59 protein-coding genes and 2 pseudogenes (1 of these 61 running past the window's edge) are annotated in these 54513 nt (G+C 70.8%); 26 read left to right on the top strand and 35 right to left on the bottom strand.

Annotated elements, in window-relative coordinates; all coding sequences use genetic code 11:
* The first annotated feature begins 183 nt into the window (after window positions 1-183).
* Together ACWCXX_RS21505 and ACWCXX_RS21500 are read left to right on the top strand one after the other, a co-directional pair.
* Window positions 184-942, top strand: coding sequence for a GntR family transcriptional regulator (locus ACWCXX_RS21505; protein ID WP_451129515.1), 759 nt, complete (start codon window positions 184-186; stop codon window positions 940-942).
* A 98-nt stretch (window positions 943-1040) separates the two neighbouring features.
* Window positions 1041-2330, top strand: coding sequence for an MFS transporter (locus tag ACWCXX_RS21500; protein ID WP_451129513.1), 1290 nt, complete (start codon window positions 1041-1043; stop codon window positions 2328-2330).
* Here the strand turns inward: ACWCXX_RS21500 and ACWCXX_RS21495 are convergent.
* On the bottom strand, window positions 2315-2515 hold the full coding sequence (locus ACWCXX_RS21495; protein ID WP_451129511.1) for a hypothetical protein: 201 nt from the start codon (window positions 2513-2515) through the stop codon (window positions 2315-2317). The two genes, ACWCXX_RS21500 and ACWCXX_RS21495, sit on opposite strands and share 16 nt — an antisense overlap.
* Before the next feature lie 102 nt (window positions 2516-2617).
* On the opposite strand from ACWCXX_RS21495, the gene ACWCXX_RS21490 reads away from it, so the two are divergent.
* The 3 genes and pseudogenes from ACWCXX_RS21490 to ACWCXX_RS21480 form a co-directional block, all read left to right on the top strand.
* Window positions 2618-2959, top strand: coding sequence for a DUF5713 family protein (locus tag ACWCXX_RS21490; RefSeq protein ID WP_451129509.1), 342 nt, complete (start codon window positions 2618-2620; stop codon window positions 2957-2959).
* 120 nt (window positions 2960-3079) lie between these two features.
* A complete protein-coding gene (locus ACWCXX_RS21485) occupies window positions 3080-3841 on the top strand; it encodes a MerR family transcriptional regulator (protein ID WP_451129507.1) in 762 nt (253 codons plus the stop codon).
* A 34-nt stretch (window positions 3842-3875) separates the two neighbouring features.
* Window positions 3876-3974, top strand: a pseudogene (locus tag ACWCXX_RS21480) (quinone oxidoreductase family protein); the annotation flags it as partial.
* A gap of 130 nt (window positions 3975-4104) precedes the next feature.
* Here the strand turns inward: ACWCXX_RS21480 and ACWCXX_RS21475 are convergent.
* Together ACWCXX_RS21475 and ACWCXX_RS21470 are read right to left on the bottom strand one after the other, a co-directional pair.
* Window positions 4105-4845, bottom strand: a complete 741-nt coding sequence (locus tag ACWCXX_RS21475) for a DUF4232 domain-containing protein (protein WP_451129505.1) — start codon at window positions 4843-4845, stop codon at window positions 4105-4107.
* A gap of 230 nt (window positions 4846-5075) precedes the next feature.
* On the bottom strand, window positions 5076-5921 hold the full coding sequence (locus tag ACWCXX_RS21470) for a class I SAM-dependent methyltransferase (protein WP_451129503.1): 846 nt from the start codon (window positions 5919-5921) through the stop codon (window positions 5076-5078).
* Window positions 5922-6052: 131 nt separating this feature from the next.
* On the opposite strand from ACWCXX_RS21470, the gene ACWCXX_RS21465 reads away from it, so the two are divergent.
* Window positions 6053-6673: a TetR/AcrR family transcriptional regulator gene (locus tag ACWCXX_RS21465; RefSeq protein ID WP_451129501.1), complete on the top strand. Its 621-nt coding sequence runs from the start codon at window positions 6053-6055 to the stop codon at window positions 6671-6673.
* Between the two features lie 429 nt (window positions 6674-7102).
* On the opposite strand, the gene ACWCXX_RS21460 is transcribed toward ACWCXX_RS21465, so the two are convergent.
* The 3 genes from ACWCXX_RS21460 to ACWCXX_RS21450 all read right to left on the bottom strand — a co-directional run bounded on the left by ACWCXX_RS21460 (window position 7103) and on the right by ACWCXX_RS21450 (window position 11784).
* On the bottom strand, window positions 7103-9436 hold the full coding sequence (locus tag ACWCXX_RS21460; protein ID WP_451129499.1) for a leucine-rich repeat domain-containing protein: 2334 nt from the start codon (window positions 9434-9436) through the stop codon (window positions 7103-7105).
* Between the two features lie 391 nt (window positions 9437-9827).
* Window positions 9828-10751, bottom strand: a complete 924-nt coding sequence (locus ACWCXX_RS21455) for a phosphotransferase family protein (protein WP_451129497.1) — start codon at window positions 10749-10751, stop codon at window positions 9828-9830.
* 187 nt (window positions 10752-10938) lie between these two features.
* On the bottom strand, window positions 10939-11784 hold the full coding sequence (locus ACWCXX_RS21450) for a prephenate dehydratase (protein ID WP_451129495.1): 846 nt from the start codon (window positions 11782-11784) through the stop codon (window positions 10939-10941).
* 670 nt (window positions 11785-12454) lie between these two features.
* On the opposite strand from ACWCXX_RS21450, the gene ACWCXX_RS21445 reads away from it, so the two are divergent.
* Window positions 12455-12730 (top strand): hypothetical protein, encoded by a 276-nt coding sequence (locus tag ACWCXX_RS21445; RefSeq protein WP_451129493.1) that lies wholly within the window; start codon window positions 12455-12457, stop codon window positions 12728-12730.
* An 87-nt stretch (window positions 12731-12817) separates the two neighbouring features.
* Here ACWCXX_RS21445 and ACWCXX_RS21440 read toward each other — a convergent pair whose 3' ends face one another.
* Window positions 12818-13558 (bottom strand): GntR family transcriptional regulator, encoded by a 741-nt coding sequence (locus ACWCXX_RS21440; protein ID WP_451129491.1) that lies wholly within the window; start codon window positions 13556-13558, stop codon window positions 12818-12820.
* 135 nt (window positions 13559-13693) lie between these two features.
* Window positions 13694-14920: an amidohydrolase gene (locus ACWCXX_RS21435; RefSeq protein ID WP_451129539.1), complete on the bottom strand. Its 1227-nt coding sequence runs from the start codon at window positions 14918-14920 to the stop codon at window positions 13694-13696.
* Window positions 14921-15261: 341 nt separating this feature from the next.
* Here ACWCXX_RS21435 and ACWCXX_RS21430 point away from each other — a divergent pair.
* Window positions 15262-15747, top strand: a pseudogene (locus tag ACWCXX_RS21430) (ankyrin repeat domain-containing protein); the annotation flags it as partial.
* Between the two features lie 112 nt (window positions 15748-15859).
* Here the strand turns inward: ACWCXX_RS21430 and ACWCXX_RS21425 are convergent.
* The 4 genes from ACWCXX_RS21425 to ACWCXX_RS21410 form a co-directional block, all read right to left on the bottom strand.
* Window positions 15860-16603, bottom strand: a complete 744-nt coding sequence (locus ACWCXX_RS21425; RefSeq protein WP_451129489.1) for a GntR family transcriptional regulator — start codon at window positions 16601-16603, stop codon at window positions 15860-15862.
* A 152-nt stretch (window positions 16604-16755) separates the two neighbouring features.
* Window positions 16756-17415 carry a class I SAM-dependent methyltransferase gene (locus tag ACWCXX_RS21420; RefSeq protein ID WP_451129487.1) on the bottom strand — a complete coding sequence of 220 codons (660 nt, stop codon included), beginning with the start codon at window positions 17413-17415 and terminating at the stop codon, window positions 16756-16758.
* A 211-nt stretch (window positions 17416-17626) separates the two neighbouring features.
* Window positions 17627-18619, bottom strand: a complete 993-nt coding sequence (locus ACWCXX_RS21415) for an alpha/beta fold hydrolase (protein ID WP_451129485.1) — start codon at window positions 18617-18619, stop codon at window positions 17627-17629.
* A gap of 245 nt (window positions 18620-18864) precedes the next feature.
* Complete coding sequence (locus ACWCXX_RS21410) at window positions 18865-19323, bottom strand: Lrp/AsnC family transcriptional regulator (RefSeq protein WP_451129483.1); 459 nt, start codon at window positions 19321-19323, stop codon at window positions 18865-18867.
* A 216-nt stretch (window positions 19324-19539) separates the two neighbouring features.
* Here ACWCXX_RS21410 and ACWCXX_RS21405 point away from each other — a divergent pair, with 216 nt between their 5' ends.
* The 4 genes from ACWCXX_RS21405 (at window position 19540) to ACWCXX_RS21390 (ending at window position 22092) form a co-directional block, all read left to right on the top strand.
* Window positions 19540-20196, top strand: coding sequence for a maleylpyruvate isomerase N-terminal domain-containing protein (locus ACWCXX_RS21405; protein ID WP_451129481.1), 657 nt, complete (start codon window positions 19540-19542; stop codon window positions 20194-20196).
* A 137-nt stretch (window positions 20197-20333) separates the two neighbouring features.
* A complete protein-coding gene (locus tag ACWCXX_RS21400; protein ID WP_451129479.1) occupies window positions 20334-20729 on the top strand; it encodes a hypothetical protein in 396 nt (131 codons plus the stop codon).
* A gap of 118 nt (window positions 20730-20847) precedes the next feature.
* Window positions 20848-21414: an SMI1/KNR4 family protein gene (locus ACWCXX_RS21395; RefSeq protein WP_451129477.1), complete on the top strand. Its 567-nt coding sequence runs from the start codon at window positions 20848-20850 to the stop codon at window positions 21412-21414.
* A gap of 87 nt (window positions 21415-21501) precedes the next feature.
* Complete coding sequence (locus ACWCXX_RS21390) at window positions 21502-22092, top strand: SMI1/KNR4 family protein (RefSeq protein WP_451129475.1); 591 nt, start codon at window positions 21502-21504, stop codon at window positions 22090-22092.
* Between the two features lie 58 nt (window positions 22093-22150).
* Here the strand turns inward: ACWCXX_RS21390 and ACWCXX_RS21385 are convergent, their stop codons facing one another.
* From ACWCXX_RS21385 to ACWCXX_RS21370, 4 genes are read right to left on the bottom strand one after another with little or no spacing between them, the layout of a single operon-like run.
* On the bottom strand, window positions 22151-23344 hold the full coding sequence (locus ACWCXX_RS21385; protein WP_451129473.1) for an ABC transporter permease: 1194 nt from the start codon (window positions 23342-23344) through the stop codon (window positions 22151-22153).
* Window positions 23341-24192 carry an ABC transporter ATP-binding protein gene (locus tag ACWCXX_RS21380; RefSeq protein ID WP_451129471.1) on the bottom strand — a complete coding sequence of 284 codons (852 nt, stop codon included), beginning with the start codon at window positions 24190-24192 and terminating at the stop codon, window positions 23341-23343. The genes ACWCXX_RS21385 and ACWCXX_RS21380 overlap by 4 nt, the downstream gene beginning before the upstream one ends.
* Window positions 24189-25265, bottom strand: a complete 1077-nt coding sequence (locus ACWCXX_RS21375) for a peptidoglycan-binding protein (RefSeq protein WP_451129469.1) — start codon at window positions 25263-25265, stop codon at window positions 24189-24191. The genes ACWCXX_RS21380 and ACWCXX_RS21375 overlap by 4 nt, the downstream gene beginning before the upstream one ends.
* Entirely contained in the window at window positions 25262-25912 is a 651-nt protein-coding gene (locus ACWCXX_RS21370) for a hypothetical protein (protein WP_451129467.1), read from the bottom strand. Before ACWCXX_RS21370 ends, ACWCXX_RS21375 begins: the two co-directional genes overlap by 4 nt.
* Window positions 25913-26044: 132 nt before the next feature.
* On the opposite strand from ACWCXX_RS21370, the gene ACWCXX_RS21365 reads away from it, so the two are divergent.
* The 7 genes from ACWCXX_RS21365 (at window position 26045) to ACWCXX_RS21335 (ending at window position 33790) form a co-directional block, all read left to right on the top strand.
* Window positions 26045-26737, top strand: coding sequence for a response regulator (locus ACWCXX_RS21365; RefSeq protein ID WP_451129465.1), 693 nt, complete (start codon window positions 26045-26047; stop codon window positions 26735-26737).
* Window positions 26734-28389, top strand: a complete 1656-nt coding sequence (locus tag ACWCXX_RS21360; RefSeq protein WP_451129463.1) for an ATP-binding protein — start codon at window positions 26734-26736, stop codon at window positions 28387-28389. The genes ACWCXX_RS21365 and ACWCXX_RS21360 overlap by 4 nt, the downstream gene beginning before the upstream one ends.
* A gap of 2 nt (window positions 28390-28391) precedes the next feature.
* Window positions 28392-28865 carry a GerMN domain-containing protein gene (locus ACWCXX_RS21355; RefSeq protein ID WP_451129537.1) on the top strand — a complete coding sequence of 158 codons (474 nt, stop codon included), beginning with the start codon at window positions 28392-28394 and terminating at the stop codon, window positions 28863-28865.
* 155 nt (window positions 28866-29020) lie between these two features.
* Window positions 29021-30337, top strand: a complete 1317-nt coding sequence (gene thrS, locus ACWCXX_RS21350; protein WP_451129535.1) for a threonine--tRNA ligase — start codon at window positions 29021-29023, stop codon at window positions 30335-30337.
* Window positions 30338-30535: 198 nt separating this feature from the next.
* Window positions 30536-31735, top strand: a complete 1200-nt coding sequence (locus tag ACWCXX_RS21345) for a hypothetical protein (RefSeq protein ID WP_451129461.1) — start codon at window positions 30536-30538, stop codon at window positions 31733-31735.
* Window positions 31736-31936: 201 nt separating this feature from the next.
* The gene (locus ACWCXX_RS21340) at window positions 31937-33487 is read left to right on the top strand and encodes a PH domain-containing protein (RefSeq protein WP_451129459.1); all 1551 of its coding nucleotides are present in this window, start codon (window positions 31937-31939) and stop codon (window positions 33485-33487) included.
* Between the two features lie 165 nt (window positions 33488-33652).
* Complete coding sequence (locus tag ACWCXX_RS21335) at window positions 33653-33790, top strand: hypothetical protein (protein WP_451129457.1); 138 nt, start codon at window positions 33653-33655, stop codon at window positions 33788-33790.
* A gap of 219 nt (window positions 33791-34009) precedes the next feature.
* Here ACWCXX_RS21335 and ACWCXX_RS21330 read toward each other — a convergent pair whose 3' ends face one another.
* The gene (locus ACWCXX_RS21330; protein ID WP_451129455.1) at window positions 34010-34708 is read right to left on the bottom strand and encodes a hypothetical protein; all 699 of its coding nucleotides are present in this window, start codon (window positions 34706-34708) and stop codon (window positions 34010-34012) included.
* Window positions 34709-34997: 289 nt separating this feature from the next.
* Between ACWCXX_RS21330 and ACWCXX_RS21325 the strand changes: the two genes are divergently transcribed.
* The 3 genes from ACWCXX_RS21325 (at window position 34998) to ACWCXX_RS21315 (ending at window position 37079) form a co-directional block, all read left to right on the top strand.
* A complete protein-coding gene (locus ACWCXX_RS21325; RefSeq protein ID WP_451129453.1) occupies window positions 34998-35573 on the top strand; it encodes a YdeI/OmpD-associated family protein in 576 nt (191 codons plus the stop codon).
* Between the two features lie 75 nt (window positions 35574-35648).
* Window positions 35649-36431, top strand: a complete 783-nt coding sequence (locus tag ACWCXX_RS21320; RefSeq protein ID WP_451129451.1) for an SAM-dependent methyltransferase — start codon at window positions 35649-35651, stop codon at window positions 36429-36431.
* A 111-nt stretch (window positions 36432-36542) separates the two neighbouring features.
* Entirely contained in the window at window positions 36543-37079 is a 537-nt protein-coding gene (locus ACWCXX_RS21315) for a DUF7822 domain-containing protein (RefSeq protein ID WP_451129449.1), read from the top strand.
* A 139-nt stretch (window positions 37080-37218) separates the two neighbouring features.
* Here the strand turns inward: ACWCXX_RS21315 and ACWCXX_RS21310 are convergent, their stop codons facing one another.
* The 4 genes from ACWCXX_RS21310 to ACWCXX_RS21295 form a co-directional block, all read right to left on the bottom strand.
* Window positions 37219-37728 (bottom strand): GNAT family N-acetyltransferase, encoded by a 510-nt coding sequence (locus ACWCXX_RS21310; protein ID WP_451129447.1) that lies wholly within the window; start codon window positions 37726-37728, stop codon window positions 37219-37221.
* A 369-nt stretch (window positions 37729-38097) separates the two neighbouring features.
* Window positions 38098-38517: a hypothetical protein gene (locus tag ACWCXX_RS21305; protein WP_451129445.1), complete on the bottom strand. Its 420-nt coding sequence runs from the start codon at window positions 38515-38517 to the stop codon at window positions 38098-38100.
* On the bottom strand, window positions 38514-39038 hold the full coding sequence (locus ACWCXX_RS21300; protein WP_451129443.1) for a hypothetical protein: 525 nt from the start codon (window positions 39036-39038) through the stop codon (window positions 38514-38516). The genes ACWCXX_RS21305 and ACWCXX_RS21300 overlap by 4 nt, the downstream gene beginning before the upstream one ends.
* Window positions 39039-39300: 262 nt before the next feature.
* Window positions 39301-39948, bottom strand: coding sequence for a class I SAM-dependent DNA methyltransferase (locus ACWCXX_RS21295; RefSeq protein WP_451129441.1), 648 nt, complete (start codon window positions 39946-39948; stop codon window positions 39301-39303).
* Between the two features lie 276 nt (window positions 39949-40224).
* Between ACWCXX_RS21295 and ACWCXX_RS21290 the strand changes: the two genes are divergently transcribed.
* Window positions 40225-40581: a hypothetical protein gene (locus tag ACWCXX_RS21290; RefSeq protein ID WP_451129439.1), complete on the top strand. Its 357-nt coding sequence runs from the start codon at window positions 40225-40227 to the stop codon at window positions 40579-40581.
* Window positions 40582-40709: 128 nt separating this feature from the next.
* On the opposite strand, the gene ACWCXX_RS21285 is transcribed toward ACWCXX_RS21290, so the two are convergent.
* From ACWCXX_RS21285 to ACWCXX_RS21260, 6 genes are all read right to left on the bottom strand, one after another.
* Window positions 40710-41054 carry a hypothetical protein gene (locus ACWCXX_RS21285; RefSeq protein ID WP_451129437.1) on the bottom strand — a complete coding sequence of 115 codons (345 nt, stop codon included), beginning with the start codon at window positions 41052-41054 and terminating at the stop codon, window positions 40710-40712.
* On the bottom strand, window positions 41047-41607 hold the full coding sequence (locus ACWCXX_RS21280) for an RNA polymerase sigma factor (RefSeq protein ID WP_451129435.1): 561 nt from the start codon (window positions 41605-41607) through the stop codon (window positions 41047-41049). Before ACWCXX_RS21280 ends, ACWCXX_RS21285 begins: the two co-directional genes overlap by 8 nt.
* A gap of 426 nt (window positions 41608-42033) precedes the next feature.
* Window positions 42034-42894, bottom strand: coding sequence for a phosphotransferase (locus ACWCXX_RS21275; RefSeq protein ID WP_451129533.1), 861 nt, complete (start codon window positions 42892-42894; stop codon window positions 42034-42036).
* 109 nt (window positions 42895-43003) lie between these two features.
* Complete coding sequence (locus tag ACWCXX_RS21270; RefSeq protein ID WP_451129433.1) at window positions 43004-43573, bottom strand: transcriptional regulator; 570 nt, start codon at window positions 43571-43573, stop codon at window positions 43004-43006.
* Window positions 43574-45352 (bottom strand): helix-turn-helix domain-containing protein, encoded by a 1779-nt coding sequence (locus ACWCXX_RS21265; RefSeq protein ID WP_451129431.1) that lies wholly within the window; start codon window positions 45350-45352, stop codon window positions 43574-43576.
* 158 nt (window positions 45353-45510) lie between these two features.
* On the bottom strand, window positions 45511-45843 hold the full coding sequence (locus tag ACWCXX_RS21260; RefSeq protein WP_451129429.1) for a hypothetical protein: 333 nt from the start codon (window positions 45841-45843) through the stop codon (window positions 45511-45513).
* 242 nt (window positions 45844-46085) lie between these two features.
* Here ACWCXX_RS21260 and ACWCXX_RS21255 point away from each other — a divergent pair, with 242 nt between their 5' ends.
* Window positions 46086-46292 carry a DUF5988 family protein gene (locus ACWCXX_RS21255; RefSeq protein WP_451129427.1) on the top strand — a complete coding sequence of 69 codons (207 nt, stop codon included), beginning with the start codon at window positions 46086-46088 and terminating at the stop codon, window positions 46290-46292.
* A gap of 144 nt (window positions 46293-46436) precedes the next feature.
* On the opposite strand, the gene ACWCXX_RS21250 is transcribed toward ACWCXX_RS21255, so the two are convergent.
* Window positions 46437-47024: a TetR/AcrR family transcriptional regulator gene (locus ACWCXX_RS21250; RefSeq protein ID WP_451129425.1), complete on the bottom strand. Its 588-nt coding sequence runs from the start codon at window positions 47022-47024 to the stop codon at window positions 46437-46439.
* Window positions 47025-47120: 96 nt separating this feature from the next.
* Here ACWCXX_RS21250 and ACWCXX_RS21245 point away from each other — a divergent pair, with 96 nt between their 5' ends.
* Window positions 47121-47258, top strand: a complete 138-nt coding sequence (locus ACWCXX_RS21245; RefSeq protein ID WP_451129423.1) for a hypothetical protein — start codon at window positions 47121-47123, stop codon at window positions 47256-47258.
* A gap of 132 nt (window positions 47259-47390) precedes the next feature.
* Here ACWCXX_RS21245 and ACWCXX_RS21240 read toward each other — a convergent pair whose 3' ends face one another.
* Both ACWCXX_RS21240 and ACWCXX_RS21235 read right to left on the bottom strand, forming a co-directional pair.
* Window positions 47391-47975: an anthrone oxygenase family protein gene (locus tag ACWCXX_RS21240; protein WP_451129421.1), complete on the bottom strand. Its 585-nt coding sequence runs from the start codon at window positions 47973-47975 to the stop codon at window positions 47391-47393.
* Window positions 47976-48179: 204 nt separating this feature from the next.
* On the bottom strand, window positions 48180-50561 hold the full coding sequence (locus ACWCXX_RS21235; RefSeq protein WP_451129419.1) for a hypothetical protein: 2382 nt from the start codon (window positions 50559-50561) through the stop codon (window positions 48180-48182).
* Between the two features lie 196 nt (window positions 50562-50757).
* On the opposite strand from ACWCXX_RS21235, the gene ACWCXX_RS21230 reads away from it, so the two are divergent.
* Complete coding sequence (locus ACWCXX_RS21230; protein ID WP_451129417.1) at window positions 50758-51291, top strand: hypothetical protein; 534 nt, start codon at window positions 50758-50760, stop codon at window positions 51289-51291.
* Window positions 51292-51353: 62 nt separating this feature from the next.
* On the opposite strand, the gene ACWCXX_RS21225 is transcribed toward ACWCXX_RS21230, so the two are convergent.
* The 5 genes in view from ACWCXX_RS21225 to trpA are tightly spaced (at most 28 nt apart) and all read right to left on the bottom strand, a layout consistent with a single transcriptional unit that may run on beyond the window.
* On the bottom strand, window positions 51354-52046 hold the full coding sequence (locus ACWCXX_RS21225) for an indole-3-glycerol-phosphate synthase (RefSeq protein WP_451129415.1): 693 nt from the start codon (window positions 52044-52046) through the stop codon (window positions 51354-51356).
* 7 nt (window positions 52047-52053) lie between these two features.
* Window positions 52054-52773 (bottom strand): phosphoribosylanthranilate isomerase, encoded by a 720-nt coding sequence (gene trpF / locus ACWCXX_RS21220; RefSeq protein WP_451129413.1) that lies wholly within the window; start codon window positions 52771-52773, stop codon window positions 52054-52056.
* Window positions 52770-53915, bottom strand: a complete 1146-nt coding sequence (locus ACWCXX_RS21215; RefSeq protein WP_451129411.1) for an acyl-CoA dehydrogenase family protein — start codon at window positions 53913-53915, stop codon at window positions 52770-52772. The genes trpF and ACWCXX_RS21215 overlap by 4 nt, the downstream gene beginning before the upstream one ends.
* A 28-nt stretch (window positions 53916-53943) precedes the next feature.
* Complete coding sequence (locus ACWCXX_RS21210; protein ID WP_451129409.1) at window positions 53944-54318, bottom strand: ectoine synthase; 375 nt, start codon at window positions 54316-54318, stop codon at window positions 53944-53946.
* 3 nt (window positions 54319-54321) lie between these two features.
* Window positions 54322-54513 carry the final stretch of a tryptophan synthase subunit alpha gene (gene trpA / locus ACWCXX_RS21205; RefSeq protein WP_451129407.1) on the bottom strand. Its footprint extends 645 nt past the window's final position, so the window shows 192 of its 837 coding nt (coding positions 646-837); its start codon lies off the right edge, out of view; it ends in the stop codon at window positions 54322-54324.

Here is a 54513-nt window from a genome sequence, read left to right as displayed (position 1 = left end):
TTTCCCCCGTGCCCTCTCCCGCTCGTGGCCGGACGGAATCCGCGACCCGGCCGACCGCGCACCGAGCGTATTTCTGCTCCAGTAGCTTTCGCCCGGTGCAGTAGCTTGCCAACGCCACCCCGAACTACTGGCTGCGCCCCGAACCGCCGGCTGCCGCACCGTCGAGAAACCGGAGAGTCACCCATGCCCCGAGAGGCCCCGTACCTCGCAGTGGCCGACGCGCTGCGCGCACGGGTGCTCGCGGGAGAGTGGGAGGTCGGAGAGCGGCTGCCGTCCCGTGTGCGGCTCGCCGAGGAGTACGGGGTCGGGCGCAACGTCGTGCAGCGGGCCGTGGACGGCCTGATCGTCGCGGGGCTCCTCGAAGGGCGCGCGGGCTCGGGCACCTACGTCCGTACGCCGCGCGAGCGTCTGCGGATGGTGCGTTCGCGGCACCTCGGGCGCCGGGGCGGGCCGCCTTCTCTCGCCGGCATGAAGGAGCAGGGCAGGGCCGGGGCCTGGGATTCGCACAGTCAGGTGCGGGTCCCTGCCCCCGGGGCGATCGCCGAGCGGCTTGCCATCGCCCCCGGAGACCTCTGCGTCAACACGCACTACGAGTTCCTCGCCGACGGACAGCCCGTCCAGCTCTCCGAATCGTGGGAGCCGATGGCCCTCACGGACGGAACGCCGGTCATGCTGCCCGAGATGGGGCCCCTGGCGGGAAAAGGGGTGGTCGAGCGGATGCGTTCCATCGGCGTGGTCGTCGAGACCGTGGTCGAGTTGCCGCGTCCGGCCCGTGCCACCCGGACGCAGGCGAACCTGCTGGGGATCGGCATCGGGGACCTGGTGCTCCGGATCGAGCGGATCATCTACGACACCGACGGACGTCCGGTGGAGACCGCCGACATCGTCATTCCCGACGTGCGCCGGGAAGTGGCCTACGAGTTCGGGGTCGACCGCCCGTAGCCGTCACGTCCGGCCGAGGTGGCCGACGGAGCATCCGGCCGAGGTGGCCGACGGAGCAGAAATCCTAATTCGAAAGCATTCGACAGCAGGTGATGTGTATGTCCATGTCTTCCCGGCTCGGGCTCCTGCGCGATCCGGACTTCGGGCGGCTTTTTGCCGCCACGGCACTCGGCCAGCTGGGAGATCGCATCATTTTTCTCGCGCTGCCCCTGGTCGCGATCGTGGCATTGGACGCCGACGAGTTCCAGGTGGGTCTGCTGACCGCGGCGACCACGGTGGGCTCACTCCTGGTCGGGCTGCCGGCCGGGGCGTGGGTGGACCGCGTACGAAAGCGATCGGTGATGATCGGCACCGATCTCGTGCGGTCGCTGGTCCTCCTGACGATACCGGTGGCGTGGTGGACCGGTCTTCTGACGATCCCGTGGCTCTACGCGGTCGCGTCGGTCCATGGGGTGCTGACGGTGTTCTTCGACGTCGCCCACGTCAGTTTTCTGCCGCATTTGGTGGGGCGCGGAAATCTCGTCGAAGGGAATTCAAAACTTTCGGCGATACGCTCGGTGACCAGTATCGGCGGACCGGCTGCAGCAGGTCCGTTGGTGGGCTGGGTGGGAGCCCCCGCGACGCTCCTGGTGAGTTCGGTGGGAATGGCCGCATCGGGTCTTCTCGTGTTCCGCATCCGGAAACACGAAAGGAAGCCGGAGCCGGGTGAACGCCTTCGGCTGCGCAGGGACGTCGGGGAAGGGCTGAAGTTCGTCCTCGGGCATCCCATCCTGCGCGCGACCATGGCGGGGGATGCGGTGTTCAACCTCTCCCTGGTCATGTACCAGACCATGCTGCTGGTCTTCCTGAAGCGGGAGATGGGCCTCGGTTCCTTCGGCATCGGGCTCGTGCTGTCGGGGATGGGCTGTGGCGCGCTGTTGGGCGCGCTGGTGGCGACCAGGCTCTCCAAGCTGGTCGGGCAAGGTCCGGTCGTATGGCTCGCGCCCCTGGTCACCTGCCCGTTGACGGCCCTGATGCCGTGGGCGCGGCCCGGCTGGAGCGTGTGCGCGGCGGCGGTCGGACTCGCGGCGCTTTCGCTGGGCGGGGTAGTCCGCTTCGTGGCCCAGTCCAGTTTCCAACAGGCCCTCACACCGGATCGGCTCCTGGGCCGGATGAGCGCGACCGTCCGGTTCGTGTCCTGGGGCGGCCTTCCCCTGGGCGGGCTTCTGGGTGGACTCTCGGGCTCCGCGCTCGGGGCGACGGCCACACTGTGGCTCGGCGCGGGCGGCATGACACTGAGCTTCCTCCCGAACTTCCTTTCACCGCTCCGGAGCATGCGCGTGCTGCCCGAGACCATGCGCGCACTGTCCGAGGAGAGCGGTCCCCGGGCCGCTCAATCGAGTTCCTGATACTCGGCCGGCTCGGGGTGCTCCTCCATGTAACGCTCCCCGTGAATCACCCCCATCGCCCAGTGCCACGGCTCGTCGTGGAAGAAGACGAGTCCGCGGAACGACGCGTCGGCCGGCTCGTAGGGGTACCGCTCCGGAGCCGCAGCCCAGGCCCTCTCCGGTGACAGACCGCCGTACCGCCGCATCGCCCACGCGCAGCAACGGCCCTCGGGGTCCGGGACCGCCGGGCCTGTCAGTGGGGTGATGCATGATCGGTACGTCGGGCTCCACGGAAGGAACGAGGGACCATGCCGATCACGAACCAGCAGGTGGCCGGGCACGCCTTTCTGCACGATATGTATGCGGACCCGCACTTTCCGGACCATGTCGTCGACAAGGGCAGGGCGATCCTGCTGGGGCTGTGCGAGCGGATCGAGGCGGAGCAGCCGTCGGACTTGTCGGCCCTGTACGTGCTCACGCAGGCGGCGACGGAGGAGTTCAACCTCCTGGAGAGCGAGTTCGAGGCGGCGGGAAGCGAGATCGAGACCGCTGCGCGGGAGAACATAGCCGAGGACTTCTGGTTCGTGGCCTCGGCCTACGGATTCACGGACGCGGACGTGGAGGAGATGATCGCCACCCGGGAATGGTGAGCACAGGGCAGCGGGCCGGGATTCCGGACTTGAAACTGCCGCAGCGGCAGCTTCTACCGTTCTGACCAGGGCCGGAAAGACCGGCCCGGTGAAGCATTCGCGAGGGAGACGGAGGCGGCGATGGCCTGGCCCACTGCGGAGGTCGCCCGGATGTCGGGCGTGACGGCCCGGACCCTGCGGCACTACGACGAGATCGGGCTGCTGCCGCCCGCTTGGATCGGTACCAACGGCCACCGCTATTACGAGGAAGACGAGCTGCTGCGGTTGCAGCAGATCCTCGTGCTGCGGGCGCTGGGCCTGGGGTTGCCCGAGATCGGTGAGGTCCTGGCCGAGCAGGTCGACGAGGTGGAGGCCCTGCGAGGTCACCACCGGCGCCTGCTCGCCGAGCGCGACCGGCTCGACGCCCTGGCCGACACCGTCTCCCGCACGATCGCCGAACTGGAGCAGTCCAGGAAGGACGGCAGAACCATGACCGCCATCAACCGACCGGAGAACCTCTTCGCAGGCATCCGGCCCGCCCAGTACGAGGAGAGCCTGCGGAACTTCCCCGAGCTGGCCGGGGACATCGAGCGGCACACCTCGACGATGAGCGAGGCCCAGATCGAGGCCGGGCACCGCGAGCGTACGGCGCAGATGATCCGGCTGGCCGAGCTGCTGGTCGCGGGCGTGCCCGCCGACGCCGCCCCGGTGCAGGCCGAGATCGACGCCCAGTACCGGGCGCTGACCGGGCTCCGGGCGGTCTCCGCCGAGGAGTACCGCGCGATCGGGCGTTCCTGCGTGGACAACGAACAGTGGCGTGCGGCGTACGAGTCGATCGCGCCGGGCCTGGCCGTGTACCAGCGGGACGCCATGGAGGCGTACGCCGCGGCTCGGCTGGACTGAACGGGCCGTACGTCCCGGCCCGGCCGGACTGAACGGGCCGGCACTACTGCCGACGGCGCCGCCCGCCCTGGCCCCCGGCGGCCGGCTGGCCGCCTTCAGCTCGGGCGGCGGCACGATCGACGCGTACGAACTGCCGTTGCGGGGCGCGCAAGGCGCCCCGCAACGACGCGGGAAAGCGACTCCGGCCGAGGCCCGTCACTTTCCAGGGCCCGTCGCTTCCCGAGGCCCGTCGCTGCTCAAGGACTGGCACTCCTCAAGGACCGTCACTTCGACATGATGAAGTCCAGGGCGCTGCCGGAGGCCGTCGTCCAGTAGGTGACGAGCTGCCCGTCGTCCGCGTACAGCGTGTCGACGGGCATGGGGACGTCGATCGGTCCGCCCGCCTTGCTGCCGGACTTGCTGCCCTGGAGGGTGAGGGTGATGCTTTTCGCCTCGTACTCGTCCATGGCGCCGCCGGCGACGAGCAGGGCGGCGTGTGCCTCCTCACCCGGAGCGATGGTCGTGGGCTTCCCCGGGTCCGGGTCGCTGTCCTTGATCACGGGGGCCGGGCCCTGGGCGTCACCGATCTTCACGTAGGGGTAGTGGTAGACGTTGCACTTCCTGTCGCCCGTGTTCTGGACGGTGACGAGGAGGTGCCTGGCGTCCTTGCTGTCCGCGGGCTCCTTCGTGGCGGAGACCTCGAGGTCGTCCGCGGTACAGGCGGCGACGACGCCACCGGCATTGTTCCCGCCGCCGTTCCCGCCGCCGTTGCTGTCGCTTCCGTCGGTGTCGCCCGAGCCGCCGCCCGGATTCGGCGAAGCCGTCTGCTCCGGCTTCGCCGAATCCGTCGCGCTCGGCCGTTCCGGGGACTTGGAGCCGTCCGAGCCCTCGGACCCGCCCGGCTCGCACGCCGTGGAGGCGAGCAGCGCGGCGACCGCCACGGCTCCGAGGGCGTAGGACCTCCAGCCCCTCGGGCTGCTGTGGTTCCCGTGGTTCCTGTAGTTCTTGCGGGCAGCAGTGTTCATGGTGTTGTGATTCCCCCGTTGTCGACCTTACGCGTCCGCTCCCACTCGCGAACGGATTCTGTATCAGGATCGCCCTCAACACACATGCCACGTATGGCTGTTACCGACCGCGCACAAGGAAGTTGTGGTTCCGCAGGAAACACATCGACATGCGCCTCACTCGCAGAGGGATCGACCCCGGCGAACGGTCGGGCGGGTGGTGGGCGAGCGACTGCGGCGGCCGGGGACGGTCACTCGGGGCGGGTCGCGGTGACCAGCCAGGAGGTGCTGAGCAAGCGGACCGCCCCGTTCTCCTCGTGGTCGCGCAGGTGGTTCTCCAGTGTCTCGCGGGCACGGTCCCGGGTTTCCTGGGGCACCTGGGCCATCAGATGGCGCCCGGGGCCGGTGCCCAGGAGGAAGACCGCCGCTTCCTCGGCGTTCCGTCCCCAGTCCCCGTACGCCTCGACCTGCCGCAGAACCGTGTGTACGAAACCGGCTCCGGACAGCACCTCACGGATGCGGTCCGGGTCCGCCAGGGAGAACATCCCCGGGAGCCCCGGTGCCCCGAAGTCCCCGAGGGGCAGGAGGTCCCGCAGGGCCGTCATGGCCCGCACCCATCCGTTGAGGCCGGCGTCCGCGGCGCAGATGAACGCCAGTCGACCGCCGGGGCGCAGGGCGCCGCCGATATTGGCGAACGCGGCCACGGGGTCGGCGAAGAACATCACCCCGTAGCGGCTGACGGCCGCGTCGAAGGTGCCGGGCGCGAAGGGGTGAACCTGGGCGTCCGCGTGCTCGAACGCCGCATTGCCGACGCCTTCCCGCTCCGCGGTCGCACGGGCGCGTTCGAGCATGGGGCCCGACAGGTCGATGCCGAGGGCCCGTCCGTGGACCGCCCGGCGCGCGGCGAGCCGCGTCGTCCGCCCCGATCCGCACCCGACATCGAGCACGTGGTCGCGCTCGCCGATGGCGGCGGCGGTGAGCAACGGCTGGTTGAAGCCCTCGTTCACGGCGTCCCAGCGATCCTGGTTACGGGCCCAGTACGTGCCTTCGTAGCCGTTCCACGCCTGGGCCTGCTCGGTGTTGACGACGTTGCGCATCGGGTGCCTTCCTGTGGGGCGCCGGGTGGGCGAGCCTATGATGGGCGTGCGCCCATACAGTATGGGCGCACGCCCATACTGGCAATCCCAGGAATGGCCGGGGCGGACGGCGACAGCATCGGGAGGGGCTCATGTCACCGCGTGGAGTGGCGATGCCCGACGTCAGGGAGCGGCTGTTCGCCGCCGCGGAACGCGTGTTGGAACGGGACGGCCCGGGTGCCCTGACCAGCAGGGCGATCACCGGCGAGGCGGGATGTGCCAAGGGCATGCTGCACGCCCGTTTCGCCGGGCTGGACGAGTTCGTCGCCGAGTTGTGCCTGGACAGGTTCGCGCGCACCGCGCGGCAGGCCGAGGAGCTTCCCGGGCGGGCGGGCTCGGACACGGTGGCGGCGAACCTCGCGGGGGTCGCGTCCGCACTGTTCGACTCCGGCGGCCCCGTGATAGCCGGCCTGGCCATGACACGCCCGGCCGCCGCCCTCCGGATACGCCAGGAACTGGAGGCCGGAGCACCGGGGTTCTCGGCCATCCAGGAAGCGACCGCGCGATACCTGGACGCCGAACAGCGCCTCGACCGCATCGCGGAAGGCGTCGACACGGCCGCGATCGCACTCGCCCTGGTCGGATCCGTTCACCATCTCCTGATGACCGGTTGGCCCGGCGCCCCGAATCCGCGTGAGCAGGTGAACGGGCTGGTGGCCATGCTGGTGAGTGCCGCCGGGGCCGGGCGTGACGATGCTTCGACCGGGGGGTGAGAGCCCGGCGCCCTTTTACCGGCGGCCGGCAGCTGAGGGCCGACCGCCGGTAAAAAAGGGCGCCGGTAGCTGGTAGCTGGTAGCCGATGACTGACAGAAGGGGCGCCCTCGCAAAAGGGTTCGTCCCCGCCGGGCGCCGCCCTCTACTCTGTCCGGAGCGGGACTGCGCAGTTCCCGCAGGTTGCGGGGCTGTGGCAGAGCGGCCCATTGCGATCGGTGTGGGTGAGGCCCTCCCACATCGACTTGACGGGGACCAGGGCGGGCCTGCCCCCCCGCCGTCCACGGGTTCGAATCCCGTCGGCACCGCAACCGACCGAACACCTCCTCCGTGCGCACCGCCCCGGTCGGGGGCGGTGCAGCAGTCCTTCCAGTACATCAGTGGTGTCGGGCAGGCCGTACTCGGAGGAGTGGGGTGCGGGGCCCGGGAGGTCAGCGGCTGCCTCCGAATGCCTTGTCGATGCGCTGGGCCTGCCGCCACCGCTGGAACTCGGGCAGGGCCGCGAGGTCGGTGAAGTCCTCGGAATCGGGGTCGCGGGTGAGGACCTGGTCGACCACCCGGTAGGCGTCGTCGGTACGGTCGAGGGCGAGCAGGACGCGGACCTGGGTGTCACGGACGAAGTCGTGCGAGGAGTCCTCGTCCGCGGTCAGCGCCTGCTCCACGGCGACCAGCGCGCGCTCCGGTTCACCGCTGTGCAGCAGGTGCCAGGCCAGGGCGTTGCCGGTGCGGCGCCTGACCTCTTCCTGGAAGGCGCCCTGGGCGGTGAAGTGCCAGACCGTATCGGGCAGCAGGGACATGGCCTGCTCGGCGTACCGGACGAGTTCGGCGTGCAGGGCGGGGCGGTCGGCGTCCGACGCTTTGTCGCCGAGGTCGCCGAGGATGTTGACCAGGGCGTAGTGGGCGTAGAGCTGGTCGTGGTCGGAGTAGCACGCGCCCGGGGTGCAGAGCGCGATGGCCTTCTCGTAGGCGGCGACCGCCTCCTCGGGCCCCTTCCCGGAGCCTTCTTCGACCAGGGTGTGCACGGCCTGCCAGTTCGGGTCGTGAACGATCTCCTCGGCCACGACACTCCTCAGGTCGAGCCGGGTACGGGGGAACGTGGCGCGCAGCCGGTCCAGCGTCGGCCGGTCGAGCCTGGTGGCCTGGAGATCCGCGAACTCCAGGCGGCGCAGGGCGAAGAAGGGCTCGGGAAGAGTGGTGAGTTCGTTGAACGACAGGTCGATGCGGCGGAGGTTCGGCGTACGGGCGAAGGCGTCTTCGGGCAGGGACCTGAACACGGTGCGCACCTTCTCCCCGCCGTAGGTCTCCTGGCCCCAGCGGTCGATTTCCAGGTGTTCCAGTGTCGTGATGTCCCAGATGCCGGTGAGCAGGTCCCTGGAGGCCGGGGGCTGTTCGGCCCACGGAGTGTGGCCACTGATCCGCAGTACGCGCAGGCGGGGCAGCCGGGCCAGCTCGGGCAGGCGGGTCAGCCGGTCGGACGGGCAGTGGTTGAGGTTCAGCTCCTCCAGCGCGGTCAGGTCCAGCAGCGCGTCGGGGACGGACTCCAGCCAGGTGTTGGACAGGTCGAGGGAGCGCAGTCCGGTCAGGCGGGTGACAGCCTCGGGGAACGCGACCGGGGTGTCGCAGTAGTAGTGCCCCTGGTTCAGACGGGACAGGTCCAGCTCGCGCAGTGAGCGCAGCCGGTCGAACCGGTCGGGGAGCGGGCAGGTCAGGTGCCCGGCGCGCAGGACCTCCAGTTGCCCGAGGTCGCAGAGGGAATCGGGGAGTTCCGTGAAGCCGTTGCCGGACACGTCCAGCATCCGGAGGTTGTGGAGCGCGCCGATGGATTCGGGCAGCCCGGTCAACCCCGTGCCGGAAACGTCGAGTTCTTCCAGGGCGGTGAGTTCGCCGATGCGCGCGTCGAGGGCGCCGAGATCGGCGTTGTTCGCGAGGGACAGGACGCGCAGCCGGGGGAAGGCGAGCAGTTGTTCCGGGAAGCCGCGGAGCTTGCGTCCGGAGAGGTCGAGTTCGGTGACCTCGTCGGCCCGGTCCAGCAGGAGGTCCAGTTCCTCCAGCGCGATGACATGGCTCGGGCGTGCCCCGGCGCGCAGTACCTGCCGTCCCTCGCTCATGGCGCGCTCGATCAGCCGTATCTCGGCCTCTCCGTCCTCGCCCAGCAGTTCGGGCAGCAGGATGCGGTCCAGTTCGTCGTCGGTGAAGTCGACCGGGCGGTTGGTGCGGCAGGTGTCGGCGACGAGAAGTGCCTGCGGCTGCTCGGCGAGGTCCAGCCCGAAGTACAGCACGCTGATGACGGTCGACGCGTGGACGCTGCCGCGCACCGTGAGGATGCCGCCGTCGTCCCCGTACGAGCCGCAGACGCCGCCCGTCACCTCCAGGTTCCCGCGCACCAGCGTGTTCGGGCAGCCGGACAGGAACACGTTTCGGGCCCGCAGGTTGCCCGTCACGACGAGGAAGTTGCCGCTGCCGTCGTCCCACCAGTCCAGGTCGCCGTCGACGGTGAGGTCGCCGTCCACGACGGTGTTGTACGGGATCCAGTCCTTGTCGCCCTCCGGCTTCAGGTGCCCCGCGACGTGCAGCCCGCCCTCGTACAGCCGGATCTCCTGCTCTTCGGTGAACTCGGCGTACGGGTAGGTGACCTCGTCCGAGATCCGGAAGCGTTCCTCCGCCTCCTCGACGGTGATGACGCGGTATCCCTCGGGTGAGTTGACCGTGGTCATGGGGGCGTGGCCCGGTGAAGCGGCGGTGTTCCTGGGGTCCTGGTCGGTCATGCGTGGTCGCTTCCTTGCTGTCCAGAGCGGCCCGGGGGCCTGTGGGGTGAGGTTGCGCACGGGCCGGGCGGCCGGGGGGCGGGCCCGGGGCGGTGTCCCCCGGGACGGCCGGCCTCGGGTTGGGCGGCCCTCGGAGGTGCGCCGGTCGTGGCAACCACCGTTGCCGGTGTCCGTCAGGCAGCGTTCTACCGCACGGCTGTGACAACGCAGCCCAGCGCCTCCGGCGGGGACCTGGGGGGCGGACCCCGGGGGGTGGCCCCTGTGGCGGGCCAGGAGCCGTTGCCGGTGCGGTGACGTCCACGAACAGGGCCCCATGACCAGGCCGCCCGGGGCGGATCGGGCAGCGGACCGCCCCGGTGCGCGAGGCGACCGGGGGGACGGGCCGGCGGCGTCACGCCGTGGCGAACCACTCCTCGGCGAGCGAGGACAGCGTCCCCCCGGCGGGTACCCGCAGTTCCCGCATGTACCAGGGAAGGTTGCTGTACACGTGCAGCAGCGTGTACGCGAGGAGCCGGTCCGGTTCGAAGGCGCGGCCGTACGCATCGGTGAGCCGGGCGAGCAGTTTCGGGTCGCCCCGGGTGACGAACAGGCCGACCCCGACGAAGTCGTACGCGCGGTCCCCGATCATGGCGGGTTCGAAGTCGAAGAGTCCGGTCAGGCGCCATCCGTCGGGATCGACGAGGAAGTGCTGCTGCATGATCTCGGTGTGCAGCAGGGAACGGTGCGGGTCGCGGGGCAGCGGAACCGAGGCGAGGAACTCCGGGATCTGCTCCAGCCACTCGGCCGGCAGTCCGCGCCTGCGCTGCTGCTCCACGGTCTCCTCGCGCCGACGGTCCAGGAAGGCGCCCCAGTCGCCGGGGCCGAGGACGTCCGCGAGGGGGCCGGGGTCGAGGGAGTGCAGAACCGCGAGGGTCTCGCCGATCTCGGCGACGATCCGTTCGCGGTCGGCCCGTGGCACGCGGTCCCAGGAACGGGCCAGGTTCTCGCCGCGAAGTCGGGACATCAGGACGTACCGCCAGCCGTTCTCGTACGCCCCGGCCTCACGGACCTGCGGCGTCTCCACGGGCAGCTTCCCCTGGAGGTGGAACAGGACGCGGCCCTCGGCGACACCGTCCTGGGCAGCGGCGCCGGGGAACAGTTTGAGGACGTGCTCGTCACCCACCGCGTAGACCGGCTGCGTTCCTTCGGAGAAACGGGTCAGCGGCTCACCGGCCAGCCCGAGGCGCGCGCAGAGGTCCTCCACCCCGGGCCGCATCACCGTCTCGTCGGGGACGATCGCGTCCCATTGTTCGTCCGTTTCCACCGGGGGCAGCATGATCGAGACCGTAGGCCGCCCCACCGGGGGAGGCAACACAGTTTCCCGCACGCCTCCCGTCCGATGTCCTGCGCCTGCTGTCGGTTCGCCCGGCACCCGGCGAGCCGTGCCGCCCGCCCGGTGTCCCGCGCCCGGCGCCCTGTGCCCGGCGCTGTTCGCCCGATGGCGTCCGGCGGTGCCCCGCCGTTCAGCCGATGTGTTCCCTGCGGCGGTGGGAGTGGGCCGGGTACACGCCGAGGATGCGCACCTCGGACGAGAAGAAACGCAGTTCGTGGAGGGCGAGTTCGACGCGGGTTTCGTCGGGGTGCCCCTCGATCTCGACGTAGAAGCGGCTGGCGTTCAGCCCGGCGCCCATCTGGTAACTCTCGATCTTGGTGAGGTTCACCGCGCTGCTCGCGAATCCGCCGAGTGCCTTGAAGAGGGCGCTGGGGATGTTCCGCACACTGAAGAAGAGGCTGGTCATCGTCGGTTCGCCGGTGTTCGGCGCGAAAACGGAATCCCGCGAGAGGACGACGAACCGGGTGGTGTTCTCCGGGTCGTCCTCGACCTGCGACCGCAGCACTTCCAGGCCGTAGAGCTCCGCCGCGGCCGGCGGGGCGAGCGCCGCGTGCCGGGGATCGCCCAGCTCCGCCACCTCGCGGGCCGCCCCCGCCGTGTCGTCGCTCACGAGGGTGCGCCAGCCGCCCTCGCGCAGGACCTTCCGGCACTGCCCCAGGGCGTGCACATGGCTGCGTACGCACTCCACCCCGTCGAACGTCGCGCCGGGAACTCCCATGAGGTCGAAGCGGATGGCGAGGAAGTGCTCGGCGATGACGAACAGCCCCGACTCGGGCAGCAGTTGATGCACGTCCGCGACGCGTCCGGCCGCAGAGTTGTCCACCGGGATCACCGCCACGTCGGCCATGCCGAGCGTCACGGCGTCCAGGGCCTGCTCGAAGCTCGTGCAGGCCAGCTCGCGTCCCTCGGGATACAGGGTGCGGGCAGCGGTCGCCGAGTTGGACCCGGGCTCACCTTGGTATGCGACGGTCGTCACCGTGTTTGGCCTTCCGCTGTTGTGAAGTGTGTCGCCGGGTGGAAGAAGGTCCACCGCAAGCCGTATGTGCTGCACGTAGCAGTATCGAGCAGTACCGGTGCGTTCCCCGGGGTCGAGGAATGCGGGGACGACGGCTGACGCCGTTGCCCGCGCGACGGCACACCGGCCGGTTCCGCCCGGATCGCCCCTCGCCGACGCGGTGTCCGCCATTACGCCGTAATAGGTCCTGGTATTACGCCGTAATAGGTTCCGGCCCCGTCCCGGGAGGGTTCCGCCTCCGGGCCCCGGCCGCGGGGCGAGTGCCCCCGGCGCCCGGTCGGGCGACAGGAGCGTCCACCCCGGTGCGTGTCCGACTGCTCGTCAAGTCCCCATTCTTATCGCATTTTTGGCTCTGTTCGCCTCCCAACGTTCCTGTGACATCGGCTTTTCCGTACGCCAGGTTCGATCACGGCGGCAAGGGCGGCCTCGGACACGGTCTCGGGCACGGCCTCGGGCACGGCCTCGGCCGCCGGGCGAACCACGGCCCGGCCGTCTGGTCTCCCCCGCTTGCCCCGGCCGGTCCGACTCGGGGCTTTTGCCATGCCTCCATACCGAGTACGACCAACATCATTTACTTTAAGCTCACTTGGGATCACAACTCGGAGAAATTTCCTCTGTCAGGAGCTCAAATATGTCTGTTCCGGAAGGCGCCTACGCCGTCCAGTTCACGTTCACGGCCTACGCCGAGGGGGTCGAGATCGGCACCACCTTCGAGATCCCGCTCAGCGCCTCCCCGTCCCAGCTGCCGCACGAGGACGCTGCGGCACAGGCCGCCGCCGATGCCTACAGAGCCGGCATCGCCGCCGCCTATCCGGCCGTGACGGTGTACGCGAACCGCGTCTACCTGTGCCGCCAGTACGGCGATGCCTGGCCTGCGCCTTCCGCCGAAGGCGAAGCTTCCTCCTGACCACGCCCGCAGGCCCCGCCCCCGTGCACCATCACGGGGGCGGGGCCTGCGGAGTCGGCGGTCCGCCGCGAGGGGGCGTTCCGGCGGTCAGGGGCGTGGCTCGGGCTCCGCGGCCGGTCCAGGGGCGGCCGTGGCGGTCACCGCGCGCAGGGCGAGTTCCCGGCTCCTGCGGACGTGGAGGAGGGTGATCGCCCCTGCGGCGTCGGCGTCCCCGGCGGCGATGCGTTCATACATCTCGCCGTGCTGCGCCCGCATGGGGGCGGGTTCCGTGTTCAGGCCGAACAGCAGCCGCAGCTGACCGCTCAACCGCTGCATGAGCTGGGCGAGCAACGGGTTGTCGGCGAGGGCCACGACCCCGTCGTGGAAGGCGGTGCCTGCGTCGTTCTCCCGTGTCCGGTCCCCGACGGAGGCCGCGGCCTCCGCCTGTTCCAGCACGGCCCGCAGATCCTCCAGGATGCCGGGCCCGGCGGGGCCGGCGAGGGCCACTCGACGGGCCGCGAGACGGGACGCCTGGATGGCCAGGGGTTCCCACACGTCGTACAGGTGCTCCACGTCGGCGCGCTCCAGCCGACGCACCCGCACACCGCTGTGCGGCAGCAGGTCGAGCAGCCCTTCCTCCACCAGGGCCCGCAGCGCCTCCCGCACCGGTACCCGCGACATCCGGAGTTCCTCGGCGATCTCGCGCTCCACCACCCGGGTGCCCTGGGCGTAGCTGCCGTCGATGATGCGGTCCCTGACGGCCCGGCGCGCGACCTCGCTCAGCGGTGTGCGCGCCGTCGGGGCGGACGGCTGTTCTCCGCCTTCCTTCCGGCCGGTGCTTGCCGTCACGTGTGCCGTCCTCCCTGTGCCTTCCTGCCCTGTCCCGGTACGTGCGCGGCGTCGGGGCGGCGCGGTCACCGGGCGTCCCGTCACCCTATGCGTGAGGCGGGGCGACGGAACGCCATCGGGGCTGGAAGGGGGCCCTCAGACCAGTCGGCCGTCCCGGGCGACCACCCGTCCGCCGTGCACCACCATGTCGCGGGTGGGCATGTCCACCACGACCTGCGGCAGGCATTCGGCGCGCAGCAGGACGAAGTCGGCCGGCGAGCCCGGGGAGAGGTCGGCGCGGGGCAGCCGCATGACGTCGGAGCCACCGTGCGCACCGGCCTCGTAACAAGCGATCAGTTCCTTGTCGAGGCGCACGTCCGTGACCCAGCCGAGCAGATGGGTCCGGTGGAACATGTCCGCGTTGCCGAAGGGGCTCCAGGAGTCGCGGACCCCGTCGGAGCCGAGCCCGACCCGCACGCCGTGCTCGCGCAGCTTCTCGATCGGCAGGACCAGCGACGGGCTCGGCGCCACGGTGGTCAGGGCGATGTCCAGCTCGCTCAGGTCCGCGGCCGTCCTCGCCAGTTCGGCGTCGGAGAGGCCGGGCAGGCAGAAGACGTGACTGACGGTCACCTTGCCCTTCAGCGACAGCGCCCGGGTGCGGTCGATGATGGCGCGCAGCACCGTCAGGCCCGTCTCGCCCCGGTCGTGGAGGTGGATGTCGACGCCGACGCCGTACTGGTCCGCGAGGCCGAAGAGCAGGTCCAGCTGCTCGTCCATGGCGTGGTCGAAGCTGATCGGGTCGAGTCCGCCGACCATGTCGACGAGTCCGCTGCGGGCGGCCTCCTTGAGCAGTTCCGCGGTGCCGGGGGTGCGGATGACGCCGTGCTGCGGGAAGGCCACGATCTGTACGTCGAGCGCGTGCTTGAGCCGTTCGCGCGCCTGCCCCACGCCTTCCACGGAGGCCAGGCCGTAGGCCGGGGCGATGTCGGCGTGCGCCCGCATGGCCCGCGTGCCGCGGGTCACGGCGTGCGACATGAGCGCGTACGCCCGCTCGGACACCGGGCGGCGCTGGCTGCGGAACAACTCAGCGTCCTGCTGGGCGAGTTCGGCGATGGTGTCGGCCGGCTTGCGCGACACCCATTCACCGCCCCACGTCGTCTTGTCGGGGTGGATATGCGCGTCGACCAGGGACGGCAGGACGACGCGGCCACCGCCGTCGATCACCTTGGCACCCCTGGGGGCCCGGTCACGCGTGATGCATCCCTCGACGACCGTGAGGTCCACCGGCTTCGCCGCGCCCAGGGGCCGTACGTCCCGGAAGACGACCGCGTCGCGGTGCGCGTCCCGGGAGGCCCTGCGGGAGTCGGCCGCGGCCGACGACATGCCCGCGGACATGGCGACACCGGTACCGGCCAGGGAGGCGGCACCGGCGAGGACACCGCGTCGGGACATCGGGGAGGGAGGGGGCGTCATGGGGCTCCTTCGGCTTGGGGTGGACAGCGGGGCGGTGCCGCATTGCGGGTCGTCCGGGCCGTCCAGGTCGCCCGGGTAACTCGATGCGGACCGGGATCCAGTTTGTATACCAAAGCAAGAAGCGAGACAAGGCCTCCGGGATTCAGTCGGGATGCACATCCACTTTTCTCCCTGTTCATTCCCAGCATGACACCTATTGGTATACGAAGTGAAGCCCAGAGCCCGGCTCGCCTCCACCTGGCCAGTACGACCGCGCTCCGCTCCTGCTGGCGGCCACCGGCGACCACGTCCGGACCGCCCAGATCCTCGTGGCCGCCGGTGCCGACCCGGACGCCCTGGACCAGCAGCACGACACGCCCTGGCTGGTGACGGACGTGACCGGCAGCGCCGCCATGGCCCGGACCCTCGCGGCGGCCGACCCGGACTACACCATCGTCAACCGGTACGGCGGCACCTCCCTCGTCCCGGCCGGGGAACACGGCCATGTCGCCTACGTCCGGGAGGTCACCACCCATCCGGACATCGACCTCGACGTCAACCACGTCAACGGCCTCGGCTGGACCGCCCTGGTGGAGGCCGTCATCCTCGGCGACGGCGGAACCGACCACCAGAAGACCGTGCGACTCCTCCTGGACGCGGGCGCCGACCCCGACATCGAGGACAGGACCGGGACGACCGCACTCCAGCACGCCCGCCGACGCGGCCAGGACGAGGTCGCCCGCCTGCTGAGCGGATGAGCCGACGGCAAGGACGGCAGAGGCAGCGGAGACGGCGGGGCCGTCAGGGGTGCGGATCGGTCAGGACCAACCGGTCACCGGTCACCGGTCACCGGTCGCCAGTCACCGGGCGTCAGTGTGCGGCGACCGTCATCTCGAACGAGTACCGCGAGGCACGGTACAGATGGGAGCCGCGCTCGACCGGGCTGCCCGAACTGTCGTACGCGGTACGGGTCATGGTCAGCAGGGTCGCGCCGCGCGCCTCGTCGAGGAGCCTGGCCTCGGCGGCGGTGGCGCGGCGTGCGCCGATGGTCTGCGTGGCGCTCCTCAGATCCGTACCGGACCGGCGGATCAGCTGGTACAAACCGTTTCGGACGAGTGCTTCCCCGGTCAGTTCCAGCAGACCGGCCGGCAGATGGTTGCGGAGCAGGGCGATGGGCTCGTCGTCGGCGAACCGCAGGCGCTCGACGGCCACCACGTCGGCGCCCTCGTCCACCCGCAGCGCGGCGGCGATGTCGTGGTCGGCGGGGACGGTCTTCAGGGAGAGGACCTCGGTACGCGGACGGCGTCCGTCCCGTTCGAGGTCCTCGTGGAGGCTGGTGAGTTCGACCTGGCGGCGGATGCGGTTGGTGACCACCTGCGTGCCGACCCCGCGCTTGCGGGCCAGGAGCCCCTTGTCGACGAGGTGCTGCATGGCCTGGCGCATGGTCGGGCGTGAGAGGCCGAGCTCGTCCGCCATGGCGATCTCGTTGCTCAGCCGCGTACCGGGCGGCAGCACCCCGGTCTCGATGAGCTCCTGCAACTGCTGCGCGACCTGGAAGTACAGCGGTACGGGACTGCCCCGGTCGATGGTGATCAGCTTCGTGAACGGCTCCACGTCACCCCTCCTGGGACTGCTGCCGACGGATGCAAGTATGTCTCAGACCATGCTAGCTACATACGTCTTTATGTCCTAACAAATGGATCGCCTGACGGAAGAGACGGGAAGGACGGAAGAGGTGGGCAAGGACCGGGAAGGGCGCCTTGTCCTCACGGCCGTTCGGGCTTCCGGGCCAGGAAGGTGGCGACCCTCCTCTTCGCTCCCGCGTCGGGTTCCTGCACGAGTCGCGCGGTGACGACGAGTCCGGCCCGGCCGAGCATCCCGGCGATGTCGTCCACCGGCAGCAGATGGGATTCGTAGGACACGGGGTGGCCGCCGTACGCCTGTACCGGTCGCAGGCACTCGCCGTCCCCCACGTGACCGGCCAGCATCAGATGACCGCCGGGCGCGAGCGCGCGGTGGAACTCGGCGTACACGATCGGCAGCGACTCCGGGGGCGTGTGGTGCGTGGAGTAGTACGCCAGGATGCCGCCGAGTTCGTCGTCCCCGATCGGGGACGCGGCCATCGACCCCACCGTGAAGCTCAGGTCCGGATGCGCCCGCCGGGCGAGCTCGATCATCCTCGGGGACAGGTCGATGCCGGACACGGGCACGCCCAGGCCCGCCAGATGCGCCGTGACCAGGCCGGGCCCGCATCCCATGTCCACGACCGGCCCGCGGCCGGCATCCCGCAGGAGTTCGGCGAACGTGGCCAGCATCGCGCGTGACAACGGATCCAGCTCCGCCGGGGTCTTGACGAGTGCCGTGTAGTCGGCGGCGACGGTGTCGTACGACTCCCGGACCGCGGCGAGGTAGGAGGGTTCGGTCACGCGGGCGACTCTAGAGGAGAGCACCGACAGGCCGACGGCCGCCACTGCGGCCCTCGTGCTGATCGGAAGGCCGATCCCGGTCAGCACCGTCACCGCACCGCCACCGCACAGCCCGTCGGCCGCTCCCCCGCACCACCCGCACCACCCGCAATGCCGCTGCTGCCGGTACCGGCAGCAGCGGCATTGCGGATTGCCGTGCCTGCCGTGCGACTCAGGCGGGCAGGGAGGCGAGCCAGTCGGTCAGGATCCGGTTGACGTCCTCGTACCGCTCCTGCTGGATCCAGTGGCCGCAGCCGTCGAGGACGTGCGAGGAGACCAGGCCGGGCAGGGTGGTGGGGTACGCCCGGATCGCGTCGGCCAGCCAGGTCGTGGAGGCGTCCAGCGCCCCGCCGAGGAACAGGGACGGCTGGGTGAGGGGCCGGCCCCGGAAGTCGGCGAGGTCCTCCCAGTCCCGGTCCATGTTCCGGTAGCGGTTGAGTGCTCCGCTCATGCCTGTCCGTTCGAACTCCCCGGCGTAGAAGTCGAGATCGTCCTCGCCGAGCCAGGCGGGCAGTCCGCCGACGGGGAACCGGTCGCGCAGCGTTCCGTCGCGGCCCGCGAAGTGCGGGTCCGGTGCGCCGGGGGCGGGCATCGTGTCGGCGGAGAAAGCGGCGTAGAAGCCCGCGAGCCAGCCGCGGACGTCCGGTTCGATCTCGGCCTCCGCCCGGCCGGGCTCCTGGAAACGGGAAATGTAGAACTCCTCGTCCCCGCCCCCGCCCATCCGCGCGAAGATCTCGCTGGGCCGTGGGCCGCCGGGCGGTGCGTAGGGCACGCTCAGCAGGCCGACCGCGCGGAAGACGTCCGGCCGGAGGAGGGCGGAGTGCGCGGCGACGGCCGAGCCCCAGTCGTGCCCGACGACCACCGCGTTCCGCTCCCCGAGCGCGTGCACCACGGCGACGGCGTCCTCGACCAGTTCGAGCATCCGGTACGCGGCCACCTCCTCGGGCCCGGAGGAACGCCCGTAGCCGCGGACGTCCACGGCGACCGCGCGGTATCCGGCCGCGGCCAGCACCGGCAGCTGGTGGCGCCAGGAGTACCAGGACTCCGGGAATCCGTGCACCAGCAACACCATTGGCCCGGCGCCCTGTTCCACCAGATGGATCCGTCCGGCGGGCGAGGCGACCAGCCGGTGCGTGACGTCCGTGGCCCGGGTGGTCTGTGGCATGAGTCCTCCGTGTGGTGTCGGTCGGTCCGCCGTGCGCCGGGACGCCGCCCGAAGGCCGGAAGAGACGGCCCCGGAGCCGGGTGGCGCGGGCGGGGTTGCGGGACGGGCTGCGGCCCGGACCGCGATCATGCGCCGGGCACGAGGACCGTCGCGAGTTCTGTTGCCGCTTCGGCAAACCGTGCTCACCACATGCACGGCTTCGGGAAACAACGGCATCGGCCCTCCCGGCCTCGGCGGAGGTGTGGCTATTCGGGCAGCGATCTGTCCTGGACGACGTTCTTCATGACAAGGGTCGACGTCAGGCGCTGGACGCCGGGCAGCCGGGCGAGCCGCTGGTCGTAGAGCTGCTGGAAGGCGGCCAGATCCGTGGTGGCGACGCGCAGGAGGTAGTCGGGTTCGCCGAACAGGCGCTGAGCCTGCAGCACGTGGGGGACGGCAGCCACAGCTTCTTCGAAGGCCGTGACGGTGTCGGCGTCCTCCCACCGGAGGGTGACGAACACGAGGGCCTCGAAGTTCAGACCGACGGCGGCCGGGTCGACGACGGCCCGGTAGCCGCGGATCGCCCCCTCGCGTTCGAGATCGCGCAGTCGGCGATGGCACGGTGAGACGCTGAGCTTCACACGAGCGGCCAGCTCGGTGACGGTGAGACGGCCCTCCGCCGCCCTGGTCGTCACCCGCATCAGCGGTGCCATGATGATCGCCATCGGGGCCTTTCTGCTGGTGGAACGCCTGGCCGGCTGAGGAACCCGGCCGCTGCGCCCCGCCGTCGTGGTCGACGTGGTGGCAGCGCCCTTCCCCGGGGCCGATGCGCGCCACCCGGGCGACCGGCTCCGCCCCTCCCCCTCCCCCACGCCGTGCCTCCTGCCGGGTCGCCCGCCCGAACCGCGGTGCGCAGCGCCAGGACCGCTTAGCCTGCGGCCATGGATCTCTTCTCGCGCTCCTGGACGGCGTTGCGCACAGCGGTCGCCGAGCTGTCGGACGAGGACTTCGCGCGGCCGTCCGGCTGTACCGGCTGGCTCGTGCGGGACCTGGTGTGCCACCTGGTCATCGACGCCCAGGACGTCCTGATCACCCTCGCCACCCCCGCCGGAACGGAACCGACCCGGGACGCGGTGACCTACTGGGAGGTCACCGGGGAACCACCGACCGGCGACGACCCGCTCGACGCGCTGACCGTCCGTCTGGCCGCCGCGTACCAGGAGCCGTGGCTGCTCAGGTTCCACCTCGACGACGTCGGTTCCGCCGCCGGGCGCGCCGCCGGGCTCGCGGACCCCGCGGCCCGGGTCGGCACCCGTGACGAGGTCCTCACCACGGGCGAGTACCTCTGCGCGTACGTCCTGGAGTGGACGCTGCACCACCTGGATCTGATCGCGCACCTCCCAAACGCCGCAAAGCCGCCCGCCGAGGGGCTCGCCCGGTCCCGCGAGATGCTGGAGAGGATCGCCGGTGCGGCGTTCCCCCCGTCGTTCTCCGACCGGGACGCGCTGCTGATCGGCACCGGGCGGCGCGCTCCGAGCGGGGCGGAGGAGGCCGAACTGGGTGAACTGGCCGCTCAACTCCCGTTCGTCCTCGGCTGAGCGGCCCTTCGGCCGGTCGGCTCTTCGGGCGTACGGCCGGTCGGCCTTCGGGTGTCCGGTCGGCCGGTCCCGCCCGCCAGGCGCGGGAGGCTCGGCCCTACTGTGTGATCATGTATTCATCCCCTCAAATCAGACGTGTGGGCAAGGCGCTCGTCGTGACGGTGATCGCCACGGCCGTATCCCATCTGCTCCTGTCCGACGGTCTGTCGATGTCCCTGTGGAGCCAGGCGTCGGCGAACATGGGCGGGGCGGCCGCGGACACGGGGGACCAGGCGTTCACCGCGGCGGTGGTCAACACCCTGCTGGCCATGCCGCTGGTGCTGTGGATCGGCATGAGGCTGCTGCGGGAACGCCGGGTGTACCCGATGGTCCTCATGGGCGCCATCGGTTGGTTCTTCACCGTCGGCCACGGCATCGACCTCGTCGACGACCGGATCGGCGCCCTGCTCCCCCTCTGGTCCCTGGCCGCGTTCGCCGCGGTCACCTGCCTGTCCTCGCTCCTCCTCACCCCCCGCCCGCGCACGAACCGATGAACCGGGCCGGCTGAACCACCCCGCCGACCTGCCGGGCCTCTCCTTTCGGGGAAGGAGAGGAGCATGGTCGTGGGGCCGACGGCGGGCGGTGTCAGTGGGGGGTGGTACCCATGGACCCATGAATGTCGATCACGCCGCCCCTGCCGAACTGGAGGCGCTCCGCACCGCCTTCGACGCCGACTCGTGCGCACCGCCCCTGGGATGGGACGCGGTGCACGCCTTCGAGGCCGAGCACGGGATCGTGCTGCCCGAGCCGTACCGGACGTTCGTCGCGGAGATCTGCGACGGGTTCTCCTCGGGGCCGCCGTACTACGGGCTCGTCGCCCTGGCCGAGATGCCCAGGGACTGGGGGAACGGCCGCCCCGAGCGTGTGCTGGCCAAGCCCTTTCCGCTGACCGGCGCGTGGGTGTGGGAGGGGGAGGAGGACGATCCGCGGCCCGAGGAGGAGATCGAAGCGGTTCTGGAGCAGGTCTTCGACCACGGCTCGATCGTGCTGGGCACCGACGGATGCGGCATGTACTGGCATCTCGTCGTCACCGGGCCCCACCGCGGGCACATCTGGAACATCAGCGGCGAGGGCGCCGTGCCCTTCGGCGCCGAGTTCGGCCACACCACGTCGGCACCCGGCTTCGCCGGATGGGTCGCGCACTGGGCCGCCCACAAGGACTGGTACGACGCGGGGTGAGGCAGGGCCTTTCGAGGCGCGGCGTGTCGTGGCATGCCGCAACATGCCGTGGCATCGCGAAGACGTGGGCGAGGGAATGGAGCAGCAGTGGGCACAACACCGGGAACGACGAAGCTCGAACGGGTCGTCCCTACGACGCACGGCGTCGACGAGCGGATCGACTGGAGCGAGGTCGAGGAGATCTGGGGCACCCGGTTCCCGGCCGACTACGTCGCCTTCATGAAGACGTACGGGGCGGGCCAACTCAGCCAGGACATCGGCATACTGCTGCCGGTTCCCCGGTCCGACGCCTATTCGGACGGGTCCGGTCTGCGGCAGGAGACCGCGAACGCCCGTGGCACCTGGGAGATGTGCGGCGGCAGAACGGCCCTCGACGTGGACCCGGACTCCATCCTGGCCTGGGGCGTCACCAGCGGCGCGGACATCTACTGCTGGCTGACCACGGGCGACGACCCCGACCGGTGGCCCGTGCTCGTGTGCGGGCGGCACACGGCTCCCCTCTTCCAGGTCCACCCCTTCGGGATGGCGGAGTTCCTGCACCGGCTGATCACCGATGAGGAGTTCCAGGAGGAGACGATCAGCGTCGTCCTGCCGAAGGAGCCTTCGTTCACCAACTGGCGTGAACAGAAACGGCGTTGGGAGGCGGGTCTCGATCCTTCCACCGGAGAGCCCTGGTAGTGGCCGGGCGACGGGACGCGGGACGTACCGTCGCCCGGCCCTCGGGCTCCTCGCCGCCTCACGTCGCGTTCAGGGCCACCGTCGGGTGGAGGCGGGAGGCGCGGATCGCCGGGTAGAGGCCCGCGACCACACCGATCAGAAGAGTGGCGGCCAGGCCGCCCACCAGGGACCGGGGCGGAACCACCGCCGTCCACCCCTGGAACCGCGCGAAGCCGTACGTGGCCGCCGCGCCCAGCAGCGCGCCCGTCGCCCCGCCCAGCGCCGAGAGCAGCAGCGACTCGGTCAGGAACTGGAGCCGGATCGCACCCCGGGTCGCGCCCAGCGCGCGGCGCAGACCGATCTCCTGGCGGCGCTCCAGGACGGAGATGACCATGGTGTTGGCGACGCCCACCCCGCCGACCAGGAGGGCCACCGCGCCCAGACCGAGCATCAGGTTCGTCAGGCCCTCGTCGGTGGCGGCCTTGGCGGCCAGCGCGTCCGAGGGGCGGGAGACCTTGATGCCCCCTTCTTGCCCGGGGCTGATGGTGCGGGCCAGGATCGCCCGTACGTCCTCCACCGAGGCGTCCGTGGAGCGCTCGAAGACGGTGGTGGGGTGGCCGTCGAAGCCGAAGTGGCGTTCGGCGGCGGGGAATCCGACCATGGCCACCCGGTCCAGGTTGGGGACCAGTTCGAGCGGTTTCAGGATGCCGACGACGACCACGCGCGTCTCGTTCATCATGATCGTCTCGCCGGTGCGGGTGATGCCCAGGCGGTCCGCCGCCACCGCGCCGAGGACCGTGGTCGGGAGGCGCTCGCGGGCCGGGTCCAGCCAGACGCCCTTGTGCACCTCGCCGCCGAGCGCGGACAGCAGGTCGCGGCGGACCGCCTGGGCGGTGACGCCCGCGGTGCGTTCCTCGGGGACCACGTCGCTGCGGCGGATGCGGGCGTCGATGTCGGCGGTGGCCGTGGCGTGCTGCACCGGACCGATCCGCTCGACCATCGCGACCGCGTTCTCGGGAAGTCGGACCTCCTCCCCCAAGGCATCCTTGCCCGCCTCGGCGGTGAGGAGGTTGGTGCCGAGGCGGTCGAGCCGGGCCATCAGGTCCGCGCGGCTCGACTCGGACAGGCCGACGACCGCGACCATGGTCGCGATGCCGATGGCGATGCCGAGCGCCGAGAGCACCACGCGCGCACGGCGCGCGCGGAGGCCGACCGCGCCGACGCGGAGGATGTCGCGGGGCGAGAGGCGGGAGGGCCTGAGATCGTTCCTCACGGTCCGCCCTCCTCTGTGCGGGAGGCGGGACGCGTACCCGAACCCGCGCCTCGGCCTCCGCCGAACTCTGCATCCGCGCCTCGACCGCCACCGGAACCCGGACCGAAACCCCTACCCGTACCCGTACCGAAACCCGTACCCGTACCCGTACCCGGACCGGAACACATCGTGGAGCGCGTGTCCGAGACGATCTCGCCGTCCCTGAAGCGGACCCGGCGCGGCAGCGCGTGCGCGATCTCGTTGTCGTGGGTGATCACGCAGACGGTGGTGCCGGAGGCGTTCAGCTCGTGCAGCAGCTCCATGACGATCTCGCCGGACGCGGTGTCCAGCGCCCCGGTCGGTTCGTCCGCCAGCAGCAGCCTGGGGTTCCCCACCAGCGCGCGGGCGATGGCCACGCGTTGTTTCTCGCCGCCGGACAGTTCGTTCGGCGTGTGCGAGCAGCGGTGGTCCAGTCGCACCCTGGCCAGCGCCTCCCGGGCCCGCGTGCGGCGCTCCCTCGGCGGTACGCCCGCGTACAGCAGCCCGTCGGCGACGTTGTCCACCGCGTCGCGGCCCGCCGCCAGGTGGAAGTGCTGGAACACGAAGCCGATGTGGCGGGCGCGCAGTGCGGAGAGCCGGGAGTCGGAGAGCCCGGCCACGTCGTAGCCGGCGACCCTGACGGTGCCCGTGGTGGGCCTGTCGAGGGTGCCCATGATGTTGAGCATCGTGGACTTGCCGGAGCCGGACGGGCCGACGACGGCGAGCAGTTCGCCCGCCTCGACGGTGAGGTCCACGCCGCGCAGGGCGTGGACGCCGCCGGGGTACGACTTGGTGGCGTCCCGCAGTTCGACCACGGGGGGTGCCGTCATGACTTCGCCACCCCGACCTTCAGCCCCTCGCGCAGGTCCGGGCCGCTGACCTCGATCTGCCCGTCGGCGGTCATGCCCGTCTCGACCCGAACCATCCTCGACGTGGTGCCCCGGACGATCTGGAGGCCGTAGCCGCCGTTCTCGCCGCGCAGCGCGACGACCGCCTCGACGGGTACCGCGAGGACGCCCTCGCGCGCCTCGCTGACGAACTTCACGCTCGCCGGTGCCTTGGGGTCCTCGCCGGACGCGGCCTTCGCCCCGCTCTCCAGTACGACCTCGACGGTGATGCCCTCCTCGGCGCCCGCGCCGGCGGACCCGGACTCCTCCGGGCGTACCGTCCCCGCGACTTTGCCGGCCACGGTCCGCCCGCTCGGCAGGGTGACCTCGACCCTGGTGCCGGACGAGGTGAGCGGGCCGTCGGTCTGGTCCAGCTGTGCCCGTACGACGGGTTTGGTGGAGGCGACCGTCAGGACCGGCCCGTCGGGGCCCACCTGGTCGGCGAGCGCCGCGTCGGCGGAGACCACCTTGACCGGTCCCGGCTGGAAGACGACGTCGCCCCTGCCGACCCGGCCGGTGGTGTCGCGATTGAGGGACTTCTGCCACCGCTTGACGGCGGCCTCGGTGTCCTTGCCGTACCAGACGTCGACGTACAGCCCCGCCCCGTATCCCAAGTCGCGCAGGTTGCGCTCCAGTTGGAGTACGTCGCTGCCCCGGTCGCCGGTCTTCATCTCGCGGAACATCGGGACCGGCCCGTAAAGGAGGGTGACGGGTTTGTCGTTCAGCTCGTACAGCGCCTGCCCCGCGGTCAGCGTCCTTCCCTCGGTGGCGGCCACCGTGACGGTGCCCTCGACGGCGGACTTGACCGGGCGGCGCTGCGCGAAGTCGAGTCTGCCGTCGACCGTCTTGGACTGCACGAGGTCGGTGCGTACGACGGTCGTGGTGGCGGGTGGCAGGTCGCCGTTCCTCGCCGGGGTGCCCGTGTCGCCGCCGTCGCCGAGGAGCAGGACGCCCCCGGTGACGGCGACGGCGGCGGTCGCAGCGCCGAGCGCGCGGAGAGTGGTGCCGCGCTTCACTGCATGCCGTCCAGACCGTCGAGCAGCTTCGGCGCGCACGTCTCGCGGGCCTTCTTGTACGTGGGCGAGTTCGGGTCGATGACCGGGGACCCCGGGTTCGGGTCGCCGCCCGGCTGGGCGTTGCCGCCGCTCATGGTCGGATTGGTGAACCGGGAGACGCCGTTGTCGCGCATGCACTTGGCGTGCGCGAGCATCGACTCGTAGGACTTCTGCTGGTCGCGTTCGGGCTCGGCCGTCATGGCGGCCTGCAGCTCGGGCACGCAGACGCCGTTCCTGCCGCCCTTGATGCCCTCGTTGCGGCCGGGCTGGGCGCCGATCTCGTTGATCTTGTCCCAGTCGAGGTACCCGCTGAGCCTGGGGTCGGGGAAGTCCTTGTAACCGCCCTTGGCACGCATGCACTGGACGTACTTCAGCTGGGCGTCGTAGAAGGCGCTCTTGCCGGCGGGCGGGGCGCTCGGCCCGCTGTCGTCCTTCACGGTGCCGGTGGCCGGTGCGTCCGGTACGTCGGCGATCGCGGTGTCCTTCTTGTCCGCACCGCCGGAGTCACCGCCTCCGCAGGCGGCGGAGAGGACGAGGAGGGGCAGGGCCACGAGGGTGACCGTGCGCAGCCGGGCGGTGGGGCGGGAGTTCGTGTCGAGGAAGCTCATGCGTCCCACGCTCGCCGCCGTGGATGATGGCCCGTCCATGGCCACATGATGGGAACGTAACAATGCCTCCGACCTGTGTGTCCGTCCCCGTCCGGAGTGGGGAAACGGTTGCGGCGCGCCCATAATCGGCCCATGCCGCATGTACTGCTCATCGAGGACGACGCGTCCGTACGGGACGGGATGGAGCTCGTGCTGCGCCGGCACGGGTACGGCGTGGAAACCGCCGCCACCGGCGAGCGGGCCCTCGCCCTGCTGGACGGCCCGGACGGCCGGAGGGTCGAACTGGCCGTGCTGGACCTGATGCTGCCCGGCATGGACGGCTTCGAGGTGTGCCGCCGGATCCGGGCCAGGACCGCCACCCTGCCGATCATCATGCTGACCGCGCGCGGCGACGACCACGACATCGTGACGGGCCTGGAGGCGGGCGCCGACGACTACGTGGTCAAGCCGGTCACCGCACCCGTGCTGGAGGCCCGCATCCGGGCCGCGCTGCGCCGCGTGGAGCCGTCGGCGCGCCGGGACCCGGACGCCGATCTCGCCGGGCTGGTGATCGACCGCGCCGGGCTGACCGTCACCAAGAACGGCACTCCCGTCCCGCTGCCGCCCACCGAGCTGCGGCTGCTGCTGGAACTCTCGGCCTCCCCCGGCCGGGTCCTCAGCCGCGAACAGCTCCTCGAATCGGTGTGGGACCACACCTTCCTGGGCGATTCCCGGCTGGTGGACGCGGCGGTCGGGCGGCTGCGGGCCAAGCTGGAGGACGTACCGGCCAAGCCCCGGTACGTGCAGACGGTGCGGGGCTTCGGCTACCGCTTCGGGCCGCTGTGAAGCGTACGGACGGCGGCAGGGACGGTGGCGTCCCGAAGCGGCACCGTCGGCGGTTCACCGGCGGGCTGCGTGTGCGGCTCGTCGTCACCTTCGTCGTCGTCGCCCTCGTCAGCGCGGCGACCGCGACCGCCCTCGCCTACCGGGACGCGCGCACCGCCGTCCTCCAGCGCACCCAGAACGCGGCCGTGAACGACTTCCGGGCACAGGTCGGCACGGTGGCCGCCGACTTCGACCTGCCGCCCGACCAGGAGTCGCTGTCCCGGTTCGCGGTGAAGGTGTCGGAGCGTGTCGGCGGGAAGATCGTGGTCGCCCGCTACCAGGACCTGTCCGCCGTCTCCGACTCGTTCGCCGACACGAAGTCCCGGATCACCGTCGAGCTGCGCGCCGCCGTCATGGCCGGTGGCGGCGCCGGGTTCCAGCGGGTGCGGTGGCAGGACCGGCCCTACCTGGTCGTCGGCACGCCCGTGACGTTCGCCGACGGGGACCGCCGCGCCTCCGGTCTGGAGGTCTACTCGATCACCGATCTGCGGGCGGAGAGCGAGGACACGGCCGCTCTGCTCGACTCCGTACGGGCCGGCATCGTGCCGGTGGTGCTGCTGGTCGCCGTCCTGGCACTGCTGGCGGCGGGGACGGTCCTGCGTCCGGTGCGGAAGCTGGGCCGGGCCACTCGCGAGCTGGCGGCCGGAGACCTCGGCAGCCGGGTCGCCGTCACCGGGCACGACGAACTCGCCGACCTGGCACGGACGTTCAACGAGACCGCCGATGCCCTCCAGGCCTCCGACGCGGAGCTGCGCGAGCAGGAGGCGAAGGCGCGCCGTTTCGTGGCGGACGTGTCGCACGAACTGCGCACGCCTCTCGCGGCGATGACGATGGTGGCGACCGTCCTGGAGGAGGACGCCGACCAGCTGCCGCCGGACGCGGCGCGGGCGGCCCGGACCGTCGGCGCGGAGACGGCACGGCTGTCCCGGCTGGTCGAGGACCTGATGGAGATCTCCCGCTTCGACGCCAAGGCGGTACGGCTGAACGCGGCCGAGACCGACCTCGCCGACACCGTACGGGCCTCGCTGGCACTGCGCGGCTGGACGGACCGGGTGCAAACGGACCTCCGCGAGGACGTACGGGCGGTGGTCGACCGGCGCCGGATCGACGTGATCGTGGCGAACCTGGTGGGCAACGCGCTGCGGCACGGCGCCCCGCCGGTCACCGTGACCCTCGGGACGTCCCGGGCGGCGGACGGCGACTGGGTGGTCCTGTCCGTCGCCGATCACGGCCCCGGGCTGCCGCCCGAAGCGCGGGAGCGGGTCTTCGACCGGTTCTACAAGGCGGACGCGGCCCGCACGCGCGGTGCGGCCGACGACAGCGGACAGGGCAGCGGCCTCGGTACGGCGATCGCGCTGGAGAATGCCCGGCTGCACGGCGGCACGATCGAGGTGGCCGACGGGGTCGAAGGGTCCGATGGGACCGGGGTGACCGACAGGGCTGGTGGGGGTGATGGGGGTGGTTGGGCCGATGAGACCAACGAGGCTGGTGGGGCGAACGAGACCGACGCTGCCGACGAGACCGACGCTGTCGAGGGGGCCCACGGGACGCGGCGCGGCGCGGTGTTCACGCTGCGGCTGCCCCTGCGGCGTACGGGAGAGGAGACGGAGTGAGGATGCGACCGGTGGGAGCGGCCGCCGTGTTGGGGGTCGTCCTGGTGGGGTGCGGAGTCCAGCCGACCGGGGTGATAGACGCGGGCGAACCCGCGTCCGGGCTGACGCGCGGCATGCGGCTGTACTACGCGTCCGCCGACGGGCTGCGCGCGGTGCCCCTGATCGACAAGGAGGTCGACGACCTCGCCGGGGTGCTGAAGCTGCTCGCTCAGGAGCCCCCCGAGGGGCTCATCTCCCTCGTCCAGCTCGACGGCTACTCCGCGACCGGTTCGGGCAGCCGGGTCACGGTCCACATCGACGGCCCCTACGGCGGCTCGGGGCGCGACCAGGGCACGGGCCAGGTGGTGTGCACGCTGGCGCGCGCCCAGTCCGTGCTCGACCCGAAGGTCGGGGCCGATGACGTGGAGGTCACCCTGCGGCCGTCCGAGGGTGCCGTGCTGGGCCCCTACCGGTGTGCGGATTTCCTCAACAGATGAGCGGGCGGGCGAGTTCGCGGCGACGGGCCGTGCTCCCGCCCCTGCGCGTGTGTCACCGGCGGGAAAAGGCGGGGCGGGCGGGCACCCCTGGCTGTTAACGTCTCCGGCATGAAGCGCGCTGCCATGACGACGACGCCGGAGAGTGTCCCGGCGCGCTGACCGATGTCTCAGTCCGAAGCCCCGGGGCGAGTGCCCCGGGGCTTCGTCCTGCGGTCACCCGCCCTCCTGTCCGCGAGGAGACCGCCATGTACGACCACCGCAAGCTCGGCCGTGAACTGGGCCTGTTCGACACCGACCCGCTGATCGGCGCGGGCCTGCCGTACTGGCTGCCCGACGGCGCGACCATCCGGCACACCCTGGAGGAGTACATCCGCGCCGCCGAGCGGCGGGCCGGATACCGGCACGTCTGCTCGCCGGTGCTCGGCAAACGGGAGCTGTACGAGATCTCGGGGCACTGGGCGCACTACAGCGACGACATGTTCCCCCCGATGGACCTCGGTGGTGAGCAGGTCGTGCTGCGGCCGAGCCTGTGCCCCCATCACGCGGTGATCTACCGCTCCCGCTCCCACAGCTACCGCGAGCTGCCCCTGCGCATGGCCGAGCTCGGTGGCATGTACCGCTCCGAACTGTCCGGTGTGCTCGGCGGGTTGACCCGTGTCCGGGCCATCCAGCTCAACGACGCGCACATCTTCTGCACCCTGGACCAGGTCGCCGAGGAGGCGCGGGCCGCGCTGGAGATGATCCGCCGGGCGTACGAGGCACTCGGCATCACCCCGGCCCGCTACCGGCTCTCCCTGCCGGGCCCCGGGGGCAAGTGCGTCGCCGCGCCCGAGAAGTGGCGACGCTCCACCGACCTGCTGATCGACGTCCTCGACCGCTCCGGTCTACCCTACGAGGCGGCCGAAGGGGAAGCCGCGTTCTACGGCCCCAAGATCGACGTCCAGGTCGCCGACGGCGCGGGCCGGGAGTCCACCCTGTCCACCGTCCAGGTCGACTTCCACCAGCCCGAGCGGTTCGACCTGCACTACATCGGCGCGGACGGCGCCAGGCACCGACCCGTCATGGTCCACCGCAGCATCATCGGCAGTGTGGAGCGGGCCGTGGCCCATCTCGTCGAACGACACGGCGGCGCCTTCCCCGCCTGGCTCGCCCCCACCCAGCTGGTGGTCCTCCCGGTCTCCGACGCCGAACTTGCGAACGCCGCGGCGTTCGCCCGGCGTTGCGTCGAACTCGGGTTGCGTGCCGAGATCGCGGCACCGGAACGCGGCAGCCTGGGCGCCCGGATCCGGGAGGCCCGCCTGGTCCCCTACCAGGTGGTCATCGGCGCCAGGGAAGCCGTGGACGACCGGGTCGCACTGCGGCTGCGCGACGGCCGCCGGCTCGACCCGCAACCGGCCGACGACATGCTCGCCCGCATCGGTGCTCTCGTCGATGCCCACAGCACCGACCTGTGGGCCGACACCGCCCCGTAGCGGACGGTGTCCCCGGAGATGTCCGGACCCACCGGGCCGGGTGGTCGCGGGGAGAGCGCGGCCGGCAGGACCTCGCGTCATCCCCAGGGCTTTCGCCTCTCCCCCGTGCGAGCCAGGAGGACCACTCCCGGGAGGGATGTGAGCACCTGCGCACCCGACCAGCATGGTGACCAGGAATCGAGAAACCCGGAGGTCACCGTGGCTGTCTCCGCAACGGGCCGCACGCAGGACGGGACACCGTCCGGTGCGGCGGCAGGGCGCCGGCCCGACGGCGGACGGCGGCGATGGCCCGAGCGGGCGCCTGCCGTCGCCGTCGCGATCAGTGTGGTGTACGCCGCCGTCGAGACCGCCTGGGCAGTGACGGGGAGCACCGTTCCTTTCGCCCGGCACGCCCCGTACTCGCCGGCCGCCCAGCTCGTCCTGGCCGCTCTGGCCCTCGTCGCCGGTGCCGTCTGCCGGGCCGCGGCAGGACCGCCGGAGCGGTGGGGGCGGCTGGGCCGACGGGCGGTGGCGGCCGGATTTGCCCTCACCGTCCCGGTGTTCACGATGGGCATGGCGGCCCTGCCCGCCTACTTCGTCACCCTGGCGTCCGGTTCGGGGCCGGAGAGCGTCACCGGCCTGGCCCATGTGCTGCTGAGCACGGCCCTCACCTCCTGCCTCGTCCTCGTCGGGCTGTCGTACCGCCGACGGCTGACGGGCAGATGCCCCCGTTGCGGGAACGTGCACGATGGCGGTCATGACGTGCCGGTCCTCCACCCCGAGGCCTCCTCCGCCTCGCCCCGCACCCGGAAGGTGGCCTGTCTGTTGCTGTGCGGGCTGCTGCCGTGGGCCGCGGTCAAGACCGTCTGGACGCTGGGCGGTGACGCGTTCGGTGTCACCGCCGAGAAGTGGCAGGAGTCCAACTCCGGCGGCTCGGAGGCGGTGCGGGCGCTCGCCGCGGTGGGCATCGACGTCACCGTACTGGCCGCGGGCCTGGGCGTCTTTCTGCTGACCGGCCTGATGTACCGGTGGGGGCAGGTGTTCCCCCGCTGGGCACCGTTCCTCTCCGGGCGTCGGGTGCCGCGCCTGCTGCCGCTGCTCCCGGCCTGGCCGACGGCCGTCGGCCTGTCGGTGTACGGAGTCGTCCTGGTGGTCTACGCCCCGCTCGCGGCCCTCGGGGTACTGCCCGCCCCGGAACCCGACGCGGAACTGGGCGCCACTCCCGCCGGAACCCTGTGGCTGGCCGCTTTCGGAGGGCTGGCGTTCAGCGGGTTGGGCTTCGGCCTCCTCCTGGCCGCCCGCTCCTACTACGCCCGTACCCGCCCCGTCTGCGCCACCGCGTTCGCCCGTACCCCGGCAGCCCCGTACGGCCCGCCCTGCCGAATACCGCTCAATGCCCGCCGGACGATGGCGAGTTGACGGGATGAAGAGATGAAGAGATGACGGGTGACGGGTGTCGAATGGCGAGTGAGGGGTGGCGGTTGGCGGGGTCTGCTGGAACGGGCCAGTTCTTCGGCATCGGGGAGGAGGGGTGCTGCATCGGGTCGGCAATGTGGCGGGCCGAGAGTTGCCGGACGTTCCACAAGAAGGCGCGGCCCGGCCGGTGCGAGGATTCCGCGCATGAGCGATGTCCGGGAAGTGAACTGCCGCCCTCTCCGACCGCGCCCCCTGTGGTTCTTCGTCTGGCTCGGGGCCGCCGGGGCGTGCCTGGCCGTGGTGCGCGCAGGGTACGGGGGCGGGTTCCCGGACGTGTGGGTGGGTGTCGGCCTGCTGCTCGCGCTGGTGGGCGTCCTGGCCCTGAACATGGCCGTCAGGCGGGTGCGCGCCGACGCGTACGGCGTGCACATTCGAACGCTGCTGCGCCGCCGGAGCGTGCCGTGGCGCGACATCGCCGACCTGCGCGTATTCCTGAAGTACGAGCGCAACCCCCGGGTCCGGGAAGCCCGGCGGGTGAGCCTGGCGCTGCGCGACGGGCACAAGATGTTCCTGCCGCTGCCGCAGAGCTGGTCGCCCGACGACCGTGCGGAGTTCGACGCGGAACTGGACGCGCTCCGCGCGCTGCACGCTCGTCATGGAACCCCTGCGTCGAGCCACGTCCCCGTCATCTCGTACCGCACCGCCGGGCGCGCTCCGACCGGGGCGCTGAGCCTGTGCGTGCTGCTGCTCGTGGGCGCGGGTGTGGCCGCCTGGGCCGTTCCGGACGCCGCTTCGCATGCGCGGGAGTGGCAGTCGGCCGCTCCGTGCGCCGCGGGGGCGACCGTCGAGGAACGCCGCGAGTGCCTGACCACCGTGCCCGCCGTGATCGCGAGGACCGAGGTGGGCCGTCCCAAGAAGGCGAGTTGGCTGTACTTCACCGATGGCCACCCGCTGGAGCGGCTCGCGGTCTCGCAGGAGGGCGCCCAGGGGTTCGAGCCGGGCGACAGCGTCGAAGTGACCTTCTGGCGCGGCGGGGCGAGGGAGGTCGCCGGAGAGCACCACGTATGGCGCGAGCACGTCCCTTCCGGCGGCGAAGTGGCCGTCATGGCCGCCCTGTTGGCCCTGTTCGCCGGCTACCCCGGCGCACGGGTGCTGCAGCGACTGCGCGGGCGCCGACTGCCTGACGACGAGGTGCTCCCGTCGGCGCTGCCGTTCGCGGGCGCGCTCGCCGGTACGGCCCTGTGGCTGCTGCCGCTCTGCTACCACCACCCCATGTCCCTGTTCAGCTCTTCCACGGCGATCACCTGGGCGGCCGTGGGCTCGTCGGCCACGCTGGTCCTGTTCGCCCTGGCCTGGCGGGCCACCCGGGTGCGTACGCCCCGCACGGCGGCGGAGTCCATCGGGAAGGCGGGGAAGGAAGAGAAAGAGAGGGAGACGGAGGAGGTGTTCGTGGCCGCCCGTTTCCTGGAGCACACCGACTACAACCCGCATCTGTTCGGTACCCACATCGTCCTCGGCGACGGGCCGCCCGCGGTGACGCCCCACCCCGGCCCCGGCCGCTTCGCGGCGAAACCGATCCCGGTGGAGCGGCTCACCGTCAAGAACGTCCGGCGCGTCCGGGGTGGCGACGGCGACGGCGTCCCCGGGAGCTGGCACATCGCCGAACTCGACGACGCGGGCGAGCCGGTCCGCCTCGCGGCCGCCCCGGACGACCTGTCCCGCATCCTCCACGAACTGCGCCCCGCGACGGTGTGAGCTCTCCGGTCGCGAGGTCCGCGGGCACGGCGGATATGGCGGGGGCGGCGGGCACGGGGTCCGCGGGCGCGGCGGGCGCGAGTTCTGCGGGCGCAGGGGCTCGGCAGCGTACCCGCCCTGAAGCCCGTCCTGCGGCACCTGCCCGACCAGGCGGGTCTGGAGCTCATGCACATCGCTGCACCGTCCGGCGACCGCCGCTTCGGCCCCGGCTACGGCTCCGGGGCGGCTCTCGTCATCCTGCCGGCCTGGCCGGTCGCCGCGCTGATCGGCGGTTTCCTGGTCCTGCGCCGGCGCGGTGCCTGAGGTCCGGTCGGCCCTTCGCCTCGTAGCCGCCCCGGACCGGCGCCGACGGGGTGGGGGTGGTGAGGAGTCCGTCCCGTTCGGGATCGCGCAGGCTCCGGGTGGGCATCTTCTGGCCGACGCTCACGGGCCGCCGGGACGGAGCGCGGTAGCGCTGTGCGACGGAGGAACACGACGGGGCCGTGCGGCAGGACTGCCGCACGGCCCCGGGTGGGAGCGGGATCACTGGCAGCTGCGCTGCCAGTTCCAGCCGATGAACGTGTTCTTGAGCTCGACGTCGAAGCGGCAGCTCGCGGTGCCGTCGGCCTTCAGCTCCACGTACGAGTGGTGCGTGTTGGCGTACCGGTCGCCGGAGGTGTCGAAGATCCCCTTGTAGGAGAACGCGGCGTGCGCCTCGTTGTTGGAGACCGCGCAGTCGGCGAGGCAGTCGGCGTTCTTGCTCGACGACACCAGCGACCAACCGGCGTTCCACGGCTCGCGGTTCCACTGCTGGGTGGCGTCGGTGGAGGCGGTGGTGATCCTGGCGCCGTCGGTGGTCCAGGTGGAGGTGGTGTAGAGGCCGGTCATCCGGATGTTGCAGCAGTCGTACATCTCGGACGCGCTCTTCACCTGGCGGCTGCCCGCGGCGACAGCGGCACCGATGGTCTTCGCCGAGGCCTCGGCCGCACCGGCGCCGTCCTTCGTCACCCGCTGCACCGGGCCCAGCCGCGGCTTGCAGTCGGGGCCTATGGTGATCTGCTGCTTCACGGCCGTACCGGCCGGGGGCACGGGCAGCGACCCGGACAGCTTCACGTCCGTACACGCCTGTCCGGCTCGGGCACCCGTCGAGGCGTCACCGAGCGGTGCGGCCGTGGCCGGGGCGGCCGACAACATGAAGAGACCGGCCGCCGCCGCGACGGCGAGTGTGATTCGGTTGCGCAATTCCGTTGCCTTTCCTAGAAGTTCGGACGGGAGCGTAGCCCTGCTTGTTGGAATCCGCGTCGACAGCAGGAAGGTTGGCACGAAGCTGACGGCCACCCCGTCGCGCACCACCGTCCGTTCTGGCAGCTTCCTGCCAGGACCGTTGTCCGGCGGTTGGCCGCGACGGAAGAGTGGGGCCACCGTTCGCACTCCGGCTCCGGAACCGGGGCCGGCACCAGGACCAAAACCGCACGTCCGTCCGTCCCCGTTCATCCGTCCCGCCCGTTCGTCGGGCGATAGCCTCAACCGCATGGACGAGATCAGCGGGGTGGAGGTCGTCGCGTTCGCGGACGCGGAGGCGTTCGAGAACTGGCTGGCCGAGCACGGCACGCGCCGTGAGGGCGTATGGGTCAAGGTGGCCAGGAAGAAGTCCGGCATCCCGACGGTCACCGACGACGAGCTGGTCGACATCGGACTGTGCCACGGCTGGGTCTCCGGCCGGCGCAGGTCGCTCGACGAGCAGTACTACCTGCAGAAATACGTGCCGCGCCGCCCCCGGAGCCTGTGGTCGCAGGTGAACGTGGACAAGGTGGCGAAGCTGACGGCCGCGGGCCGGATGCGCGAAGCCGGGCTGGCCGAGGTCCGCAGGGCCCAGGAGGACGGCCGGTGGGCGGCGGCCTACGCATCGCAGCGCACGGCGACGGTACCGCCCGACCTGGCGGCGGCACTCGACGCGGCCCCCGGGGCCGGCAAGGCGTTCGAGGCCCTCGACAAGACCGCGCGATACCAGCTGATCCTGCCGTTGCTGCAGGCGCTCACCCCAAAGACCCGGAAGGCCCGGCTCGACAGGATCCTGCACGCACTCGGACGTGACGACCGGATGTGACAACCGGCCGGCTGTGGTGCCGCCGGAACGAAACTCGATGTCCAGGGCGGGCCCGGCGGCGTTAACGTGCGCCGTATGACTGCAACGGATCTTCCGCCGCGCCTGACGCGGCTCGCCTTCCACGGCCCCTTCTCCGAGGCCCGCGCCGCGCGAACGGTCGACAGGCTCGGCCGTGCGGCGCCCGCCCGGGTTCTGGACATCGGTTGTGGTTGGGGGGAGTTGATGCTCCGTGTCCTCGCCGCGGTGCCGGGGGCGACCGGGATCGGAATCGATCTCAACAGCCAGGATCTCGCCCGGGGGCGTGCGAACGCCGAGGCCCGCGGGCTGGGTGACCGGGTGGAGTTCGTCGAGGGGTCCGCGGCGGAAAAGGACCACGGGCCCGCCGATCTCGTGCTGTGTCTCGGAGCCAGCCACGCCCTCAGCGACGCGGAACCTCCGCAGCACACGGCCGACGCGCTCGGCGCGCTGCGCCGGATGGTCGCGCCGGGAGGACGGGTCCTTCTCGGCGAGGGCTTCTGGCAGCGTCCCCCCACCCCCGCCGAACTGGACGCGATGTGGCCGGACGCCCGCGCCGACGAGTTCCACGACCTGGCCGGACTCGTCGACCTCACGGTGTCCGCCGGCTTCCGGCCCTCCTGGATCGAGACGGCCGACGGCGGCGAGTGGGAGGACTTCGAGTCCGGCTACCAGTCGGACGTGGAGGAGTGGCTGGCCACCCACCCGGACCATCCGCTGGCGGAGGAGACCCGCGAGCGCGTCGACCGGCACCGGGCGAGCTGGCTGAGGGGCTACCGGGGAGTGTTCGGGATGGCCTACCTCACGCTGGTTCCCGTGAACCGAACGGCTTCGGGCCTGTGAACCGAACGGGCTCCGAGGTCGTGGGCCGAACAACTCCGGCGCGTTTCGCGGCGGCGAGGCCGTGCGGGCGGGCGGGTCGGGCTGTCGGACCCTGGGGTTAGGGTCGCCACCATGGCCAACCGTTCTTACCTCTACTCCACCAGCACGCCGCCGACCGCGGACTCGAATCCGAAGAAGATCCAGTGCGTCTCCGAGCACAACTGGAGCATTCCGCTGGCGCACCAACTGCTCGTCGGGCGCGGGACGACCACAGTCCCGTCCATGATCTGGAACCTGCGCATCGGCGTCGCCGCGGACTTCGCCGGTGGCGCCGCCCTGCTCGGCGACCTCCTGCGCGTGGTCGGCCGGGGGCTCGAGGACGACAGCGACTTCGCCGAGTGCGTCGCCAGGACCACGGCCCACCTGGAGAAGCAGCGGGACCAGTTCTTCGTCCTGGAGACGGGGGAGATCGTCTCGCTCCAGGACGAGGATCCCGAAGAGGAGGTGGCGGCCCTGGTCTCCCGCGAGATCCCCGACGCCGTGGCCCGCGCCGAGGCGGCGATCGCCGGCAACGACGACGCGTGGCTCGCCTCCGTCCGGAACGATTGGCGGGACCACTTCGCTTCTTTCTACGGCGACGCGCTCTACTTCTCGTTCCCCACGGAGTAACGGAGCAGGGGGCGGCCCCGGGGAAGCGAGGGCGACGCCGGCCGTGTACAGCGAGAGCAGATCAGTGGCCCGTCCCCTTGCCCAGGCCGACTTGGGCGGGGCCGCCCGAGTAGGTTCGGTGGCTTCTCGGCTTCGACGCTCAGTCGTAGACCTCCGCGGGGGTTCTGAAGGAGATCCAGACGTCAGGAGGCAGGTCCGGCCGACCTGGTACTTGTCTGCGTTCCTCAGTCCATGCGTCGCCGGCGATCTCGGTGGCGACGCGACGCCAGAAGTGCACCGCTCTCATGTTGGCGTCCTGAAACGCGACCTCCCACGAACCCGGGTGCCTGGCCACGATCTCCTGAACAGCGTGCAGCCCGATCCCCGTCCGCCGTGCGCCGCGCACCACGAAAAAGCTGTTCAGCACGTGCGTCGGGTCGGTCAGACTGCGGACGAACGCAAAACCGGCAGGGCTGTCGCCGCTCATCAGGAGGTATGGCGCCCAGTCGGGCTCGGAGAAGGCCGCGTGGAGCCGATCGTTGCGGAAGGTTCCGTCAGCGTTGGGCAGCAGAGCATGGAACTCCGACATGTCGTGGCGGAACATCAGCCACAGCCGCTCCACCGTGGGACGGTCGGCGATGCCTGCGAGGCGAATGGATACGTCTGGCACGAGACTCCTTTGCAGAGGGAGGTGGTCATGGGTGGGCGCGCGGGTCCGGATCGGCGATATCAGGTCTCGTGAGGACACCCATGTGATCAGCGCCGGTCCCGGGATGAGTGGCCCCAGAGCATGAAAAAAGCCTCCCTGGTGGATGTTGTATCCAGCCGGGAAGGCTCACTAATGACGGGGATCCTACCAGGCAAGCCCGTTGCTGGGCTTGTCCATCGTCGTCGTCGGCGTCCAGCGCCAGGGGGCCGACCCGTTCACCCCCACCGCTTCACCACTCTCCCTGACTCACATCAGATGCGAGTCACCAGCGGGGTCCCGCTTCTCCCGCGGCTCACATGCCGCCCGGCGTCCTGGAGTCGCAACCCACCCTCAGTGTCCGGAGCCCGGGAGGCCGCTCTCTCCCGTCTCGGGCGGCAGTTGTCCGGGGTAGGGGTTCTCGGGGCGCAGGGCCTGGAGCTGTTCGATCTCCGCGCGGGAGAGCGTCCCCTGCCGTGCCTTCTCGGCGACGCCCATCGCCGCCGCGGCCGGGGCGGACGCCGAGTGCTGCTGCATGATCGCCCATGCGTAGACCGCCCGTTGCTCCTTCGTCGTGGTCGCGAACTTGCGGATCATCACGATCAGGACCACCAGGAAGACGATCCCGATGAGGATCATCATGCCTCCGTCGCCCTTGTCCTCGGAGTCACCCATGACAACGAAGACGCCCCCGGCGGAACCCAGGAGCGCGAAGAACGCCAGGGCGCCGATCTGCGTCGCCCAGTATCCGGTGCCCTTGTACGGTCCGCTCATCGTTCTCTCTCCTCGCCGCTCCTGACGGCCACCTGTTCCGACCACGGCGCGAGGACCGTCGCGCGCGACTCGGGGTGCTCCCGCAGCCATGTCAGGAGCGGGAGCAGGTCACCGTGGGGGGCGTACAGCCGGAGGGAGGCCGTTTCGTCCTCGCGACGCTGCCTGCCCGCGGTCCGGTAGGAGGCGGCCGGGGCGGCGAGGTCGAGGTGCAGCCCGTTCGTCACGCGTGCCCCGACCACGTCCTCCCACGGCACCTCGACGACGCCGTACATGTTCGACCGCACCGCCGCCGGGGTGAGTTCGACCGTCGGCTTCCTGGGCCTGCGCAAGGACCGTACGGTCATCGTGGCGAAGGCTGTCGGCACCAGCAGGAGCAGGCCGATCGTGAGGACCGTGCCCGGTCGGTACCGTCCGGGTTCCCCGGAGCGGTTCGACAGCAACATGTACGTGTCGCCCCAGTGCGCCAGCGCGCTCCCGCACATCACGACCGCGCCCGTCAGCAGCAGACACGTCAGCACCATGAACAGCACGGACCGGCGGCGGGCCTGGCGAAATTCCGACGGTGGCTGCGGGGCGTGGGCGACGCCCGTCGCCGTCGAGCGCCACGATCCACCAAGTCGAGGAGGTGCAGAGGCGGGAAACATGCGCAGCACTTTACGACAGAGAATGTCTTAATCGAGTCACACGATTGCCTCAGTGGCTTCCCGATGATCCGCCCGACGGCCCGTCCGACGGGGTGCCCGAAGCCCGGTGGAAGGGCTTCGGGTCGGGTGCGGGCGGTCGTCAGGAGTGCTCGGCCCGGCGCATCAGCAGGTGGCCCCGGCGGTACCGCTCCCCCTCCTGCGGCTCGCGCAGCATCCGGCCGACCTCGACGAACCCGGCTTCGCGGGCCATGGTCGCAAGGTCGTCGAGCGGCCACCGGTAGGCCGTCGTCACCTTGTGGTCGAACGCCGTGACCGGTTCGCCCTCCGACTCGAAGAAGGCGAGCAGGAGGTGGCCTCCGGGCGCGACCACCCGGCGGAACTCCGCGAAGTACGGGGGCACGGCCTGCGGCGGGGTGTGGATGACCGAGTACCAGGACACGATGCCGTTCAGCTCGCCGTCGGCCAGATCCAGGGCGTCCATGGAGCCGACCTCGAACCGCAGGGCCGGGTACGCCTTGCGGGCGAGGTCGATCATCACCGGCGACAGGTCGATCCCGAAGACGTCCAGCCCCAGGTCCCGCAGGTGTGCGGTGAGGTACCCGGGGCCGCACCCCAGCTCGGCGACGGGGCCGCCGCCCGCGGTCGTCACGAGTTCGGCGAACGTGGCGAGGATCGAGCGGTCCAGTGGGAGGACATCGAGCGAATTACGGACGAATTCGGCGTAGAGGGTGGCCACGGCGTCGTAGGCGTCCGCGGTCGTGTCCAGGTGCGAGGAGAGTTCGGTCACGAGCCAGGACCTTAGAGCCTTCCCCGTCGTGTCGGCGACCCGCCCCGTCGGGCCACGGCCGGATCGCGGAACGGGCGCCGACGCGCGCTCAGTTCCGGCGGGACAGCCGGGCCGGGGCGTCCAGGATCTGTTCCCAGGCAGTCGCACCGTGATGGCTCTCGGGGCGGTCCTCGCACATGAAGCCGTGCGGCCTCCGGACCCACCGGCTACGGTGCCCGGCATGACGAGGATGAGAACAAGGATGAAGACGAGAACGGGGACGGGGGTGTCGAAGCGATGAGGACACGCATCCTGAAATTCGGTCTGTACGCGGACGAGCAGGGGCTGGCATGGGTCCAAGGGCTCGTCGACGCGGCCGTGGTTTCCCAGAGCGCCCGGATCGTCGACAGGACCGTGGGGCGCACCTTTCCCGGGAGCGGGCTGACGACCGCCGACGCGTACGACCATCTGGCGGAACAGTGGGTCTGGGAGAACCCCGGGGTGGACAGCGGTGCGCGGGAGGCGGTCGAACTGCGCGTCCGTCTGGTGTGTTCCCTGCGGACCTGGCGGGCGATCCGCAAGACGATGATCAGGACGTTGTGTCCGGCGGGCGCGGCGCCCCACATCTGCCGCGTTCCCTGGGCCGCCGCCTGAGAACCGTCCCGCAGTCCGCCGCCCGAGAACCGTCCCCCGGGCCGCCGCCCGAGAGCCGTTCCGCAGATCGACGACTTCCGGCGCGGCGCCGAGTGGGTGGCGTCGCGCCGGGGTGACCGGTTCGTCGTCTATCGGCCCGGTGCGACGGGTTCTGGGACACCGGGCGGTTCCGAGGGGCGGGGCCGCCCGGGGTCGTCTCCGTGCGACCGGGTGTGCCGGTCGACGGACAGCTCGCAGCGGCCGTCCACGCACGAACGTCGCAGCCGCCCCTTCGAGATGGTCTGCAGCAGTCCGATCGTCCAGCACGTGGGGCACCCGCGCAGTGCGAACAACCCCGTCGGCGCGAGCAGAAGACCGGCCGGCCCGACCACCGGGACGAGCAGGACCGAACCGGCCAGGGCACCGAATCCCAGCGCGCCGCGCGCCAGGTGCCGGGACAGCGACGCACTGGTGAAGTCCTGACGTTCAGTCATGGTCTGCTCCCGGGAGCGGCCCGGAGGTTTCCCGCAGGGTCCGGCGGATCTCCGTGCGGGCGCGGTGCAGCCTCGACTTCATCGCGGCGGTGCTGAGGCCGAGCGCATCGGCGACCATCCGCCCGCTGTAACCCTGGACGTCCCGCATGATCAGCACACGTCGTTGGTCGGCGGGCAGTGCGGCGATCGCCTCCGCCACCCGGCCTGCTTCCAGGCGCTGCAACACCTCGTCCTCGAACGACGGCACGGCGGTGTCCGGAACCGGTCCGTGGCTGCGCAGCGTCAGCCGCGCCCGCCGCAGGCACTCGTTGCGCACGATGCGGAACATCCACGACGCCAGCGCACCGGAGGCCCGCAGCATTCCGATCTTGCGATACAGGATGATCAGCGCTTCCTGTGCGGCGTCCTCGGCGTCCTGGGGGGAGGCGCACAGGGAGTGCGCGAACCGCCGCACGTGCGGGTGCGAGCCCGACACCAGGGCGGCCGCGGCCTCGACGTCGCCTTCCTGCGCCGCGACGATCAACTGCTCGCCGGGCCAAGTGAAGTCAGCCATGCGAACGCCCCCTCCGACGCCGCACGGCGACCGTGCACGCGCAGATGAGCACGGCCGCGACGATGACGGCACCAATGATCATGACAAACCTCCGGTTCCTGTGCCGACGCTGTTGTCCGCACGGGATTGAGAGGCGTGACCGCCGCAAAAGGATTCACCGCCGCACGATCACCCGGAACGTGACCTGTGGGTGCCGGGCCACGACAGTTGGCACTGATCGGGCTGTGCGACCCGGGGCTCCCAACAGCCTGGCCACGCTGGTTGGCACCGTCCGGCCAAGATTCTTGGCAGCTGCAATGAATTGCCACGTTTGTTGGCACCGGCGCCATGGTTCAACGCGGCAGCGAGGCCGGCGCGCATGGGGTTGCAACGGCGACAGTCCCGTCGCTTGGTTCCTTGCCGCTTTCATGTGACCTTCGGCGATTTCTACAGACCGTCCAGTCGCCCGGTCACTGTGTCGAGTGTCGGCCAAGGAGGACCCTCGCGCAGCAAGCGCAGGAATTCCTCTCCGAATCGCCTCCCATTCGGAAACTGGTCGCCAAGCTCCCAACGCCACGCGGCGACCATCGCGATAACGAGCTGCCGACACTCGTCCAGCAGCCCTCGGTCAATGCTTGGGTAGTGCTCGCAGACCGCCTCGGGAACATGGGCGAGATCGAACTCGACGGGGCCACGGCAGCACGTCTCGAGGTCGATGAACAACGGGCCGTGCTTCGTGCTGAGCACATTGCCCGGATGCGGTTCGCCGTGGAGCAGCTGCTCCACGGCGCCGCGGTCGTCGATCGCTCGTCGCAGGCTTGCCAGCCTGCCGCTGAGGAACACGCGGTCCGCGTCGGTGAGCTCCGGCGAGCGATCCGGGTCGGCGACAACTTCTTCCGCCTCCGTGATCCGGTCCGTGAACCCCGGGCTCGGCACATCGACCTTGCGCATGCCGGCGTGCAGCTGCTCCAGCGCCTTGGCGTAGTCGACTGGTGAGGTGTGAGGTGTCACGGGCTCGTAGTAGGTCCACAGCGTCACTGCGAAGCCATCGCGCGTGTACACACGCGGGTCCGCCCGAGGTTCCAAGGGACACACCGGGCATCCGGCCTCGATGAGCTGCTGAGCGAGATCGACTTCGAACTGTGCGACCTCCTGTCCCACAGGGGCGACCCGGGCAAAGACGTCGCATGGCGTCAGCCGCAGTGCCAGCTTGTTCGAGTTGTGGAGAACGATTGCATCGTTGGCCGGCAGATCGAGCGATGCGGCGACCGCAGTCGCAGCCGCGATCGCACGCGTGACGTCGGTCATATCCACCCTCGAATCTTGGCACAGATGAGCGAGGGCGGTGCCAACCAGCGTGGTCAGGTGCCAGCTGTCGTGGCTCGGCACACTGTGCGGCCTGTGCGATCCACGTGGCCTACGCGGCGAAGCCGATGTTGGTGACGTACTCGTACTGTCCCCACTGCGACCCCAGGTCGACGATCGTGTCCCCCCAGGCGTCGTCGAGGCCCTGGCGGTCGCCGGATGCCCAGGAGCCGACGATGCGGTCCCAGCGGCGTACGTTCATCGTGCGGTACTCCACCACCCGCTGGAGCGGCCTGGCGACCTGCGACTGGTTCAGGGGGTGGATCTCCACCCGGGTCCCGCCGCCGGCGTTCAGGCGTGCGAGGAGGTGCCGGGCGACGTTCTGGCGGCGCACCCGGCGGTAGGCGAGGTCGATGCGTTCGAGGTTGGCCCGCGACGGGCGGCGCTTCTCGTCGAGCCAGGCCCTGAGGGTGCGGTCGGTGACGGTCAGACCGGCTTCCCTGGCCGCCCTGCGGCTGTGGTCGGTCCTCGTGAGGTAGTGCAGGCGCGCCATCAGACCGCGCTTCACGGTCACGGGGGTGACGATGCCGCCCGACAGTTCGTCCAGTTGGCGCGCGACGGCGTCGCTGCCCTTGATGCCCCGGGCGCCGAACTTCCCGAAGTCGATGGTCCTCTCGGGCATCTACTCTCCCTCTCCCGGCAGCTCCCCGGTGGCATCGCTGCCCGCGGTGTAGGTGTCCTTGGTCTTGACCTCGGTGACGCCGCGGCCCTCGGGGAAGACGCGGTGCCAGTCGCCGATGACGTGGAGTTCGTCCGTGCCCATCGCGCGTACGACGGTGAGGCCCTCGTCGTGGGCCTTGAGGGCTTTCAGCCAGAGATTGGAGAACGCCTGGCTGCGGATGATGTGCATCCAGTCGGGGCGGTAGAGCTCCCGGTTGTAGTTCGACCCCCCCATCGTGGAGACGAACTTCGAGTACATCGCCTTCACGTACTCCAGCGTCACCTCGTCGTCGGCTGCGATCGCCGCGTCCCGGGCGTCCTTGAGGACGACACGAAACTTCTCCAGCAGGTTCTCCGTCGCCCCGGACGTATAGGACTCGTGGATCTCGGGGGGCGCGCACAGGGCGTGCTTCGGGCCGGAGAGGCGCAGCAGGAGGCGCAGGGTCGGTTCGGTGACCCACAGCGGGCCGGGCTCGTCCCGGTTGCCGATCGGGTTGGGGAGCACCGCTTCGTGTTCCCACTCGGGCGGGGTGATCAGGTGGACGCCGGCGCGGCGGCGGTCGTGGGGCAGCCCGGCGGTGTGTTCCAGCTGACCGAGCGGCAGGTGCGTCTTGAGGGCGGAGAGGTAGGCGCCGTTGATGTCGAGCGCGGTCACCTCGTGGCGGCCGGGCGGAAGCTCGTGGCGGGTCCACTTCGGGCGCGCCTCCCACACCTGGTCGGCGCCGCGGGAGGTCTGCTTGCGCAGGATGTCCGGCATCCACGGGTGCGCGACGATGTCGTACCGGGCTCCCTTGCGGGTCTCGTCCAGCAGCCGCATCGCGTCCGGGATCGCCCGTTTCAGCAGCACGGCGAGGGCCGCGTCGACGTCGCCCCCGTGTTCGGCGAGCGCGGCCCGGACCGCCTGGCCGATCAGGTCACCGGGCCCGGAGGGTTCCTGGAACGCGCGCCCGGCCGGCCCCGTGGGACGCCCGGAACGGCGCACCCCGCTCCGTCCGTGCGACGCCGCCGACGGTTCCTGGGCGGAGGCCGGTGCCGTAGCAGGCGATTGCTGGGCCGGTACGGGCGCTTCCGGGGCCGACACCGACGGTTCCTGGGCCGGTGGGGCCGGTGGGGCCGGTGCGGGCGGTACGGCGGTGACAGGTCGGCAGTCGGCCGGGTCCAGGTGCTGGGTGAAGCCTGCCACCCGGTGCCGGGCCGGTGATCCGCACAGCACGCACGGCTCGGGGGCGGCGAGGGACTCCACGTCGTCCCCGCTCTCGCCCCGGTCGGTCGCGGCTGAAGGTGAAGGAGAGGCCGAGGGTGAGGGCGCGGCCGAGGATGAAGGTGAGAGTGAGGGTGAGGCCGAAGGTGAGGCCGAGGGCGAAGGTGCCGGAGGTACGGGGGCGTCGGGCGTCGCCGGAGAGGTGTGCGGAGCCGGTACGGGTCGTTCAAGTACAGGTCGCTCCGGTACGGGGCGTTCCGGTACGGGCTCCTCCGTCGGGGGCTCGGTGCCGATCCCGGCGGAGAACTTGGCGGCCAGCCCGTCCAGCAGGTACGCGTACTTGTTCCGGGTCTCGTCCACCGGGTCCCGGCCGCTCTCCCAGCCGCCGACCGTGCTCGGGCTCACGCCGAGCGTGCGGGCCACCTGCGCCTTGGAGAGCCTGGCCCGCTCCCGCAGTTCCCGTCGGACGTCCGGCGGCGGGAGTTCGGCCTGCGGGCCGACGGCCGCGAGCAGCGCGTCGATCGCGTCGAAGTCGCTCACCGGAGCCACCCCTCCCGCGACGTCGCCCCGGCCCGTTCCCGGGACGTGTGCCCGGCGGCCGGGTGGGAGGAACGGGTGCCCGTTCCGGTGTCGGCCATGGCCGTGGGCCTCTCTTCGTCGTGCGGTGGTGCCTGGAGCAGGAGTGTCATGGGCCTGCGTCAGATGTAGGTGACGGGGTTGCGGGACAGGTGCGGGCTGCCGGTGGGGCGGCCGACTCGGGGGTCGTCCCGCAGGAGTTCGCCCTCGAGAGCGTAGCGGTCGCCGTGCTTGGAGATGCCGATGATCCTCGCGACCGCGAGAACGGTGCCTTCGGGGTTGATGATCTGCGCCTCGTCCTGCGACAGGGCCCGGTCGGCGTTGAACTTCCAGATGCCGCGACCGGCCTCCCACGCCTCGTCCTCGCTCATGCCTTGGCGCCACCCGAGGGTCGTACGCATCAGGCGGTCGTCCGCGTCCGCGGCGCGTTCGGCGCCGATCCGGATCTGCAGCATCCGTCCGCCTCCGAGAGGGTCCAGGGGATTTCGAAGATACTGTTCAACTTGTTGTGAAGTTAGCATCTGGCCACCCCCGCAACAAGCCGGACAGGGCCCGAGCCGCCGACGGCGCCGCCGAGGGGCGCACGCTCACCGCACGCTCGCCGCACGCGTGCCGTCGGAGTGGGACGGGGCGTGCGGCGGCGCCCCCTTCGGCGCGTCTCGAAGGGGGCGGACCGCCCGCTGGGGACACTCTGACCATGACCGAAGCACTGAAAGCAGTCCTTGAGGGCGGCCCCGACGACCTCCCCGACCGCATCGTCCCCCTCGCCGACCCCGGGTTCGACGTCAAGGTCCCGTTCCGCGGCGGATACGAACACTTCCGGGCCACGGCGCGCCACCAGGACACCGCCGAGGGGCGACTGCCCGTCTACGAGTGGTGGGAGCGCACGGAGATCCCCGGCTGAGAGCCGGACGAGGACCGGGTGCCCCGCCGGAACACCGGGGCACCCGCGACATTTTCGGCATCTGTGCCACCCATGACATCTGTGGCGTCCGCGGCCCCCGTGGCATCCGCAGCGCCTGCGGCACGACGCGGGAACGGCCGTCGCTCAGACGGTCTCCCGCGTGTCGTAGGCGAGCAGCCGCTTGCACAGCTCGTCGATCAGCTCCCCCGCCGAGCCCTCGAGAACATCGGGCACGGTGAGGTCGTCCACGATCATGCCGTGCACCGCGAGGTACATCAGGATCACGGCGATGCGGCCGCCGGGCAGGCCCGCCTCCTCGTGGAAGCGGATGTTGTCCTCCAGCGTCGCGCGGAGGATCTTGTTGAGTTCGGCGCCCAGCTCGGGCCGGCGGGCGCCTTCCAGACGCAGCTCCAGCATGGCCAGGTAGCTGCTGCGGTCCGCCTCCATGCGCTCGTGGACCTGGCGCAGCAGGACGGCGACCAGTTCGGGGGAGGGCGGAGCCTTCAGGGTCTCGGCGAGCTCGTCCGGGTCCGGCGTCAGCCGCTCACGGGTGCGCTCCATGATCTGTCGCAGCAACTCGGCGCGGTTGGCGAAGTAGTTGGAGGAGGTTCCGACCGGCACCCCGGCCCCGGCGTCCACGGCCCGCAGGGTCAGTCCGCGTGACCCCTCCCGGGCCAGTACTTCGATGGCCGCATCGAGCAACGCGGCCCGGCGCGCCGGGTTCTGACGCATGAAAACCTCCAAGGACGTTGACACCACTTCAAGTGAAGTACTACATTCAAAGCACTCCACTTGGAGGGTACAGCGCAACGACACATGGGAGTCAATATGCGAGCTCGCACGACCGCCCGGCGCGGTTCCAGCACCTTCACCGACTTCAACCGCGGCGGGCGCAACCCCCAGCCGCTGAAGCCCCGGTCCGTCCCCCGTCCCCGGCCGCTCCCCAAGCCCGGCACCCGACGGTGACGGGGGCGGGTCGATGACGGCCTCGGCCTGTGATCCCGCTGTCGACGGGGTCGGAGAGAACGACGAACGGCGTGGCCCGGAGGCCACGCCGTTCTTGTCGTACCGGGCTTTCGGCCCGAAGTTCCGTCCGGATCAGACCACGGGTGTGGAGCGGCCGTGGAGCTTCAGGCAGTGCGCCAGACAGCCCAGCGCGGCGGTGCACAGCAGGGTGCGCATGATGTTGGTCGTCTCCCAGAGCCCCTTGAACTTGTCGACGACCGACAGGTCATCGGCCTTCACCGGGTTGCCGATCGCGGCGAGTTCGTTGTTCAGGGGAATGTTGACGGAGAACGTCACCAGCAGCGCCACCACGTAGAGCCCGGCGGCGATCCCCGCCCACAGGGCGACCTTGCGGCGCCCCTTGCGGTACTCGAGGACGGCGACGGCCACCGTCACGGCGAGCGCGCCGAGGAAGACGAGCACGAACAGGCCGCTGTTGTCGATGACCTCGTTGAAGTTCTGCATGGCCTCCGCGTACACCCGGTCGTCGGTACGGGCGAGTCCGGGCATGACCGACACGTCGTAGGCGAAGAACAGACCGGCCATCAATCCGACGGTGATGACGGACGCCACCAGCAGAATGCCCGCGGCCCTGCTCGGCCGGGACGGCGGTGTCTGCGGCGGAAGCGGCGCACTGGGGCCGGGAGCGCTGTAGGGAGAGTACGGATTGGCGGTCATCGAAGCGTCCTCACTGTGGACTTCGGCCGATCGCTCGGCGCGCGAGCGGAGAGAGCATAGGCGGCGCCCACGGAGCGCAGCCAGATGATTTCGACCCGTTCCCGAGCGGTTGTCGAGCGTTCCCCTTGTGCCCCTCGAGCGAAAGCGCCGGGAGCGGGCGCGGGGCGGGAAAAGCTCCACCGAACCTCCAGCGGACCCCGAGGATCATCCGGTCGGGCCGGCCGTCCTGCGTCGGCGCATCCACCACACGAGTGCGCCACCGGCGGCCACGACCGTTGCGGCGATCGCGCCGATGAGACCGACGGGGGTCTCCGTACCGGTGTCGGCGAGTCCGCCTTCGGGCTCCTTGGTGGCCGGTGGCAGGTCGCCGCCGGTTCCGGTCGGCTGCGGGGTCGGCTTGTCGCTGCCGGTCGGACCGGGCGTGGGCCTGCCCGGGTCCGTCGGGGTCGGAGTCGGAGTGGGGGTCGGAGCGGTTCCGTCGTCGCTCCTGACCGTACCGCTGCCGCCGAGGTAGGTGGTGTCGGCGTCCCGGGCGGAGGTCTGCGCGCGGACGGAGTCCTCGGTGGCGCGCGGAAGGTCGCGGTGCCGGGTCCGGAACTCGGTGGGGGTGATGTTCCGCTTGGGGGACTTGGAGAAGTCGACGCCACCGACGATGTAGGTGTAGGTGAGGCCGTCGTACTCCATCTCCCACTCGAACTCGCCCTCCTTGAAGACCTTCACGTACTTCTCGTAGACGGTCTCCTTCTTCCAGTCCTTGTTCTCGCCGCGCAGCGGCCAGCGGGAGACGTCGCCGCTGTTGATGATCGGGCGGAAGTCGGTGGCCTTCCTGGCGTCCTGCTGCCGCATCCATTCGGCGGCGACACGGGAGGCGTAGACGCGGCGCAGATCGGCGTACTGGGGAGCGGTGTTGACCATCTTGACGACCTCGGGCTCGATCATCGTGTCGTACATCCGCTGGTTGTTCTTGATCTCGTCCTTGGTCAGGTCGCATCCCTTGCCGCCGGGGCCGGGGGTGTTCGTCTCCTGCGGGACGGTGGAGACCTTCAGGGGTGCGTCGAGGATGTAGATGCCGCCGTCCTGCTCACGGACCTTGGCCGGCTCGGGCTCGATCCAGGAGCGCATGCCGTGCAGACAGGGGGCACCGTTCCGGCGGGCGAGGGAGTCCCAGAAGCGCTTGCCGCGCGTGGTGCCGGGGTCCATGGCCACGAACGCGTCGTGCTTGAGGTCGAGGTCGGCTTCGAGGAGGACGCGTCCGGCGTCGGTCCTGGCGAAGTCCTTGTCCATGATGCGCTCGGGCTCGTCGGGGTTGAGGTTGACCCAGAACTTGTCCGGTGTGAGGGCGAGCCAGGTGAACAGGGCGTCGGAGGCGAGGGTGAGCTTGGCCTCACCGCCCCAGCCCGGGTTGTTGTCCTCGTCCTCCGTGAAGTCGGCCTTCATGGAGTAGTCCAGGGCCTTGCCCTTGACGGGCTTGCCGACGTACTGGAGTTCCAGGGTGGAGAAGTCCACCCCGCCGGGGCCGCGGCCGAGCGCCGAACGGGTGTTGACCTGGTTGTACTCGGCCTGGATCTGCCGTGCCTGGGCCTGGTTCCTGCCGGAGCCGTAGGCGATGGAGTTGAGCGGCCCCTGAGTGCCGGTGTTCGGCTTGGGGGCGAACGGCGGGTAGGTCTTGACGTAATCGGTCTTCGGCCACAGGCCCTTGCCGGTGGCGCGGCGCTCGGCGATGCGGATCGGGTTGTTGCCGCTGCCGCGCTCGGCACGCAGGGCCCTGTTCAGGGCGCCGTACTGCTTGATGGTGCCGTCGGTGGCCTTCTCACCGGCGAACATCGTCACGCGCGACTTGGTGAAGTCGTACTTGGGGTCCTTGTGCCGCAGGATGATCTTGTCGGCCCTGAGCTGGTGCGGCTTGTACTTGCCGTTCGACTTCATCTCGCCGAGCTCGCCGGTGCGCGGGTTGTAGGCGTCGTAGCGGCGGGAGGCGATCTTCCTGCCGTTCTTGTCGTAGATCTCGATCGTCACCTCGCACAGCCAGTCGGGACCGACGAGGTTGAAGTCCTGGACGGTCTTCCGCTCGAAGACGCCGCCCTTCTGCCCGTTGGCCTGGTTGTTGATCAGCCAGCGGCTCATCCAGGTGCGGAACGGCTTGGGGCTGGACGACTCGTCCTTGTGCCGGTTGTAGCGTGCGTAGATCGCGTGCTTCATGTCGTCCGGGTCCTTGGACCGGGCGTATTTCTTCTCCCACCTGGTGATGTCGTCCTTCGTGCGGCCGACCTGCGCCAGCTCCTGCGCGGTGGGGGTGGGGATGTTCTCCCAGCCCTTGAAGGAGTTGTTGTAGTAGTACTCCTCGTCCGGGCCCGACTTGATCCAGTGGTGCTGGCCCGTGGGCGCGCCGGAGTTGTGGGGGGTTTTGGGGTAGGTCTTCTTCAGGTGCATCTGGTCGCACCGCTTGCCGGTGGTGATCTTCGCGTAGTCTCCGGGAGCGGCCTGCGCGGTGGCCGGGAGTCCGACCAGCAGCATGCCGGTGGACGCGACCACGGCCAGACACGCGGCCAGCCGACGCCTGATCCGGGTTCGTATGGGTGTGTTCACACGTATGTCCCTGGTGAGGGGGCGCTCGTGGGACGGGAGGCGGGCGGAGATGGGCCCCCGTCGCATTTCTCCGCTCGCCTCCGCCCACACTAGGGCGCATCAAGTGCCCCGGCCCAATGGGTTGTTGACGTGTCGCGCGCCGACTCGGCAGCGCCTCGGGGCGGGTGGTGCGGCGGGTTCGCTACCGTGACCGTCCATGACCGCACACACGGACCCCGGCACCGACCCGACCCGCCGTCCGGAACTCCTCGCATGGCTGCGCGAGCGCCGGGAGGCCTTCCCCGACTGGGCCGAAGACACCGGTCTCGCCGGACAGCTCGACGTCACCCCCGCATCCCTGGAGGCCCTGGACGCCCTGGTCCGGGAGACGGCCGGCGGCAGCGAGCAGATCACGGCCCAGCGGCTCTCGCCGTTCGTCCAGGGCGCGGTCTGGTACGTGGGCGAGGTGTTCTGCCGCCACAAGGGCATGGTGTGGAAGTACGAGCCGGACGCCGACTACGGCTACGTCCCGCTGTTCGACCCCGAGGACCGGCCCGGCGTCCTCGACACTCCGTGTGTCGGCCTCCCCGACGACGAACCGGGCAACGGCCTGTACCCGCTGAACATGCTGCGCCGCATCCTGATCGACGAGGACGAAGCGGGGAACCCGGTCGACGCGACCCTGACCACGATCTTCGAGAACCCGTACGAAGACGGTGACGGCGACGAGGACTGGGACGAGGACGATTAGGAGCAGTACGGGGGGGGACGGCGGCGGCCCGGTCGCCCCACCGCACCGCCCCTCCCTCTCCCTCACCCCGTGGGCAGGCGGTGCGGGGACGTCGGCCAGGCGTGCAGGTCGGTGGCGCGCAGCAGGGCGGTGCCGATCAGCAGGCCCCGGTACCCGGCGGTCAGCAGGCGGGTGGCCTTCTCCGGGGTGTCGATGGCGCTGGCGCTGACCGGGCAGGGGGTGCCCGAGGCCCGCAGCGCGGGCAGCAGGTCGAGACTGCGGCCGATGTCGCCCGCGTCCCGCTCGCGCGCGGTGATGTCCTTGTTGTTGACGGCGATCACGCATTCGGCGGCGTGCGGGACCATCTCCAGCTCCGCCTCCTCGGTGATCTCCACGAACGGGGTCAGCCCGCCGCGCAGTGCGGCCTCGACCAGGGAGCGCATGCTCGAAGCGGGCAGCAGCGCGGCGGTGAGCAGGACGGCCGAGGCTCCGAGTTCCCCGGCGGTGGCGATCTGGTCGCGTCGGGTGATGAAGTCCTTCTGGAGCAGGGGCAGTTCGGTGAGCCGGGCGACGTCCCTGAGCAGTTCGGGCGTGCCCGCGAACCAGCGGCCGGTCACCACCGAGATGCACGGTGCGCCCGCCGCCTCGTAGGCGGCGACGATGTCCGCGGGGGTGCGGCCCGCGATGAGATCGATGCCGTGGGCGTCCCGCCGCTTCACCTCCATGATCAGTGGGCGCTCGGCGGCCAGCAGGGCCTCGATGAAGCGGGCGGTCATGGGTGCCTTACCTTTCCGGTTCCTTCGGGTACGGGACGGGGTGCCGGGCGGTCCGCCAGGCGCGGGCCAGGGCGGTCACCGCGTCCGGGTCGAAACGGCCCCGCCCGTCACGGGCCGCGGTGTCCACGTCGATGCCTCGGAAGCGCGGGTGGTCCGCGACGGCCGCACAGTCGGTCCTGCTCCGCGGGGTGATGCCGCCGGCCAGCCAGAACGGCAGGGTGAACCGTTCGGCGAGGGCCAGCACATCGGGCGCGGCCAGCCGCAGCCCCGTGCTGCCGACCCGGCCGTCCCCGCTCGTCGCGTCCAGCAGGAACAGATCGGTGCCCGCCCGTTCGTACGCGCCGATCAGCGGGCGCTCCAGGCATCTGCCGTCGCGCATGTGCAGGACCTTGATCAGTACGGCGTCGGGCAACGCCGCGCGCAACGCCCTTACGACGGTGGGTGGTTGGCAGGCGTGCAGTTGCAGCCGACGCACCCCGGCGCGGCGCGCGGCACCGGCCAGGGCGTCGGGGTCGCCGAGGAAGGTGACCAGTACGGGTTCGAGTACGCCGGTGGCGCGGGCCGCCGCCGCGAGGGCGGTCAGCTCGCGCTCCGGCAGATCGGACCGGCCGCCGGGTATGCCGTGCCAGAGTCCGACACGGTCGGCACCGGCGGCCGCCAGTACCTCGATGTCCTGCGGGGCCGTGGCCCCGCAGACCTTGAGCACCGGTGCGGGTGCCTCGCTCATTTGCCCAGTCCCAGCATCGAGGCGATCCGGTTGTACTGGATCTCGTTGGTGCCCGAGTAGATCGTGCCGCCCACCGCGTTGCGGACGTCCTGTTCGAGCCCGTACTCGGTCATGTAGCCGTGTCCTCCGAAGATCTGGACGGCGGTGATGCTGCTGGCCAGATTGGATTCGCTGGTGAGCAGCTTGGCGATGGCCAGGTCCGTGGTGACGTCCTCGCCTGCGACGAGCCGTTCCGCGGTGTCGTAGAGCCACTTCCGTGCCGTCTCCAGGCCGATCTTGGTGTCGACGATCTTGTTGGCGATCGACTGGTACGAACCGATCGGTCTGCCGAAGGACTTGCGGGTCTTCGCGTACTCCACGATGCGTTCCAGGCGGTGTCGCATCTCGCCGGCGTTGACGATGAAGGAGAGCAGGATCTCCCGCTTCATCACGTGGTCGAGGACGATGAATCCGCCCCCCACCCGGCCGAGGACCCGGTCCCCGGGCACCCGGCACCCGTCGAAGTACAGCTCGCTCAGCGGCGAGGTGCGCAGACCCATCTTCTTGACGGGTTCGCCGACCGTCAGGCCCGGGGTGTCGCGGTCCACCAGGAACGCGGTGACCCCGAGCGCCCCGCCGTCGGGCCGGGTCCGGGCGTACACCACGAACACGTCGGCGACGGGGCCGTTGCTGACGAACGTCTTGCTTCCGGTCAGGACGAAATGATCGCCGTCCCGCTCCGCGCGCGTGGTCATCGCCATCGCGTCGGAGCCGCCTTCCGCCTCGGTGACGGCGTGGGCGCCGATCATCTCGCCGGAGCAGATCAGGGGCAGATACCTCTCTTTCTGTCCGGGGGTGCCGAACTTCTCCAGGGGTACGCCGGTGCTGGCCAGGGTGGTCGTCACCGAGAAGCTCAGGCCGGCGTCGCGGCAGTGCTCACCGAGCCCTTCGAGTACGTACATGGTGGTGAGGAGCGACTGTCCGAGGCCGCCGTACCGCTCCTCGAAGGGCAGGGCGAGGATGCCCGTCCTCTGCACGAGCTTCCACTTGTCCCAGGAGAACGTGGCCCGCTCGTCCTGTTCCAGGTGGTCGGCGCTGAGCGCCTCACCCCACCGTGCCAGGCCCTCCCGCAGGTCGACCTGGTCGGTGTTCCATCGGATCACTGGGAACCGCCTTCATCGGTGCGTGGCTTCAGTACGCGGAGGACACGTGCGCGTCGAGGCTGTGCACCTCGTCGCCCTGGAGCGCCGGGCTGAAGACGCAGACGAGCCGGAGGTCCTCGTGCGGGCTCGCGACCAGGTAGTGGGCGTCGTGCTTGTCGAGTGCGTACAGGACGCCGGGGGTGATCGGGTGCGAGGTGCCGTCGAGTTCGACCACCTCGCCGGAGCCCGCGATGCAGTAGCAGGATTCGAGGTGGTTGCGGTACTCCAGGCGGGATTTGGTGCCGGCCCGGACGACCGTGTCCGTGAGGGAGTAGCCGACGCCGTCCGAGGCCAGCAGGAAGCGGCGGCTCAGACCGTTGCCCCACTCGACGGTCTTCACGTTCTCGATGTCACGAATGATCATTGCTCAACTCCTGTTTCTGTCGGGTGCGGTGGCGTCGACGGCCTGCCGCACGGGCTGGACGGACCGGACGAAGTCGCAAAAGCCGGTGACCGGATCGCCGCCCCCGTCGAGGGCACGCTCGATCCGTTCGACACCGGCGGAGCCGATGATCACCGCATCGGCTCCGCAGGCGTGGACGGCCGCCACGTCGTCGCG

The organism is Streptomyces sp. NPDC001732, from assembly GCF_053596315.1.
The sequence above is the reverse complement of the archived record's forward strand: the minus strand, read 5'-3'. Positions and strand labels throughout refer to the sequence as shown.

Coding starts and splice junctions, on each gene's coding strand:
- ACWCXX_RS21505 (WP_451129515.1), top strand. CDS start 184: ATGCCCCGAGAGGCCCCGTACCTCGCAGTGGCCGACGCGCTGCGCGCA.
- ACWCXX_RS21500 (WP_451129513.1), top strand. CDS start 1,041: ATGTCCATGTCTTCCCGGCTCGGGCTCCTGCGCGATCCGGACTTCGGG.
- ACWCXX_RS21495 (WP_451129511.1), bottom strand. CDS start 2,515: ATGCGGCGGTACGGCGGTCTGTCACCGGAGAGGGCCTGGGCTGCGGCT.
- ACWCXX_RS21490 (WP_451129509.1), top strand. CDS start 2,618: ATGCCGATCACGAACCAGCAGGTGGCCGGGCACGCCTTTCTGCACGAT.
- ACWCXX_RS21485 (WP_451129507.1), top strand. CDS start 3,080: ATGGCCTGGCCCACTGCGGAGGTCGCCCGGATGTCGGGCGTGACGGCC.
- ACWCXX_RS21475 (WP_451129505.1), bottom strand. CDS start 4,845: ATGAACACTGCTGCCCGCAAGAACTACAGGAACCACGGGAACCACAGC.
- ACWCXX_RS21470 (WP_451129503.1), bottom strand. CDS start 5,921: ATGCGCAACGTCGTCAACACCGAGCAGGCCCAGGCGTGGAACGGCTAC.
- ACWCXX_RS21465 (WP_451129501.1), top strand. CDS start 6,053: ATGTCACCGCGTGGAGTGGCGATGCCCGACGTCAGGGAGCGGCTGTTC.
- ACWCXX_RS21460 (WP_451129499.1), bottom strand. CDS start 9,436: ATGACCGACCAGGACCCCAGGAACACCGCCGCTTCACCGGGCCACGCC.
- ACWCXX_RS21455 (WP_451129497.1), bottom strand. CDS start 10,751: ATGCTGCCCCCGGTGGAAACGGACGAACAATGGGACGCGATCGTCCCC.
- ACWCXX_RS21445 (WP_451129493.1), top strand. CDS start 12,455: ATGTCTGTTCCGGAAGGCGCCTACGCCGTCCAGTTCACGTTCACGGCC.
- ACWCXX_RS21435 (WP_451129539.1), bottom strand. CDS start 14,920: ATGTCGTCGGCCGCGGCCGACTCCCGCAGGGCCTCCCGGGACGCGCAC.
- ACWCXX_RS21415 (WP_451129485.1), bottom strand. CDS start 18,619: ATGCCACAGACCACCCGGGCCACGGACGTCACGCACCGGCTGGTCGCC.
- ACWCXX_RS21410 (WP_451129483.1), bottom strand. CDS start 19,323: ATGGCGATCATCATGGCACCGCTGATGCGGGTGACGACCAGGGCGGCG.
- ACWCXX_RS21405 (WP_451129481.1), top strand. CDS start 19,540: ATGGATCTCTTCTCGCGCTCCTGGACGGCGTTGCGCACAGCGGTCGCC.
- ACWCXX_RS21395 (WP_451129477.1), top strand. CDS start 20,848: ATGAATGTCGATCACGCCGCCCCTGCCGAACTGGAGGCGCTCCGCACC.
- ACWCXX_RS21380 (WP_451129471.1), bottom strand. CDS start 24,192: ATGACGGCACCCCCCGTGGTCGAACTGCGGGACGCCACCAAGTCGTAC.
- ACWCXX_RS21370 (WP_451129467.1), bottom strand. CDS start 25,912: ATGAGCTTCCTCGACACGAACTCCCGCCCCACCGCCCGGCTGCGCACG.
- ACWCXX_RS21365 (WP_451129465.1), top strand. CDS start 26,045: ATGCCGCATGTACTGCTCATCGAGGACGACGCGTCCGTACGGGACGGG.
- ACWCXX_RS21355 (WP_451129537.1), top strand. CDS start 28,392: ATGCGACCGGTGGGAGCGGCCGCCGTGTTGGGGGTCGTCCTGGTGGGG.
- ACWCXX_RS21340 (WP_451129459.1), top strand. CDS start 31,937: ATGAGCGATGTCCGGGAAGTGAACTGCCGCCCTCTCCGACCGCGCCCC.
- ACWCXX_RS21335 (WP_451129457.1), top strand. CDS start 33,653: ATGCACATCGCTGCACCGTCCGGCGACCGCCGCTTCGGCCCCGGCTAC.
- ACWCXX_RS21325 (WP_451129453.1), top strand. CDS start 34,998: ATGGACGAGATCAGCGGGGTGGAGGTCGTCGCGTTCGCGGACGCGGAG.
- ACWCXX_RS21320 (WP_451129451.1), top strand. CDS start 35,649: ATGACTGCAACGGATCTTCCGCCGCGCCTGACGCGGCTCGCCTTCCAC.
- ACWCXX_RS21315 (WP_451129449.1), top strand. CDS start 36,543: ATGGCCAACCGTTCTTACCTCTACTCCACCAGCACGCCGCCGACCGCG.
- ACWCXX_RS21305 (WP_451129445.1), bottom strand. CDS start 38,517: ATGAGCGGACCGTACAAGGGCACCGGATACTGGGCGACGCAGATCGGC.
- ACWCXX_RS21300 (WP_451129443.1), bottom strand. CDS start 39,038: ATGGTGCTGACGTGTCTGCTGCTGACGGGCGCGGTCGTGATGTGCGGG.
- ACWCXX_RS21290 (WP_451129439.1), top strand. CDS start 40,225: ATGAGGACACGCATCCTGAAATTCGGTCTGTACGCGGACGAGCAGGGG.
- ACWCXX_RS21285 (WP_451129437.1), bottom strand. CDS start 41,054: ATGACTGAACGTCAGGACTTCACCAGTGCGTCGCTGTCCCGGCACCTG.
- ACWCXX_RS21280 (WP_451129435.1), bottom strand. CDS start 41,607: ATGGCTGACTTCACTTGGCCCGGCGAGCAGTTGATCGTCGCGGCGCAG.
- ACWCXX_RS21275 (WP_451129533.1), bottom strand. CDS start 42,894: ATGACCGACGTCACGCGTGCGATCGCGGCTGCGACTGCGGTCGCCGCA.
- ACWCXX_RS21270 (WP_451129433.1), bottom strand. CDS start 43,573: ATGCCCGAGAGGACCATCGACTTCGGGAAGTTCGGCGCCCGGGGCATC.
- ACWCXX_RS21260 (WP_451129429.1), bottom strand. CDS start 45,843: ATGCTGCAGATCCGGATCGGCGCCGAACGCGCCGCGGACGCGGACGAC.
- ACWCXX_RS21255 (WP_451129427.1), top strand. CDS start 46,086: ATGACCGAAGCACTGAAAGCAGTCCTTGAGGGCGGCCCCGACGACCTC.
- ACWCXX_RS21250 (WP_451129425.1), bottom strand. CDS start 47,024: ATGCGTCAGAACCCGGCGCGCCGGGCCGCGTTGCTCGATGCGGCCATC.
- ACWCXX_RS21245 (WP_451129423.1), top strand. CDS start 47,121: ATGCGAGCTCGCACGACCGCCCGGCGCGGTTCCAGCACCTTCACCGAC.
- ACWCXX_RS21240 (WP_451129421.1), bottom strand. CDS start 47,975: ATGACCGCCAATCCGTACTCTCCCTACAGCGCTCCCGGCCCCAGTGCG.
- ACWCXX_RS21230 (WP_451129417.1), top strand. CDS start 50,758: ATGACCGCACACACGGACCCCGGCACCGACCCGACCCGCCGTCCGGAA.
- ACWCXX_RS21225 (WP_451129415.1), bottom strand. CDS start 52,046: ATGACCGCCCGCTTCATCGAGGCCCTGCTGGCCGCCGAGCGCCCACTG.
- trpF (WP_451129413.1), bottom strand. CDS start 52,773: ATGAGCGAGGCACCCGCACCGGTGCTCAAGGTCTGCGGGGCCACGGCC.
- ACWCXX_RS21210 (WP_451129409.1), bottom strand. CDS start 54,318: ATGATCATTCGTGACATCGAGAACGTGAAGACCGTCGAGTGGGGCAAC.